Genomic DNA, 57,671 nt, shown 5'->3' on the forward strand with positions numbered 1-57,671 from the left:
GGCGGCGCGGCGCTGCTGCGCCTGGTCGACGGCGAGCTCGACGACTTCCTGGTGAAGGGGATCAACACCTACCTCGACTCGGCGGTCCCCGCCGGGGTGAAGCACGGCGACCGCATCCACATCGCCGACCACCCCGCCGACCTCGATCGGGTGGGAGGCCGGTTCCGGGTGTCCTGAAACACCCTGACATGCTGTGCGGATGAACGATCTCGCGCTTGAACTCCACGGGGTGAGCGTCCGCGCGGTCGGCCGCGCGCTGGTCTCCGACGTGGACCTCACCGTCCGGAAGGGCGAGCACTGGGTGGTGCTCGGTCCCAACGGGGCCGGGAAGACCACGATGTTGTCGGTCGCCGCGACCGTCCGCCACCCCACCTCCGGCATCGCCCGCGTGCTCGGGAAACAGCTCGGCAAGGTCGACCTGCGGGAGCTGCGCCGCCACATCGGCCTGGTGGCGGCCAGCCAGCGGCTCGTCGACGAGTCCCTGCTGGAGGAGGAGGGCGCGACCGCCAAGACGGTCGTGCTGACCGGCCACACCGGCACCAGCGCCCCCCTCTGGGAGCAGTACGGTCCCGCCGAGCACGCCAAGGCCGAGTCCCTGCTGGCCGACCTGGGCTGCAAGGACCTGGCCGACCGGCTCTTCGCCGTCTGCTCCCAGGGCGAGCGGGCCCGCGTCCGGGTGGCCCGCGCCCTCATGGCCGACCCCGAGATCCTGCTCCTCGACGAGCCCTTCGCCGGCCTCGACCTGCCCGCCCGCGAAGACCTGATCGAGGCCCTGGAGGAGCTCGCCGCCCGCCCCCGCCTGTCGACCGTGCTGGTCACCCACCACCTGGAGGAGGTCCCCGCGACCACCACCCACGCGCTGCTGATGCGCGACGCCCGGGTGCTGGCCGGCGGTCCGGTCGAGGAGACGCTGACCGGCGAGCACCTGTCGGAGTGCTTCGGCCGCCCCCTGCGCATCGACCGCCACGACGGCCGCTTCTACGCCCGCCGGGGCTGACCCCGCACCAGCAGCGCCACCAGAGCGGTCCGGGAGGACACCCCCAGCTTCGCGAACACGTTCGACAGGTGATATTCGACCGTCTTCACGCTGAGCGTCAGCCGCCGGGCGATCTCCTTGTTGGTCAGCCCCGCCACCACCAGCCCGGCGACCGTGCTCTCCTGGGCCGTCAGCGCGTCGTTCGACCGCCCGCACGCGGCCAGCTCCCTCATGGACCGTTCCAGGAACGGCGTGGCGCCCAGCGCCCGGAACCCGTCGCAGGCGGCCCGCAGCCGGACCGCCGCGTCCGTGCGCCGCCCCGACCTGCGCAGCAACGAGCCGAGGGCGAACTCGGCCCGCGCCCGCTCGAACGGATCGGGGGAGAGCGCTGCCTCCCTTCGCCCGCCCGGCGCGATCGGCAACATCCCCGCGCACGCGGCGAACCCGGCGCCGGGCGCGATCACGGGATCGGGATCGCCGGCCTCGACCTGGTCGGCGAACGCCGCCGCCGCGTCGAGGAACGTCCGGGCCAGCCCGCTCACGGCGCCCCACCCGTGCGAGAGCAGCGTCCGCGCGGTCGCGACCTCGCCCCGCGCGGCGTGCACCATGGCCTGCGCCGCGACGGTGTAGGGCGCGGTCCAGGTCCCGGGCCGGCGGGAGAGCGCGTCGTCCCAGGCCCCCGAACGCACCTCGGCCAGACAGCGCAGCGTCTCGGCCACCTCGCCGGGAACACCCCTCAGGTCGGCCAGGGCCCCGGCCGCGTCGCCCGTCCAGAGCCGCACCGCCGCCCGGCCGGTCAGCAGGTCGAGTTCCCCGGGCGCGGCCACCGCCGGGTCGGGCAGCCGCAGGTCCAGGACGTCGGCCGCCCGTCCGGCGGCGAACCGGGAGACCATGTGCACGAAGCCGGCTCCCGCCCCCGACGCCCGGAACGCCCACCGATGTCCTTCGGGCAGCAGGCCGTCGGACAGGCACAACCGGGCCAGCGCCGTCGCGGCCGCGCCCTCGAAGGCCGGTTCGCGGTCGAGCCAGGCGCGTTCGAGCAGGCCCCGCGCCCGCCCCCGGTCCCCACTCGCCTCCGCCACGAGCCCCGCCGCGAACGCCCGCGCGCCCGGATGGGCGTTGGGCTCGCGCGCCAGCTCGGCGGCGCGGCCGGGCCGCCCGGCCAGCAGCAGGGCGTGCACCGCCTCCGCCCGCAGCACCCCGCGCTCACGCGGCGAGGCGGTCAGCCGGGCGGCGCGCTCCAGGTGGTCGGCCGCCACCTCCCAGTTCCCGGACGCCCCCTGCTCCCGTGCGAAGGCGGCCACCTCCCGCGCGAACGCGTCGTCGGCCCGGGAGACGGCGCCGATCCGGTGGCGCACCTGGTCGACCGGATCGGGACAGATCACGGCCGCGTCCCGGTGCAGCCGCGCCCGCTCGCCCGGCCGCAGCCCCTCGTAGACCGCCGCCCTGGTCAGCGGATCGGGGAAGCCCACCATGAGTTCCCCGCCGGCCCGGTGGACCAGCAGCCCGGCCGCCACCGCCCCGTCGAGCAGCAGGATCGCGCCGGGCACGCCCGCCAGCCGTTCGGCCTGCCAGAGCGGGCACTCCTCGCCGAGCACGCCGGCCGCCCGGACCAGCGCGCGGGTCCGCTCGTCGAGCCGTCCGAGCCGGTCCTGTACGTCCATCGCATGCCCCCGGGGCGCGGGCAGCCGCGCCATGGGGTCGGCCAGCACGCCGGGCGGGGTCTGCCGGAGCAGCGCCTCGGCGTGCAGCGGGGAGCCTCCCGTGTGCGCCCGCAGCCGGTCCAGCGCCGCCGCACCCAGGGGCACCGGGCACAGGTGCGCGGCGAGTTCCCCCAGCTCGGCCACGCTCAGCCCGGTCAGCGACAACCGGGTCGCCTCGCTCAGCAGCCGCCGCAGCCCGTCGGGCGGCTCGTCCCGGGTGACCACGACGACCAGCACGTTCCCGGCGTGCAGGCGGCGCAGCGCGAACGCCAGCGCCCGCACCGAGGGGGCATCGGCCCACTGCGCGTCGTCGGCCACCAGGGCCACCGGCTCCTCCGAGCCGGTCAGCACGCCCAGCAGGCGGGCGCCGACGTCGACGGGGTCGCCGGAGACGCCGTCGTGGAGCCACTGCTGGGCGAAGCCGTAATCGAAGGAGCTTTCGAGGGGATCGCCGCTCGCGGCGAGCACCCGGAAGCCCTCCAGCGCACTGCGGACCAGCGCGGTCTTGCCCACCCCCGGCGGGCCGTCGACCAGGACCAGCGCCGGGCGGCCCGAACGGGCCCGGCCGGCGCACGCGTGGAGGGCGGCGCGTTCGCGGTCACGTCCGACGAAGGCGGCCCTCAGCTCAGACACGATTGTCACGGAAGGTAGGAGGGTGACCGGCCGGTCCTGATACCTACTCGGGGCCGCCGAGTTTCGTGCGCAGCGACTTCAGGCAGCGGGCGCGGGTCGGCCCGATGCTGCCGACCGGCATGTCGAGGGTGGCCGCGATCTCCAGGTAGCTCGGCGGCGGCGTCGCCGACAGGATGCGCAGCAGGTCGCGGCAGCGCTGCCCGAGCTGCTCGAACGCCGCCAGCAGCCGGGCCGCCCGCGCGGCGTCGAGCGCCGCCTGCTCGGCGTCGAGGAGCACCTGCTCCGGGGTGCGGTCGGGGGACCGGACGTCGGCGAGGAAGCCGTCTCCGGACGGCGTCACCCGGCCCGCCGCCTTCGCCATCCGCAGGGCCTCGCGCCGGGCGGTCGTGGCCAGCCAGCCGCCGACCTTGTCGGGCTGCTCGATCCGGTCGAGCCGCTCGGCCAGGCGTAACCAGGCCTCCTGGACGACGTCGCGCCGGTCGTCGTCGCCCAGCCCGAACCCGGCCGTCACCGCCCACAGCAGTCCGGTGAACCGGGCCACGAGAGCGTTCCACGCGGTCTCGTCTCCACCGGCGGCCCCTTTGACGAGGTCGGCGACGTCCATTCGTGTCCTCCTCCGCCGAGGGCCATCTAACAACGATTCGGGCCGGTTCGGTACCCGGTGAGGCTCCCCGCGACAGGAGGCTGGAATCACCGATTTCCCCGCAGTCACAGGGGTTTCGCGCGCGTGGCACGCGACATTCTGGAATGATCGCGTCGTTATACCGTCGGACGTCGAGATTGATGGTTCGTATGCCTGAATTCGAAGAGGTCTCCGCCTGGGTCTCCGCGAACCCGGTCGGCGCGGCGATCATCGCCGTCTTCGCCCTGGTGGCGCTCGTCATCCTGCTCTATGTCCTGCGCGCCGTCTGGCGCGGAGCCGGCCGTGTCTTCGCCAAGTACGTCGCCCCCCGGCCGACCGAAGACATCCTGACCATCGTCGCGGCGAGCATCGCGACCGGTGTGTCGGCCCAGGGCATGTGGCAGTTCGCCGGAGACGTCCTCGGATTCGACGGTCCCCTGCGGCTGCTGCTCTTCGCGTTCATCGAGGTCGCGGTCATCACCTCGGCCGTCCGGGCCCGCCGCAACATGCGGGAGAACTACGCCGCGGGCATCGACGGCCTGGCCGTCTGGGTGCTCACCGGCCTGTCGGCCGTGTTGTCGGCCATGGACGCCGCCAGCGTCGCCGAGGCGATCTTCCGCCTGGCCGCCCCGCTGGTCGCCGCCTGGCTCTGGGAGCGCGGCATGGCCATCGAGCGGGTCCGCCTCACCGGCCGCAGCCGCATCCACTGGCGGCTCACCCCCGAGCGCGCGATGGTCCGCCTGGGCCTGGCCGAGTCGAGCGACCGCACCGCCAGCGACGTCGACGCCCACCGCCGTCTCACCCGGGTCGCCCTGGCCGCCAAGCGCGCCCGCCACCTGCGCGAGACCGGCGCCTCCGAGCGCCGCATGCGCGCCGCGCTGGCCCGCCTCGACCGCGCCATGGACCAGGCGGTCGAGCACACCGGCCTCGCCAACGACGCCGAACGCCAGGAGGCGCTGCTCTCGCAGATCGGCGCGTTGTTCAACACCAGCGCCCTGCTCGACCTCCACCCGCCGGTCCCGTGGGAGCCCGAGCCCCCGCAGCAGACCGCCGCCATGCGCGCCCTGATGGCCCCGGCAGACGAGGAGGACGAGCAGCGCCAGCCCGTCGCCGCCCCGGTCGACATCATGCAGCGCTCGTCGTGGATCAAGGCCGCCCGCGCCTACTGGGACCAGGCCATCGAGGAGCGCTTCGTGCCCCGCGCGGCCGACATCGCCCGCGAGACCGGCGTGCCGATCGACATGTGCAAGGAGTTCCGCTCGCTCTGGAAGCTGGAGGCCAAGGCCCACGCGCTGATCGAGGCCGCCTACCTGGAGCACGGCATCGTCGACACCGGCCAGTTCCCCGCCATCCCGCAGGCCGAGCGGGTCCTGACGGTGAACGGCGCCCACGCCGGCTGAACCGCCTCGCCGTGAGGGCCCCGCTCGTCCGCGAGCGGGGCCTTCGTCGTCTCCTGTACGGGTGTCCGCGTAGATTCCGGTACATGAGCAACCTCGAAAGCGACCCCCGGGAGGCCGTCTGCGGCGGCGAGGGCGCGGGCGAACCGGAGCTGCTGCCCGGCCGCGACGTCGTGCTGGGCGGGACCCGCGGGATGAAGGTCACCCGCACGCTGCCCACCGCCGGGCGGCGGATGGTCGGGGCGTGGTGCTTCGCCGACGCCTACGGGCCCGAACCGGCCGCGATGACGGTGCCGCCCCATCCCCACACGGGGTTGCAGACGGTGAGCTGGCTCGTCGAGGGCGAGGTGCTGCACCGTGACACGCTCGGCAGCGAGCAGGTGATCAAGCCGGGGCAGCTCAACCTGATGACCGCCGGGCGCGGCATCGCCCACTCCGAGGAGTCCGAATACGGGCGGCTGCACGGCGCGCAGCTCTGGGTCGCGCTGCCCGAGAGCGCCCGGCACACCGCCCCCGCCTTCGAGCACCACCCCGACCTGCCCGAGCTGACCGAGCCGGGCTGCTCGGTGACCGTGCTGCTGGGCGAACTGGCCGGGCTGACCTCGCCCGCCACCGCGCACACGCCCATCGTGGGAGCCGAGATCGTGGTGTCCGCGCCCGCGCGGCTGCCGCTGAAGCCCGCCTGGGAGTACGCCGCCCTGGTGTTGTCGGGGACGGCGCGGGTCGCCGGGACGGCGCTGGAACCGGGACCGCTGCTCTACCTGGGCGCGGGCCGCTCCTCGGTGGATCTCACGGGCGAGGCCCGGCTGCTGCTGCTCGGCGGCGAGCCGTTCGAGGAGCGGATCGTCATGTGGTGGAACTTCGTCGGCCGCTCGCACGACGAGATCGTCGAGTTCCGGCGGTCGTGGGGCGAGGGCGCCCTCGGCCCGGTGCCCGGCTACGACGGCGATCCGCTCCGCGCCCCTGAGCTGCCCTCTCTCCGGCTCAAGCCCCGGGGCCGCGAGCGCTGAGCCGGGTAGGTTTCCGGTATGGGGGGAATTGTCGGAAAACTGCTGTCGGTCAACGTGGGCCTGCCCAAGGACGTGCCGTGGGAGGGCCGCACCGTCCACACGGGCATCTGGAAGACCAGCGTCGAGGGGCCCCGGCGGGTGCGGCGGCTCAACGTCGACGGCGACGGGCAGGGCGATCTCCAGGGACACGGCGGGGAGCAGCGCGCCGTGCTGGTCTACCAGATCGACTCCTACGCCCACTGGCGCCGTCACCTCGGCCGCGACGACTTCGCCTACGGCCAGTTCGGCGAGAACTTCACCGTCGACGGGCTGCCCGACGACGAGGTCTGCATCGGCGACCGCTACCGGATCGGCACCGCCGTCTTCGAGGTCACCCAGCCCCGCGTCACCTGTTTCCGGGTGGGCCTGCGGATGGGCGTGCCCGAGATGGCCTCGCTGCTCGTCGGGCACCGGCGGCCCGGCTTCTACCTGAGGGTGATCACCGAGGGCGACGTGACGGCCGGGGACGACATCGAGCGGCTGTCGGTCGGCTCGGGGGAGGTCTCGGTCACCGAGGCCGACGCGCTGCTCTACCTTCCCGGGCCGCGCGACCCCGCCCGGCTGCGGGCGGCGCTGGACAACCCGGCGCTGAGCCCCGGCTGGCAGGGCTCCTTCCGCGACCTGCTCGCCGACAGCCCCGTCGCCCGGCCGGCCTGGCCGGGGTTCCGGCCGCTCGCCGTCACGCGGGTGCGGCGGGAGAGCGAGGACACCGTCTCCTTCTATCTCGCGCCCGGTGACGGTTCGGCGCTGCCGGTGGCCCTGCCGGGCCAGTACCTGACGGTACGGGTGCCCGACGGCTCGGTGCGCAGCTACTCGCTGTCGCTTGGATCGTCCGGCTATCGAATCACCGTCAAGCACGAACCCGGCGGCGAGGTCAGTGGATACCTGCACTCCCGGGTCACGGAGGGTGACGCCCTGGAGGTCGCCGCGCCCCGGGGCGACTTCACGATGGCCGACGCCTCCTCGCCGGTCGCCCTGATCTCGGCCGGGATCGGCATCACCCCCGTGCTGGCGATGCTCCACGCGCTGGCCGAGACGGGCGCCGAACGGGGTGTCCGGTGGCTGCACGTGACACGTTCTGTCAGGACGCAGGTGTTCGCCGACGAGGTGCGCACGCTGCTCGACCGCATCCCCGGGGCCCGGCAGAAGGTGTTCTTCACCGCCCCCGAGCCGGGCGAACCGCTGCCGCCGCACGCCGAGACCGGCCGCCCGACCGCCTCAGGCCTGGCCGGACTCGGCATCACGCCCGACACCGACGCCTATATATGCGGTCCGGCCGGCTTCATGACCGCCATGGCCGACGCGCTGGCCGGCGTGGGGCTCCCGGCCGGCCGGGTGCACACCGAACTGTTCGGCACGCTGGCCGCTGTCAACCCCGGTGTGGTGGGCGCGCGGCACGTCCGGCCGCATCCGCCGGCGTCCCAGGGGACCGGGCCGGAGGTCACCTTCGCGCGCAGCGGGCTGACCGTCCGGTGGGGCGAGGAGTACGGCAGTCTGCTCGAACTCGCCGAGGCGTGCGACGTGCCGGTGCGGTGGTCGTGCCGGACCGGGGTATGCCACACCTGCGTGACCGGGCTGCTGGCGGGGGCCGTCCGCTATCGGACCGAGCCGCTGGAGCCGCCGGCGGTGGGCGACGCGCTCATCTGCTGCTCGGTGCCGGTGCGGGAGGACGTCGTCCTGGACCTCTAGTCGATGAGTGGTGAAATATCCGCATATGGGCGGACGGGAATCTCCTCTTCTGCCCTTCCCGTCACAGAGTTAAAACCTCGGGGCTCTACCAATTCGCTAAGTAAGGTCCGTGTCACCTTCAGGTTATGGTCATCAGGGTTCTCGTGTGACTACTTTCGGTGGGCGATATACCACGGAAAGTAAGGGGGAGCCGTGCCAGACCTGACTCTCACGCGACGGGTCGAGGGCGCGATGGAGGGGGCCGCAGTGCGGCTGCGCGCCTTCGCCGACCGTCATGAGACGCCCAGTCCCTGCCTGCTCATCGATCTGCCGACCCTTGAGTCGACCTACCGCACCATGAGCCTCGCGTTCATCGGCGCCGAGATCCTCTACGCGGTCAAGGCCAACGCCGCACCCGGCGTCATCACCACGCTCGCCCGGTTAGGGGCCGGCTTCGACGTCGCCAGCCTCGCCGAGATCGAGCTCTGCCTGGCGCGCGGGGTGCCCGCGTCCCGGTTGTCGTTCAGCAACCCGGTGAAGAAGCGCTCCGACGTGGCCGCCGCCTACGAGCGCGGAGTGCGCACCTTCGCCTTCGACAACCCCGGCGACCTGCGCAACATCATCGTCGAGGCGCCCGGCTCCAAGGTGTTCTGCCGCATCCAGGTGACCCCGCCGGCCGCCGCGATGCCGTTCGGGGCCAAGTTCGGCTGCCCCGAGGAGGCGGCGCCCGAGATGCTCGCCGAGGCCGCCGACCGCGGGCTGCGGCCACAGGGTGTCACGTTCCACGTCGGCTCGCAGCAGCGCAACCTCGCCGCCTGGGACGCCGGCATCGCCGCCGCCGCCAAGATCGCCCAGATGCTCGAACCCGAGGGCGTGCGGCTGCCGGCCATCGACATCGGCGGGGGGTTCCCGATCTCCTACCGCGAGCCGGCGGCCTCCTCCGAGGAGTTCGCCCGCGCGGTCGACCTGTCGCTCGCCCGCCACTTCGAACCCCGCGACCGTCCGCGACTGGTCATCGAGCCGGGCCGATCCCTCGTCGGCCCGTCTGGCATGATCCGCGCCGAGGTCGTGGCGGTCCGCGGCGGCGTGCCCGCCGACCCGCGCCGCTGGGTGTTCCTTGACGTCGGCCGCTACAACGGCCTGGTCGAGACCGAGAACGACACCATCGCCTACCGCATCCACGCCCCCGCCGGGTTCGGCCCCGACGGGCCGGTCGTGCTGGCCGGGCCGACCAGCGACGGCGACGACGTGCTCTACAAGCACACCGACTACGCCATGCCGCTCTCGCTGGCCCCCGGCGACCCCATCGAGATCATGGACGCGGGGGCGTACACCTCCAGCTACTCCTGCGCGGCGGTCAACGGCCTGCCCGCCCTGCCGACCTTCTGCGTGCCGGGCTGATGACCGCGCAGATCGGCCGGTTCAGCGGCATCCACGTCATCGTCGAGTTCGAGGACGCCGACCCTGCGCTCCTCGACGACGAGCCCCTGCTGCGCGCGCTGCTGCCCAGGGCAATGAAGGAAGCGGGGGCGACCGTCATGGAGGTGGTCTCCCACCGGTTCGTCCCCCAGGGGGTCACCGTGCTGACCCTGCTGGCCGAGTCGCACGCCTCGCTCCACACCTACCCCCAGCACCACGCCGCGTTCGTCGACGTCTTCACCTGCGGTGAGCGGGCCGACCCCCGCAAGGCCATGAGCGTGCTGGCCGCCGAGCTGACACCCGGCCGGGTGACGACGAGGATCATCGGCAGAGGCGGTCAGCGAGTGGAGGCAACCCTTTGATCGAACACGACGGTCACCTGTGGATCGACGAGCCGACGACCCCCGGCACACGCCGGCTGTGGCGGGTCGACGCCGTGCTCCACGAGGAGACGACCCCGTTCCAAGACATCCTGGTCGCCGTGACGGAGCAGGGCGCGAGCCTGTTCTGCGGCGGTGAGCGCCAGTCGACCGAGTTCAGCCAGCTCGTCTACCACGAGGCCCTGGTCATCCCCCCGGCCCTGCTCGCCGACCGGCTCGACCGCTGCCTGGTGATCGGGTCGAGCGAGGGCGTGGCCTGCCAGATCCTCGTCGAGGCGGGCGCCCAGGCCGTCGACCACGTCGACATCGACCGGCGGGCCGTCCGCGTCTGCGCCGACCACCTTCCCTACGGCTACACCGTCGCCGAGCTCGCCGCGGCCGAGCGCGGCGCCGGTCCGATCACGATGCACTACGAAGACGGCTATGCCTTCCTGGAGTCGGCCGCCGGTTACGACGTCATCGTCGTCGACCTGCCCGACGAGAGCGCCGAGGGCGACGCCCAGCACGACCGCCTCTACGGCGCCGCGTTCCTGGAGATGTGCCGCAAGGCGCTGGCCCCCGGCGGGGTCGTGTCGACCCAGGCCGGATGCATGACCCTGTGGCGCAACGACACGCTGCGCCGCTCCTGGGCGCGCTTCACCCAGGCGTTCCCCTCGGTCGTCTACTACGGCTCCGACGAGCACGAATGGGCGTTCGTCAGCGCCCGCGCCGACACCCTGGCCGACCCGGTCGGGTTCATGCGCGAACGGCTGGCCCGCCTGCCCTACCGCCCCGTCTCGATCGACGACGCGGCGCTGACCGGCAACACGGTGCCGCCCCGATCGGTGCGCGGGTAGGAGACCGCCCTACGAGGAGATCTCGGCCGTCCGTTCGCGGAGCCGGTCGCGGATCTCCTCGGGGGTGTAGGCCCGGCGGCGGCGCTCGGCGCGCACCGCGACGACTCCGCTCGCCGCGACTCCGGCGAAGGCGGCCAGGCCCAGGATTTTCCACCAGCGCATGTGCTTAGGTTACCGATATGAGCGGCATCTCCCTCGACGAAGCGCTGACCCAGACCCGGACCGGTGACGTCTGGGTGTTCCGCGGCCGTTCGGTCCCCGACCGGGCGATCCAGATGACGACCAACAGCCCGGTCAACCACGTCGGCATGTCCGTCGTGATCGAGGACCTGCCCCCGCTGATGTGGCACGCCGAACTCGGCAAGTCCCTGGTCGACATGTGGACGGGCACACGCCAGCGCGGCGTCCAGCTCCACGACCTGCGCGACGCCGTGGTGACCTGGTCGAACAGATACGGCCAGCGCGGCTGGCTGCGCCAGCTCCAGCCCGACGTCACCCGCGAGATGGAGGACGCCGTCCTCAAGACCATCGCCCGCCTCGACGGCACCCCGTTCCCCTCGACCGCCCGTCTGGCCGGGCGCTGGATACGCGGGCGGCTGCCGTCGCGGCGCTCGCGCGACATGGCCCTGGAGTCGGCCTACTGCGCCGAGGTGGTGGCGGTGACGTACGAGGCGATGGGCCTGCTGACCGGCCGCAAGGCGGCCAACTGGTACGACCCCGGACGGTTCTGGAGCGGTGACCGGCTCGACCTGGCGACGGGATACCGGCTCGGCGACGAGATCGCGATCGACATCCCGAAGGTGTAGGTTCGGCGGTGGCGGGCTCCACCGCCCAACCTCCTTCAGCGGGTCTCCACGCGGCCCGCCGCACGCGGAGGCAAAGGGGACCTCATCGCCTCTGGAGCGCGGCGGACCGTGCACGGCGACGACCGAAGCGGCCGAAGCGAACACCGCGGGCGTGGACCGGGTGTCCGCGTGTGCCGCGATGGAGCCGTCATGACCGGCAAGAAGCAGCTGAAGGCGCGCATCCGGGCGCGCATGGCCAAGACCGGCGAGAGCTACACCACCGCCCGCATGCACGTCGCGGGCGCGGCGGGCCCGCAGACCGACCACGGCTGGACCCTCCACGGCGGCCGCCACTCCGCCTCGGCGGCGGTGGCCAACGTGCTGCGCAACGGCGGGTTCCCCGTCAGTGAGCCGCTCGTCTACCTCGCCGGGGGAGGGCTCGGCGCGGGCTACATCCTCTGGGAGTTCAAACGCCACGACTCGGCCGTGGTCGTGCTGGGCTTCCGCAACCGCTGGCAGTACCCGCGGAAGTGGATGGACACCACGCTGACCCGGCTCGGGGTGCCGTTCGACGTCCACACCACGGGCGGGGCGAAGGGCGCGTCGGCGCGGTTGTCGGCCGAACTGGCGGCGGGCCGGGCGTGCGTGGTGCTGCCCGACCTCCACCACGTCGGCTACTGGCACGCCCCCGCCGTCCTCGACGGCTACGGCGGGCATCCGATCGTCGTCTACCGCGAGGACGGCGACGGCGTCTGGGTCGACGACCGCAACCTCGCGCCGCTGCGCGTCGACCGGGCCCGGCTCGACGCGGCTCGGGGGCGGGTGGTGTCGTACAGGAACCTGCTGCACGCCGTCACCCCCGCCCGGCCCCGGCTGGAGGAGGCGGTGCTGGCCGGGCTGCGCGACTGCGCCGACCACCTCGGCGGGACCTCCACGTCGTTCTCGCTGCCCGCCTGGCGCAAGTGGAGCCGGACCATCGTCGACGCCTCGGCGGCCAAGGGCTGGCCGAAGGTGTTCGCCGACGGCCGCGGCCTGGCCGGCGCGATGCGGTCGATCTGGGAGGCCGTCGAACCCGTCGGCACCGACGGCGGCAACCACCGCGACCTGTTCGCCGACGGCCTCGACGAGGCGGCCGGCCTGCTCGGCCTGCCCCTGCGCGATCTCGCGGCCGAGTTCCGGCGCATCCACGGCCTGTGGCACGACTTCGCCGAGACGGCGCTGCCGGAGGCGGACAACCGGCGGCTGCGCGAACTCACCGCGACCGTCCGCGCCGCCGTGGCCGAGGGCTCGGCCGGGGCGGCGGACGCGGAGACGGCGGCCGCCGAACTGTGGGCGCTGAAGGCGGAGGCGACGCCTCCGGACCCGGGCTTCTTCCCGGCGTTGAGCGAGCGGCTGGCGGAGATCCACCGGGCCGAGACCGCGGCCGTGGCGGCCCTGCGCGAGGCGCTGCCGGCGGAACAGTGAGAACGCCCGCCGGGGTGGAGGCGAAAGCCGCCCCGGCGGGCTTCTCCGGGGGCGCACGCGACTTGGCGGAGCCGGGACGATCGCCCCTGGGTGCGGGAACTCAAGGCCGACGCATCGCGAACCGCGTCGGCACAGCCGGAGGCACAACCTCCGTCGGGTGACTTCCCGTGTGAACTCCGCCTTTGCACACTCGGTAGTTCGACATACTCCGCCGGTGACGACGCCGCTGTACTTCCTGACGTGACAACCGTCGCATTCACCAGGAAGGGAACAGTCGTGACACTCAAGAACGGTCTCCGCGCGCTGGCGATGGGAACGCTGCTCGCCGTCCCCCTCGCGGCCGTCGGCGCCACACCCGCGATGGCCGCCACCAACGTGGTGGCGTCCGGCGGGCAGTTGTTCGTCAGCGCGGGATTCGGCGGCGACGACATCTCCATCAACGTCGAGGACGGTTTCCTCGTCGTCAGGAACTTCACCGACGCCATCTTCGCGGGCAGCGTCACCTGCGCCAATGTGGACCCCCGCACGGTCCGGTGCACCGCCACGGGCATCACCAAGATGCTGGTGCGCACCAACACGGGGGCCGACACGGTGCGGAACAACACCGCCCTCCCGGCCCAGGCCTTCCTCGGGCCGGACGGCGACCTCTACTACGGCGGCTCGGCCCGCGACCTCGTCTCGGGCGAGGGCGGCAACGACCTCATGGACGGCAACGGGGGCGACGACGTCCTGATGGGCGACGACGGCGCGTTCGACCAGGTCTTCGGCGGTCCGGGTGCCGACCTGTGCACGGCCGAGAAGGAGACCGCCTGCGAGGGCGACGCGTAGCATCGAGGACATCGGATCCGGGTGGGGCCGGTACGGCCCCACCCGGATTGCCGAGGGCGGGCTCAACTCTGTGGACGCGCCCTCAGGATGAGGTGCGTGGCGCTCATTCGCCGGGTGACGGAAGGATCCACCCCGGACACCGGCCTCGGGGATACGCTTGCGCCGCCGAATCGTCGCCGACCCGGAGGACGCAGCGCCTGGTGAACCACCAGCGACATGACCCTGGCGACCCCTCTCGGGAGACGTCACGGCGGACGCGCCCTCGCAAGGCGGTGCCGGTGGTGGCCGCGGCCGCCGCGCTCGGGCTGGCGGCGTGGACGACCGGGATCTCCTGGGGCGTGTCCGACCCGCCGCACACCCCCGCGCCGCCGGTCTGGCTCGATGCCGCCTATCACGCCTTCGGCGTTCCCTTCATCGTCGGCGGGGCGCTCGTCTGGGCGCGGACCCGCTGGAGACGGCTCGGGCTGCTCCTGCTGCTCCTGGGGGCGAGCTACTACCTGGCCTTCCTGCGGGTGCTGCCCGAGCATCCGGTGCTCTACGTGACCGGTTTCTGCCTGGCCTACCTGCACGTCGGGGTGTTCGGGCACATCGCGATGAGCGTCCCCACCGGATATCTCGCCGGCACGGTCGACCGCGTCTACGTCGTGCTGGCCTACATCGCCTCCGTCGGCACCCAGGTCGGGCGCTACCTCGCCGACCGGCCGGCCAACAAGTGGAACTTCAACCTTCCGCAGGTCAACACCGCGTGGGGCAAGTTCGGCAGCTACCTGGTCGCGGTGATCGGGATCGTGGGCGTCGTGCTCGTCCTGCGGCGGCTGCTGACCTCGCTGCGGGGGCGCCGGCGGCGGACCGGGCCGGTGTGGGGGGCGCTGGCCCTCATCGGGGTGCTGCTGCTGGCGCCGTCGCTGGCCAGCGCGTGGTCCCTGCCTCTCGACTCGCAGCTCATGTTCGGGGTGCTGCTCGTGGCCGGCACGGCCGTGGTGAGTCTCGGCGGCTACCTGCTGTGGGTGGGGCTGGCGTGGTCCGACCAGATCCGGTTGACGGCGTTGCCGCTCCGGCTGGCCGGGCAGCGTCAGTCCGGCGCCCTCCAGGCGGCGCTGGCCGACACCCTCGGCGATCCGACGTTGCGGCTGGTGTTCCCCCGGACCGACGGAACCCTCCCCGAACCGGCCGAACAGGGCCGGGCGCTGACGCCGATCCGCCGGGGCGACCGGCTGCTGTGCGTCATCGACCACGACCCGGCGGTGGCCTCCGGCGACCGGGCCACGGAGATCGCCGTCGCGCTGACCGGCCTGACGCTGGAGAACGCCCAGCTCTACCAGGAGGTGCGCGAGTCGCGGTCGCGGCTCACCACCGCCACGTTCGAGGAGCGCAAGCGGATCGCCCGCGACATGCACGACGGCACCCAGCAGCGGTTCTTCGCGGCGCTGCTGCGGCTGGGCATGGCCGGCGAACGCCTCGACGCGGGACAGTCCCCGCAGGCGGCCGCCCTGCTGGCGCAGGCGAAGGCCGAACTGCTCGACGGCATCGAGGCGTTGCGCGCGCTGGCCCAGGGCCTGCACCCCGTGGATCTGGAACAGCACGGCCTCGCCGAGGCGATCGCCGTGCTGGCCGATCGGTCACCCGTGGTCACGGACGTGTCGATCCCGCCGCTGCGATGGCCGCCGACCGTGGAGTCGACCGCCTACTTCGTGATCTCCGAGGCGCTGGCCAACGTCTACAAACACGCGGGCGCCACCCGGGTGTCCGTCACGATCACCACCGACCGGACGGCGCTGGTCGTCCAGGTCGCCGACGACGGCGTGGGCGGGGCCGACGCCTCGGGCACCGGCCTGCGCGGGCTCGCCGCCCGGGTCGGCGCTCTCGACGGCGTCTTCGGGATCGACAGCGATCCGCGGGCCGGCACCCGGCTCACCGTCCGAATCCCCCTGCCACCAGAAGGGACACCCTCGTGAGAGTCGTCGTGGTCGAGGACGACCGCATCCTGTGCGCCGCGCTGGTCGAGGCGCTGGCCCACCACGGGATCGACGTGCCGGGAGCCGCGCACACCGCCGAACGGGCGATGGAGCTCATCGACCGGCACGCCCCCGACGTGGCCACGATCGACCTGCGGCTGTCTCCGGACGGCCCGCCGGACGAGGGCCTGAGCCTCGCCGAGCGGCTCCGCGTCCGCTACCCCGACGTGGGACTGCTGGCGATCTCGGCCCACCCCGACCCGGTGTACGTGGAGCGGCTGCTGTCGATGGAGGACCCGCCACGCGCCGTCGGCTTCCTCGCCAAGAGCCAGGTCGGCGAGATGGCCGTGGTCGTCGACGCAGTGACCCGGGTGGCCAGGGGCGAACTGGTCGTCGACCCCTATGTGGTGCGCCTGCTGATGAGCCGGCTGCGGGCCGACGACCCGCTGGCCGTGCTGACCCCGCGCGAGCGGGAGATCCTCGCCCTGGTGGCGACCGGCCTGTCGAACCTGGCCATCGCCCAGCGGTTGTCGTGCGCGATCAGCAACGTCGAGAAGAACCTGAGCACCGTTTTCGGCAAGCTCGGGCTGATGCCGGACGAGGCGGGGCGGCGCGGGGTCAACCTGCGCGTGCTGGCGACGCTGGCCTACCTGCGCAGCCAGGGGAGAACCTGACGGCGGCGGGTGGAAAGGCCGTCGTGGTCGAGAGCACGCCCAGCTGCTTGCCGCACTGAGGCGATGCGACGGAAAACCCCCGGGACCGACCCCAGGTTCCCGCGCGGAAGCCTCTGCTTCCCGGCCGGACACGCCCCACCGGGCCCCCGCAGACTGCCGGAGACGAGTTCCACGAGAGGAAAGAGGACGTATGCGACGCATCCCGCGCTACGCGGCGGCCCTGTGGTCGGTGCTGGTGCTGACGGTGGTCCTGGGTTCGAGCCCCGCCCTCGCCGTGCCGCCGGTCCCGGTGACCAAGGGCTCCGGCGCCACCGCGCTGGCCTTCCGGGACGGTACGGGCATCTGGTTCGCCTACAACCTGGACGGCGACCCCGTCGGCGTATGGAGCAGGCAGCAGCTCCCCGGCCCGAACGCCTACTCCGATCCCGCCCTGGCACGCGACGCGGCCGGCACCGGCATCGCCGTCCAGGGGCCGAGCAACAGCCTGAGCTTCTACTGGAACCTGCACGGCAACCCGGCATGGACCTACCAGCAGGCCGCCGGACCCGGCACCGTCGTCGGCACACCCGCCATCGTCCGCGACGGCACGAAGACGGTCATCACCGCCGTCGACATCCAGGGACTGCTGTACTCCTACACCAACACGCACGGCAACCCGACCTGGGTGCCCCAGCTGGTCGCAGCCGAGCCCGTCTTCGGCAGCCCCTCCATGGCACGCCACGGCACCACCACGGTGATCGCGGCCCGGGGAGAGGCCAACAGCATGTACTACTTCTGGAAGGCCGACGGCGCGAGCAACTGGTCGTCGTACCTGGCCGCGCAGCCGGGCAGCGTCCTGTCGGACCCCTCGATCGCCCGCGACGCCACGGCCACCAGCATCGTCTTCCGCAACTGGAACAACGGCCTGACCTACCTCCGCAACGTCCACGGCAGTTCCACCTGGACGCCGACCTCGGTGAGCCCGGGCGGCACGCTCGGCGGCGCCGACCCCCAGCTCGCCAACGACGGGACCACGTCGTCGATCGTCGCCCAGGCCCCCAACGGCGAGATCCACTTCTGGTGGAAGCCCAACGCCTCGGGCACGTGGACCAAGTCGCTGGTCGAATGGGCCAACATCGTGGGCAACCCGTCGTTCAGCCGTGACGCGACCGCCAGCCACATAGCCGCGCGGATGCGCTACAACGACGCGATCAAGTATTACCGCAACGTCCACGGCCAGCCGTCGTGGACGCAGGCCCCCATCTACCTCAGCTGAGAGGTCAGGCCCGCTTCGGCGGGGTCTCGCCCGAGCCCCGGGCCTGGAGCGTCACCGGGACGGTGACCTTCCGGACCGGGGTGGCCGGGTCGGCGATGCGGGTGCGGAGCATGGTGATGGCCGTGTCGCCGATGGCCGCGTCGTCCTGGGCGACCACCGTCAGATCGGGGCGCAGCAGCGTCGCGAGCTCCGAGTCGTCGAAGCCGACGATCGCCACGTCGTCGGCGTGGTCGCGGAACCAGCGGACCGTCTCGACGCTGAGTGTCGCGTTCCCGGTGATGACGGCGGTCGCGGGGTCGGGGCCCGACAGGGCGCTCTCCAGGGCGTGGTGGATGCGTTCGCGCTGTATCGGGCCGGTGTGGATCATGGCGTCGGCGGCGCCGCCCTGCGCTCGCAGGCAGGCCCGGAAGGCGGTGGCGCGTTCCTGGGCGGTGTAGATGCGCTCGTCGTCGCCGATGTAGGCGATGCGGCGGTGGCCGTGGGCGACCAGGTGGGCGAAGGCGGTCTCGATGCCGGCCACGTTGTCGGACAGGACGCAGTCGACCTCCAGGCCGAGCACCGGGCGGTCGACCGCGACGAGCGACAGGCCGGCCGCCAGCTCGGGGACCAGGTAGCCGTGGTCGGCGCCGATCGGTTCGAGCAGGATGCCGTCGAAGCGGCGGCGGCACATCGACTCGACGACGTGGCGCTCGATCTTCTCGTCGTCTTCGGTGGAGGCGGCGAGCACCATGAGGCCGGCGGCGCGGGCGGCGCGTTCGACGGCGCGCAGCACCGGGTTCACGTGGGAGAGCTGGCGCACGGCCGCGCCGAGGGTGCCGGTCACGCCCAGACGCAGGTGGCGGGCGCGTTCGTCGGGGCGGTAGTCGAGGGCCGCGATGGCGCTCCTGACCCGTTCGACCAGTTCGGCGCCGACGGTGGCGTCGTCGTTGACGACCCGGCTGACCGTCCGCAGTGCGACGCCCGCCTCGCGGGCGACGTCGACCATCGTCGGCCTGCGGCCCTTCCGCGTCCTCGGCTTCTCCTGCATCCGCCTATCATCCGCATGATCGCCCGTTGGCGCCATTCGGCCCGTGACCAATTCGTTGCCCGCCTCGCTCTTGAAACCTCCGCGCAACACTCTACGGTATCGGGATAACGTTATCTCAATCGGCTTCGGGGAGCCGGATCGGCAACGAGGAGGGCTGTGCTGATGCGCAGAACTTTGATATTCGGCCTGGCCGCGGTGCTGGCGGCGGCCGGTTGTGGAGTGGGCGAGACCCCCCAGCCGGAGGGCGGTGCGAGCGCGTCGGCCGGCGGCAAGGTGGAGCTGAGCTTCCTGGTCTTCGAGACGCCCAACCTGAACGCGGCGTTCTGGGACGCCGCCATCGCGCGGGCCTCCGCCAAGGTCCCCGAGGTGACCATCAAGAAGCTGGTGACGCCCAACATCGACCGCACGGCGTACGCCAAGCAGCTCGACGCCGCGGGCAACCTGCCCGACATCCTGCAGTCGGTCAACCCCGCCGGGTTCGCCCAGGCGGGGAAGCTGGCGCCGTTCACCGATGACGAGCTGAAGAACTTCATCGCGCCCAAGGCGGGGGCCATCGGGGGCAAGGTCTACCAGCTCCCGTACAACACGCAGGTCATCCCGGTTGTCTACTACAACAAGGACATGTTCGCCAAAGCGGGCATCACTCAGACGCCGACGACGTACCAGGAGCTTCTGGACATCTCCAAGAAGCTGAAGGACGGCGGCGTCACCCCGTTCATCGTGGGCGGCGGCGGCGCCGACACGTGGGCGGACATGTACCCGCTGACCGGCACCGTGGCCACCGACGTCTACAAGAAGACGCCCGACTGGCTGCTCCAGCGGGCCCAGGGCAAGGTCAAGTTCACCGACCCCGACTTCGTGGCCGCCGCCAAGAAGATCGAGGACCTGGCGAAGAACGAGTACATCGACCCGGCGGGCCTGAGCAGGTCCTACGCCGACACCGAGCAGGCCTTCCGTGACGGCAAGGGCGCCATGTACCCCATGGGCTCCTGGTTCGCCACCTCGGCCGACGCCAACAAGCCCTCGTTCGAGGTCGGCGCCTTCCCGTGGCCCACCGACGACGGCTCCCCGGTCACCCCGACCTTCACCGGCGGCGGCACCCTCGTCAGCGCGACCGCCAAGAACGTCGAGCTGGCCAAGAAGTGGGCCCTGGCGTTCGACGAGGACAAGGAGAACAACGACGCGTTCGTGAAGGCCGACGGCTCGATCCCGGCGATCAAGGGCTACACCCCGCCCGCCGACATGGGCCCGGTCTACAACGCGACCGTCGCGATCTACCAGAAGGGCATGCAGGAGGGCTCGATCTACGACGCCTTCTCGCAGGAGGCCGGCGACGGCGCGCTGCCCCCGGGCCTGGCCGACAAGGCCGCCCTCGGCGTCCAGGACCTGATCACCGGCAAGAAGAACGCCCAGCAGTTCGCCGAGTTCCTCGACGACGAGTACGCCAAGGCGACCCAGTAACCCCCATGTCAAGACAGGCTCAGCGGGGTGCGCGTCCGCGCGCCCCGCGCCCACCCGATCGGCCGGCCCGGTAACACCATGACCCAGATCCAGCAAGGCAGGGCCCCGCGCCCTCACCCGGCCCGCGAACGCGACGTGGTGACCGGATGACTCAGACGATGCGGCGCGGGGCGCCCGAGAAGGTCCATCCCGTGCCCCGTCCCCGGCGACGCGGCAGGCTCCTGCCCGGCCTGGGCAGATTCGCCCTGTTCGCGCTGCCCGGCCTGGCGGCCTACGCACTCTTCGTGCTCGTGCCGATCGCGATGACGGGGTACAACAGCCTGACCAACCTCAACCCCTTCAACCCGCCCACCCGGTTCGTGGGCCTGCGGAACTACGTCACCCTGCTGAGCGACGCCGAGTTCCACCAGGCGCTTCTCAACACGGTGATCATCACGGCGATCATCACCGTGCTGGCCAACGTCGGCGGCCTGCTGATCGCCATGCTGCTCGACCGGCCGACCAGGCTCTACGTCCTGCTGCGCGGGGTGTTCTTCACCCCGGTCGTGCTCAGCTCGGTCGTCATCAGCGTCATCTGGCAGGCCATCCTCACCGACGACGGGCTGCTCAACTCGGCCCTGCGCGGTCTCGGCGTCGACGAGCCGCCCGGCTGGTTGTCCGACCCGGACTTGGCGATCTACTCCATCGCCTGGATCATGGCCTGGCAGATGCTCGGCTTCTGCGTCGTGGTCTACCTGGCCGGGCTCCAGGGGGTGCCCCGCGAGCTCAACGAGGCCGCCGCGATCGACGGCGCGAGCGCGCTCCAGCGCTTCCGCAACGTCACCTGGCCGATGCTCGCCCCGGCGCTGACCATCAACGTGGTCATGCTGCTCATCACCGGCTTCAAGGCCTACGACCAGATCCGGGTCATCACCAACGGCGGGCCCGGCAACGGCACCACGGTGACCATGGCCTTCCAGGTCGTGCAGACCGCCTTCGTGAGCAACCGGATCGGCTACTCCTCGGCCCTGGCCGCGGTGATGCTCGCGATCGTCGCGTTCATCTCGGTGGTCGTGCTGCGGTTCCTGCAGAAGAGAGAGGTGTCCCGGTGAACGCGCGGCCGATCGTCGCCACGTTCGTGGGCGTGGTGTTCTTCCTGCCCCTCTACCTGGTGCTGGTGAACATCTTCAAACCGAGCGCGGCCGTGGTGGCCGACCCCGCCGGGCTGCCGTTCCCGCCCACCTTCGACAACCTGGCGGCGGTGCTGAACCGGCCCGACCACCTGTTCACCTTCGGCCTGATCAACTCGATCGCCGTGACCGCCCTGTCGGTGACGGTGCTCACCGTCGTCTCCGCCATGCTCGGCCACTACCTGGCGCGGGCGAGGCACTGGGCCGCCAAGGTCGTCATGGCCACGCTGCTGTGCGGGCTCATGATCCCGGTGCCGGTCATCATGGCCCCGATCACGACCGTGCTGAAGTGGTTCGACCTGATGACGACCCTCCAGGGGCTCGTGCTGGTGAACGTCGGCTACTACGTGCCGTTCGGGGTGCTGCTCTTCATGGGCTTCGTCCGCGGCGTCCCGCTGGAGCTCGAAGAGGCCGCCGCGCTCGACGGCGCGAACCGGTTCCGGGTGTTCTGGCAGGTGGTCTTCCCGCTGCTGCGGCCCGCGTCGGCCAGCGTGATGATCTTCCTGGGCGTGTGGATCTGGAACGACTTCCTGACCCCGCTCATCGTGCTCGGCCCCGACAGCGGCACGACCGTGACGGTCGGCGTCTACCGGGCCATCGGGCAGTACCAATCGGACTTCGGATCGGTCTTCGCCTTCATGTTCCTGGCGACGCTGCCGATCCTCATCTTCTACCTCGCCCTGCAGAAGAACTTCGTGAAGGGCCTTACCGGCGGAGCGGTCAAGGGATGAATCTGACGATCGAGTCCACCGAGCTGTTCGCCGGACCGGCCGACGCCCCGCGCCAGATCCTGCGCGTCACGACGTCGGGGCCCGGCCCGATCGACGTCGAGGTCACCGGCGGGGCGTGGGGGGAACTGCGGGGTGTCCCCGGTACGGGGACCCACGAGGTCCCCGTCTCGACGGAGGCGCGGCCGGGGGAACAGGTGCCGATCACCGTGCGGGCCGGGGACCTGCGGGAGGAGGCGACGCTCCTCGTCGCCGAGCCCGGCTGGACCGTGCACCTCGTCTCCCACTTCCACTACGACCCCGTCTGGTGGAACACCCAGGCCGGCTACGCCAGCGAGTGGGAGGACCAGCCGGACGCCCAAGAGATCCGGATGAGCTTCCAGTTCACCGCGTTCCAGCTCATCGACGCCCACCTGGAGCTGGCCCGCCGCGACCCCGACTACAAGTTCGTGCTGGCCGAGGTCGACTACCTCAAGCCCTACTGGGACACCTTCCCCGAGCAGCGCGCGATCGTCACCCGGCTCGTCGACGAGGGCCGCCTGGAGATCATGGGCGGGACGTACAACGAGCCCAACACCAACCTCACCGGCGCCGAGACGACGATCCGCAACGCCGTCTACGGGGTCGGGTTCCAGCGCGACGTCCTCGGAGGGGAACCCTCGACGGCCTGGCAGCTCGACGCGTTCGGGCACGACCCGCAGTTCCCGGGCATGATGGCCGACGCCGGGCTCACCTCCAGCGCGTGGGCGCGCGGGCCGTTCCACCAGTGGGGGCCGATCCTTGAGGTCGGCACCTACGACACCCCCCACGGCGACCCCTCCGACATGCAGTTCCGCACCGAGTTCGAGTGGATCTCCCCGTCGGGGCGGGGCCTGCTGACCCACTACATGGCCGCCCACTACGGCGCGGGCTGGTCGATGGACTCCGCCCAGACGCTGGAGGCGGCCGAGCAGTCGGTGTACGGGTTGTTCCTCGACCTCAAGAAGGTCGCCGCGACCCGGAACGTGCTGATCCCGGTCGGCACCGACTACAGCCCGCCGAACAAGTGGCTGACCGACATCCACCGCGACTGGAACGCCCGCTACGCCTGGCCGAGGTTCACCTGCGCGATCCCGCGCGAGTTCTTCTCGGCGGTCACCGCCGAACTGGCCGCCGAGGGCCGCCGCCTGTCGCCGCAGACCCGGGACATGAACCCGATCTACACCGGCAAGGACGTGTCGTACATCGACACCAAGCAGGCCCAGCGGGCGGCCGAGAACGAGCTGCTCGACGCCGAGCGGTTCGCCACCCTGGCGTGCCTGGCCGGGGGAGCGGAGTATCCGGAGGCCGCGCTCGACAAGGCGTGGCGGCAGCTCGTGTTCGGCGCCCACCACGACGCCATCACCGGCACCGAGTCCGACCAGGTCTACCTCGACCTGCTGGCGGGGTGGCGGGAGGCGTACGACCTCGCGGCGGAGGTGCACACGGCGGCGCTGCGGCATCTGGCGGCCCGCACCGCCACCGACGGCGAGACGGTGATCGTCTACAACGCCAACGCGTGGCCGCGCACCGACCTCGTCCGGGTCACCGTGCCGGCGGGCCGCACGATCGCGGGTGTCCCCTGTCTGGTCGAGCACGCCGACGACACCCGCGCCGAGATCGTCTTCCTGGCCGAGGACGTGCCGTCGGTCGGTTACCGCTCCTACCGCCTCGCCGCATCGGGTGCCGGCGAGGAATGGGCCGTGGAGGAGACGTACACGATCGAGAACGAGTTCCACCGGCTCACGGTCGACCCGGCGCGGGGCGGCGGCGTGGTCTCGCTGGTCGACCTGACCACGGGCGACGAGCTGATCACGCCCGGCGAGGTGGGCAACGAGCTGGTGGTGTACGAGGAGTACCACGAACACCCGGTCTTCCGTGAGGGCCCATGGCACCTGCTGCCGACGGGCGTCTCCACGGGGAGCGCCGCACTCCCCGCGCGCTCGGTGACGACCGAGCGGTCGCGGCTCGGCCGGCGGATCACCGTCACCGGTTCGCTCGGTTCCGTCACGTACACGCAGACGGTCACTCTGTGGTACGGCCTCGCGCGGGTGGACTGCGCCACCCACGTCGACGGTTTCGACGGCGCCGACCAGCTGGTGCGGCTCCGCTGGCCGTGCGCGGTGCCGGGCGCGGTGCCGGTCTCCGAGGTCGGCCACGCCGTCGTCGGGCGGCCGTTCGCGCACCCCGATGTTGACACGGCCGAGCACCCGTGGACCCTCGACAACCCCGCCTACCAGTGGTTCGGGCTCAGCGCCCCGGCCCGGATCGCCTTCGCGAACGGGACCGGCGTGCCGATCGCGGTCGCCGAGATCGTCGTGCCGCACGAGGAGGACACCGCCGGCGCGCGCGACCTGGCGGTGAAGCTCGCCCAGTCGGGGGTGACCTCGACGACGGCGTACGCCCACGGCACCCGCTACGGCCTGTTGTCGTTCGACTCGAACCTGCCCGACGTCCGGTTCGCCGTCGGCGGGCCGCACGAGAACGCCTTCACCGCCGAGGCCCTGCGGGCGGCCGGGCCGTCGTACACCGAGGAACTGGAGCGGCAGCTCGCGGAGAAGGGGTCGGCGGTGGTCTGGCTGCCCGCGCGGTACACCCGCGAGCAGGCCTTCCATCCCGAGTCGGACCTGCGCGGCGTGCTCGACATCCCGGTCGTGGTGCTCGCCGGGTCGCCGGACAACGTTATCGAGGATCACGTGATCCGCGTCGACCAGACGGCTGACCACGCCGAGGAGCGCCGGACCGTCGCGGTGCTGAACCGGGGCGTGCCCGGGTTCGCCGTCGACACCAGGGGGCGGCTGCACCTGTCGCTCATGCGGTCGTCGACCGGCTGGCCGTCGGGCATGTGGATCGACCCGCCGCGCCGGACCGCCCCCGACGGGACCGGCTTCGGCCTCCAGCACTGGAGCCACACCTTCGACTACGCCATCGCCTCCGGCGGCGGCGACTGGCGCGCGGCCGGGATCGTCGCCAAGGCGCACGACTACAACCACCCGCTGCGCCCGGTCGTCGAACCGGCCCACGCGGGAGGCCTGCCCGCGACCGCGTCCCTGCTGACGGTCGAACCCGCCGGAGCGGCCGTGCTGGCCGCGTTCAAGGCGGCCGGGAACCCGACGGCGGGCGGCCGGGCGGTCCCGGCCGATCCGCGTGCCGGGGTGGCGGCGCGCTTCTACGAGCCGCACGGCACGTCCGTCGGGTTGCGGGTGACCTCGCCGTTCCCGCTGGTCGAGGCGGCGGTGGCCGACCTGCTGGAGACCGCGACGAGCGAGGCCAAGGTCCGCGACGGCGCGCTGGTCGCCGACCTCGGGCCGAGCGAGATCGCCACGTTCGTGCTGAAGACCGACGCCCGCGACCCCGAAGGTCCGGGCGACCGCCTCGGGCGGGCCGCCGAGCCCGCGCAGCCGGTGTTCTCGCGCTACTGGCTGCACAACCGAGGCTCGGCGCCGCTCGGCTACCAGCCGCTGAGCGTGCACGCGCGGGCCGTGCCCGGCGGTCTCGCGGTCTCGCTGGCCTCCGACCTCGTCGACGCCGCCGCCGAGGGCGAGGTCCGCGTGGTCGTGCCGCCCGGCTGGGCCGCCACGCCGTCCCGTCGTCCGGTACGGCTCCCGCCCCGCGGCTGGACCTCCTTCGACGTCGTGGTGACCCCGGCGCCCGGAGCGGGGGAGGGCCCCTGGCCGGTGGCGGTCACCCTGGCCCACGGCGGCCAGACCCACGAGGACGTCGTCTTCTTCGACGGTTCGGGCCACCCGGTCAGCCCCGGCCCGGCGTCGCTGCTCGCGGTGGACGTGCCCGAGGAGGGCGTCGAGGCCCGCCCGGGAAAGCGGTCGCGGCTGCCGGTGACGTTGACCAATCGCGCCGGCTTCGCCATCCGGGGGGAGATCCAGGTGCTCGGCCCGTGGGGCACCTGGGAGGTCACCGGGCCGCTCATCCGCCCGCTGGAGATCGCGCCCGGCGAGGAGACCGTGCTCGACGTGGTCGCCGACGTGCCGCTGGGCATGCGGCCGGGGGACTGGTGGGTGCTGGTCAAGGCCATGTGGTTCGGCCGGGTGAGCTACTCGCCCGCCGTGCCGCTGCGGGTGCGGGGGCACCGGTGATCGCCGCTCTCGTCGAGGGCGCCCCCGTCACGCTGGAGCAGGTCGCCGGCCGGATGGCCGCACTGCGCCGCGGTCCCCGCGGCGACCTGCTCCCGGCCGACGGCACCACCGAGGGCCGCCAGCTCCGCCGCTGGGTCGTGCAGCTCCTGGTCGCCGAACGGGTCGTCGCCGCCGAGGCCGCGCGCCGGGGGCTGCGCCCCTGGGCGGGGCCGCCGATGGAGTTGTCCGCCACCGCCCGGCTGGAGCTGGGCAGCGTCATGGCCGCCGTGCTCTCCGGCGACAGGCTGGCCCAGGCCGTCTACCGCGAGCTCACGGCCGGGGTCACGGTCTCCGAGGAGGACGTGCGCCGCTACTACGCCGCCAACCCCGACCGCTACCGGCCGGGACCGGCGCGTGCCGTCACCCACTGGCGGAACGGGGTGGCGGCCGAATACGAGGTGACCCGCGCCGAACTCGTGCCCGAGGCGGTGTTCCGGGCGGCCGAGGGCGACCACGTGACCCATGGCGAGGAGGTGTTCGTCGTGGGGGCGTACACGAAACGGGATCTGAGCCTCGCCGAGGCGGCGCCGCGCATCCGCGGGGCGCTCCTGGACGCCGCCCGGCGGCGGCGGTTCGTGTTGTGGGCGGACGCCCGCTGCGCCGCCGCGGTGTTAACGCCCGGTTACGAGCATCCGGGCGACATCAACCATCCCGATCACACGCACCGGCATTGATGTGCCAACCTACGGGCAGTTCCAGGTAATTCTCAGGGAAAGTCCGTAAGGTCCACACATGAACTGGAAACAACGAGTGAACGTTGCGCTGGGCGAGTTCACCGGGTTTCATCTGACGAAGATGGGCGAGTCCGCGACCGCGAACCCGTCCAAGACCGGCAAGGCGGGGAAAACGGCGAAGGCGGCCAAGCCCGCCCCCGCGCCCGCCTCGGAGGTGCGGCCGCCGGCCGACCCCCGCACCGACCGGTTGCTGCGCGCCCCGATCTTCGTGATGTCGCCGGTCCGGTCGGGATCGACCCTCCTGCGCTCGATCCTGAACGCCCACTCGCTGCTGCACGCCCCCCACGAACTGCACGTCCGCCGCCTGACCGTCGGCTTCGGCACCGGGCTGGCCGAACGGGCGATGCACGCCCTCGGCCACAACCAGGCCGACCTGGAGCACCTGCTGTGGGACCGGGTGCTGCACCGCGAGCTGCTGCGCAGCGGCAAGAGCCACATCGTCGACAAGACCCCGGCCAACGCCTTCGCCTTCGAGCGCCTGGCGGCCTGCTGGCCCGACGCCCGGTTCGTCTTCCTGCTGCGCCACCCCGTCTCGATCGCGCGGTCGTGGCACGAGGCCGACCCGGAGAAGCGCGACTTCACCGAGGCGGCGGCCGACGCGCTGCGCTACATGAAGGCCGTCGAACGCGCCCGCAAGGGCCTCAAGGGCCACACGATCCACTACGAGGACCTGACGGCCGACCCCGAGAACGAGATCCGCGCGGTCTGCGACTTCCTCGGCATCCCCTTCGAACCCGGCATGCTGCGCTACGGCTCCGCGCAGACGGTCGTGCAGAAGGGCCTGGGCGACTGGAAGGACAAGATCCGTTCCGGCGAGGTCCAGAAGGGGCGTGACCTGCCCGACGAGTCCGAGATTCCCGACGTGCTCCGCCCGATGAGCGTTAGCTGGGGGTACCTGTCCAAGTGAAGATCCGCTATATGCTCCTCCACGCGTACGGCATGGGTGGAACAATTCGGACCGTCATCACCCAGGCCAACGCCATGGCCCAGCGCGGCCACGACGTCGAGATCGTCAGCGCCGTGCAGCGCCGCGACCGCCCCCAGTTCGAGATCGACCCCCGCGTCAAGGTCACCGCTGTCGTCGACGAGCGCGGCGGGATCGAGCCCGTCACCTTCACCGACCGCGTCATGCGGCGGCTGCGCGGCAAGGCGGTGCCCGAGGGCGAGTTCGCCGCCCACTGGTTCACCGCCCACGTCGAGAAGGCCGTCACCGAGTACGTCGCGAGCCTCGACGACGGCATCCTGGTCACCACCCGGCCCGGCCTGAACCTGATCGCCGCCCGGCACGGCCGCAAGAGCGTCGTGCGGGTCGGCCAGGAGCACATGAACCTGCGCACCCACAAGGAGCCCGTGCGCCAGGACATCGCCCGCCACTACGGCCGCCTCGACCTGGTCACCGTACTGACCAAGACCGACAAGAACGAGTACGAACGCCTCGCCCCCGGCGTGAAGACCCGGCTGATGCCCAACTCGGTGCACATCGCCGGACGCCGCCAGTCGCAGCTGACCAACCCCCGGGTGATCGCGGCCGGCCGGCTGAAGACCCAGAAGGGCTTCGACCTGCTGATCCCCGCCTTCGAGCAGGTCCCGCACAAGGACTGGACCCTCGACGTGTACGGGGAGGGCTCCTCGCTCCCCAAGCTGCTCAACAAGATCACCGAAGCGGAGCGCATCCGATTCCGCGGCCGCACTGAGAGGCTCTGGGACGAACTGGCCGACTCCTCCATCTACGTGCTCAGCTCCCGGTTCGAGGGGCTGCCCATGGTGATGCTGGAGGCCATGGCCCACGGCCTGGCCGTGGTCAGCTTCGACTGCCCGACGGGCCCCGGCGACGTGATCGTCCACAACGTCAACGGCCTGCTGGTGCCGCCCAAGGACGTCACCGCGCTGGCCGAGGGCATCACCCGGCTCATCGAGGACGACACGCTCCGCAAGCGGCTCGGCGCGGCGGCCCTGGAGACGGCCAGGAACTACACGGCCGACTCGATCATGCCGCGCTGGGAGGCCCTGTTCACCGAACTGCTGGAACGCCGCTGACCCGACGCGAGACGCGCCGGGCCGCCGCGCGCACCGTCAGGCAGGCGTGGCGGTCCGGCCACGGGCATATGGGTGAACCGGTCGCGACCCGATGACGCCGGTATTACCCTTCATCGGTGATCCACGGCATCGACGTGTCCGACTGGCAGGGCCCCGTCGACTGGTCGGCCCAGGCCGAGACCGACGCGGTGTTCGCCTTCGCGCGCGCCACCGAGAGCGACCGGCTCGCCGACAGCCGGTTCGCGGAGAACTGGGCGGCCATGGGGCGGGCCGGGTTCGTGCGCGGCGCCTATCACGTGGCCCGGCCGCTGGGCGACGCCCGCGCCCAGGCCAGGCACTTCCTGGAGACGGTCCGGCTGGCCCCCGGCGACCTGGCCGCGCTGGAGTTCAAGGCCACCGACGGACTGCCCGCCGCCGAGGTCGCCGAGTTCGGCCGCCGCTGGTGCGCCGAGGTCACCCGCCGCTGCGGGCTGCTCCCGTTCGTCTGGACGCACCTCCACTTCGCCGCCGAGGGCAACTGCGAGGGCCTGGCGGACTATCCGCTGTGGATCGCCGACCCGGGCCGCCCGATCGGGCAGCCGCGGGTGCCCGCGCCCTGGTCCGGCTGGGCCATCCAGCAGTACGCCGCCAGCCCGCTCGATCTCGACGTCTTCGCGGGCACCGTGGCCGAGCTGCTCGCCCTGGGCGCCCCGGACCGGCGCGCGAAATAGGGGTGCGGGAATCCCGGTAGAGTCGGCCTGACATCCACGCTCGTCTTGTTTGAGGAGAACCATCGTGTCCGCTATCACCGTCACCGTCGCAGGGGTCGAGCGTTCGGTAGCGGAGGGCACGACGTACGGCGAGCTGCTGGAGGCCGACGGCCGGACCGTCATTGCGGCCCGCGTGCCCTCAGGTCTGAAGGACCTCGCCGCCCCGGCCGCCGACGGCGACGTCGTGGAGCCGGTCGAGATCGGCAGCGACGACGGCCGGGCGATCATGCGCCACTCCACCGCCCACGTGATGGCCCAGGCCGTCCAGGAGCTGTTCCCCGAGGCCAAGCTCGGCATCGGCCCGCCCGTCGAGAACGGTTTCTACTACGACTTCGACGTCAAGGCGCCGTTCACCCCCGACGACCTCAAGCGCATCGAGAAGCGCATGCGCGAGATCGTCAAGCAGGGGCAGACCTTCGCCCGCCGGGCCGTCTCCGACGACGCCGCCCGCGAGGAGCTGGCGGCCGAGCCCTACAAGCTGGAGCTGATCGGCCTCAAGGGCGGCGCCGCCGAGGGCGACTCGGGCGAGAGCGTCGAGGTCGGCGGGGCCGAGCTGACGATCTACGACAACCTCGACCCCAAGAGCGGCGACCTGGTGTGGAAGGACCTCTGCCGGGGTCCCCACCTGCCCACCACCCGCGTGATCCCCGCCTTCAAGCTGATGCGGTCGGGCGGCGCCTACTGGCGCGGCAGCGAGAAGAACCCGCAGCTCCAGCGCATCTACGGCACCGCCTGGGAGTCCCGCGAGAAGCAGGACGAATACCTCGCCTTCCTCGAAGAGGCCGAGAAGCGCGACCACCGCAAGCTGGGCGCCGAGCTCGACCTGTTCTCCTTCCCCGACGAACTGGGCTCCGGCCTGCCGGTCTTCCACCCCAAGGGCGGCGTGATCCGCAAGGTGATGGAGGACTACTCGCGCAAGAAGCACGAGGAGGCCGGCTACTCCTTCGTCAACACGCCCCACATCACCAAAGACAACCTTTACAAGGTCTCCGGCCACCTCGACTGGTACGCCGACGGCATGTTCCCGCCCATGGAGCTCGAGGGCGCGCGCTACTACCTCAAGCCGATGAACTGCCCGATGCACAACCTGATCTTCCGGGCCCGTGGCCGGTCCTACCGCGAGCTGCCGCTGCGCACCTTCGAGTTCGGCACCGTCTACCGCTACGAGAAGTCGGGCGTCGTCCACGGCCTGACCCGCGTCCGCGGCCTCACCCAGGACGACGCGCACATCTACTGCACCCGCGAGCAGATGCGCGGCGAACTGGTCTCGCTGCTGCGCTTCGTGCTCGACCTGCTGCGCGACTACGGCCTCAACGACTTCTACCTGGAGCTGTCGACCAAGGACCCGGTGAAGTTCGTCGGCGACGACCAGACCTGGGAGGAGGCGACCGCCGTCCTGCGTGAGGTCGCCGAGGGCGAGAACCTCGAACTGGTCCTCGACCCGGGCGGCGCGGCCTTCTACGGCCCCAAGATCTCCGTCCAGGCCCGCGACGCCATCGGCCGCACCTGGCAGATGTCGACCATCCAGCTCGACTTCAACCTGCCCGAGCGCTTCGAGCTCGAATACACCGCCGCCGACGGCTCCCGCCAGCGCCCGGTCATGATCCACCGCGCCCTGTTCGGCTCGATCGAGCGCTTCTTCGGCGTGCTGACCGAACACTACGCGGGCGCGTTCCCGGCATGGCTCGCGCCGGTCCAGGTGATCGGCATCCCGATCTCCGACGACCACGTCGCCTACCTGCAGGACGTCGCCAAGAAGCTCAAGGCCCACGGCATCCGCGTCGAGGTCGACGCCTCCTCCGACCGCATGCAGAAGAAGATCCGCAACGCGCAGAAGTCGAAGGTGCCCTACATGCTGCTGGCCGGCGACGACGACGTCGCGGCCGGGGCGGTGTCGTTCCGCTACCGCAACGGCGAGCAGAAGAACGGCGTCTCCGTCGACCAGGCGGTGGCCGAGATCGTCGACGCGGTGGAGCGCCGCCTCGCCTAGTTGACGTCAAGTCGGCTTGAGGTCCTAGCGTCGTCAGGCATGACGACGATCAAGGAGTATCCGCCGGAGGTCCTGAACGGCCAGCCCCTCGGGGCCTGGACGGGCGAGGCCTACCGGCGGGTGGTGGGGGCGATCCGCGCCGGGCTGGCGGTCGAGGGGCTGACCCAGCCCCACTGGTGGACGATCAATCACGCGGCCGGTTCCCCCGGCCGCTGGACCCGCGCCGAACTGGCCGAGCGCCTGTCGACGTGGGAGGACCTCGGCCTCGACTTCGACCAGATCTTCGACGACCTGGTCCGCTGGGGCTGGCTGACCGAAGACGACGGGACCATGGCCCTGACCCCGGGCGGGGAAGCGGGGCGGCAGCGCGCCTGGGCACGGCTGGCCCCGGTCCTGGAGAGAACGCGCGCCGGCATCGACGAGGACGACTACGTGACGACCATCAACGTGCTGCGCCGGGTGGTCGCGAACCTGGGCGGCGACGGCAACCTGCCCGCTTGAGATCCGGCCGGTCGCTCGGGTTAGGTCGGTCGCTCAGATTCGGCTGGTCGCTCGGGTTCGGCTGGTGGCTCAGATTCGGCCGGTCGCTCAGATTCGGCCGGTCGCATGGGTCGGCTGTCGCATGGGTTCGGTTGGTCGCATGGTGACCCGCGGATGTCGAGCTTGTTCGCGAGATCGAGGCGCGCCCGTGGTGGAGCGCATCGAGCCTGCTCACGGCGGCCTCACCCCGGACACGCGAGACCGGGCTCCGCGGGGAGCCCGGTCGGGTGGTTCGGATGGTCCGGGTGGCGGTCAGGCGGCGGCTTCGTCGGTCTTGCCCTCGCCGGGGAGCCGCACGTCGTCGACCGTGACGTTGACCTCGACGACCTCCATGCCGAGCATCTGGGCCACCGACGTGGCCACGCTCGACTGGACCTCGGCCGCGACCTCCATCACGACGTGGCCGTAGAGGATGACGATCGTGATGTCGATGGCGACCATGCCGTCCTGGATCTCGGCCTTCACGCCCTGGTTGGCGCGCTTGGAGCCGAACCCGATGCGGTCGCGGACCGATTCGAAGGCGCGGGCCAGGTCGCCGCCCAGGTCGGCAACGCCGGGGACCTGCATGGCGGCCAGGGCGGTCACCTTCTCGACGACCTCGTCGGCGACGGTGATCTTGCCTTTCAGGCCCGCGACGGAGATCTGGGGAGCGGGGGCGCTCTCCTCGGCGACGGGGGCTTCTTCCTCGGAGGGGGTCTCGTTCTGGTGCTCGTACGCGACGTCGGTCACACGATCATCTCCTCAGGTCAGCAGGATTCTGCCGGAAGATCGAAGGGTTTGTCCGGCGTTAGGCCCGGTCGGCGGGGGTCGCGTGACCTGGTCCCCCTATGCTGGCCGACATGACAGACGTGCCCGACGCATTCGGACGGCTCTGGACGCCGCACCGGATGGCGTACATCAAGGGGGAGAACAAGCCGACCGGGCCGGGGTCCGGCGACGGCTGCCCGTTCTGCGAGATCCCGAAGATGGACGACGCCGACGGGCTCATCGTGGCCCGGGGCGAGGTCGTGTACGCCGTCCTGAACCTCTACCCGTACAACTCCGGCCACCTGATGGTCTGTCCCTACCGGCACGTGCCCGACTACACCGACCTCGACGCCGCCGAGACGGCCGAGCTGGCCGAGTTCACCCAGAAGGCGCTCGTCACGCTGCGGGAGGCGAGCGGCGCGCAGGGCTTCAACGTCGGGATGAACCTCGGCCACGTCGCGGGCGCCGGCATCGCCGCCCATCTCCACCAGCACGTCGTGCCCCGCTGGGGCGGCGACACCAACTTCATGCCGATCGTCGGGCACACGCGCGTCCTACCACAGTTGCTCCGGGACACCCGTGAGTTGCTCGCGCGGGCATGGCCCGAGAAAACGTCGTAAGGCTGCACTACCCTGCCTCGGGTGACGGATGGGTTCTCTGGTGCCCCTGCTGGGGAGGCTGTCGGCCGTGTGCTGGGCACACAGTCGGCCTCGCCCCTGTCGTTCTGGATCGGCCTGGAGCCGGGAAAGGTCGTGCAGCTCGACGAGGTGGTGGTGACGCGGCGCGAGGTGCCGGGCCACGGGCCGGTGCTGGTCGCCGGGGTGGTCACCCACGTCGAGGCCCGCCACGAGGGGGCCGCCTACGACTCCGACGTCTTCCTGATCTCCGAGGGGTCGCTGCCGGCGGCCGTCGTCGAGGTCGCGGAGGTGCGGGTCACCCGGGTCGAGCCCGAGGTGTTCGTGCCGCCGCTGCCGGGGGCGCCGGCGTTCCGGGCCAAGGGGGCCGACCGCGACCAGGCGCTCTACTTCGACGTGATGGAGCGCCGGGTGCCGATGGGCCTCGGCCGCGACGGCGAACCGGCCTTCCTGAACTTCGACTTCCTCGACGGCACCCGCGGCGCCCACGTGTCGATCTCCGGGGTGTCGGGCGTGGCGACAAAGACCTCGTTCGCGACGTTCCTGCTCTATTCGGTGTTCAACTCCGGGGTGCTGGGGCCCGAGGCCGCCAACACCAAGGCGCTGATCTTCTCCGTCAAGGGCGAGGACCTGCTGTTCCTCGACCACGCCAACACCCGCATCGACGACACCGCCCGCGCCGCCTACGCCACGCTCGGGCTGCCCGCCCAGCCGTTCCGGAGCGTCCACGTGTTCGCGCCGCCGAGGCCCGGCGACGTCCACGGCGTGCCCCACGTCACGGCCCGCACCCAGGGGGTCAGCTCCTTCTACTGGACGCTGGCCGAGTTCTGCGACGCCGAGCTGCTCCGCTACGTGTTCGCCGACGCCGACGACGAGAAGGCGCAGTACAGCCTGCTGATCGGCCAGATCGCGGCGCGGCTGAAGACGCTGGCCGAGCCGCTGGGCGACTCGGGCGCGGTCAAGGTCGACGACGTCGAGTGCCGCACCTATCCCCAGCTCGTCGACCTGATCGACGAACGGCTGGCCGACGAGTCGAGCCGGGCGGCCTGGACCGGCTTCCCCGCCTCGCTCGGCACGGTCAACGCGTTCCTGCGGCGGCTGCGCAGCTCGATCAGGTCGCTCACCCCGATCGTGCGCGGCGACCTCCCGGCCGGGCGGCCCCACTCGATCGGCGTCTCCGACGCCCAGGTCACCATCGTCGACCTGCACAACCTGCCCGAACGCGCCCAGCGGTTCGTGGTCGGCGTGGTGCTGCGCGGCGAGTTCGCCCGCAAGGAGCTGTCGGGCTCGGCCCGGCCCCTGCTGTTCGTGGTCCTCGACGAGCTCAACAAGTACGCCCCCCGCGACGGCGACTCGCCGATCAAGGAGATCCTGCTCGACGTCGCCGAGCGGGGCCGCTCGCTCGGGGTCATCCTCATCGGGGCCCAGCAGACCGCCTCCGAGGTGGAACGCCGCATCGTCGCCAACTGCGCGGTCCGCATCGCCGGACGGCTCGACCCCGCCGAGGCCACCCGGTCGGAATACGGCTGGCTGACCGGCACCGCCCGCGACCGGGCCACCATCGCCAAACCGGGCACCATGTTCGCCGTCCAGCCCGAGATCCCCGTGCCGCTGGCCGTGAACTTCCCGTTCCCCGCCTGGGCGACCCGGCCCTCCGAGGCCGGGACGGCCCCGGTCACCACGCGACTCGACAGAGATCCGTTCGCCGGGCTGCCCGCCCCCGAAGACGACATCCCCCCGTTCTGAAGCGAGACGCGGACGGCCGAAGGCCGGCCGTGGCTCGCGCCGTGAATCTGCCCCAAGAAGAAAGGCGCCGATGAAGATCCTGCACACGGCCGACTGGCACGTCGGCAAGGTCCTCAAGGGCCGGGGCCGTCACGACGAGCACCGCGCGGTGCTCTGGGAGCTGGTGGGCGTGGCCCGCCGCGAAGACGTCGACCTGGTGCTGGTCGCCGGCGACCTGTTCGACACCTCGGCGCCGACGCCCGAGTCGCAGGGCCTGGTCGTCAACGCGCTGATGCAGTTGCGCGAGGGCGGCCGCGAGGTGGTCGTGCTGGCCGGCAACCACGACAACGCGCAGCTCCTTGAGGTCTACCGGCCGGTGCTGGGGGCGTTGGGCATCCACGTGTCGGGGCTGTTCCGGCGGCCCGACCAGGGCGGGCTGATCGAGTTCACCGCCCGGACCGGCGAACCGGTCAAGTGCGCGGTGCTGCCGTTCCTGTCCCACCGCCACGTGGTGCGGGCCGCCGAGCTGATCACCGAGACGACGGCCGAGCACAACCGCAGTTACGCCGACCGCTTCGGCCGCCTCGCCGAGGCGCTGACCTCCGGCTTCACCGGCGACACCGTCAACCTGGTGACTACCCACGGCACCCTCCCCGGCGGGAAGATGGGCGGCGGCGAACGCCAGGCCCAGACGATCTTCTCCTACTACTTCGAGTCGACCGCGTTTCCCCCCACCGCCCAGTACGCCGCGCTGGGCCACCTCCACCGGCGGCAGCAGATGCCGGGGCCGTGCCCGATCTGGTACAGCGGCTCGCCCATCGCCGTCGACTTCGGCGAGGAGAAGAACCAGCCGGGCGTGCTGATCGTCGAGGTCGAGCCGGGCACACCGGCGAAGGTGCGCGAGGTGGCCCTGGAGAAGCCGAAGGTGCTGACCACCGTCACCGGCAGCCTCGACCGGCTGGAGGCGATGGCCGCCGACCTGGGCGACGCCTGGCTCCGCGTGATCGTGGCCGAGAAGCCCCGGGCGGGCCTGGCCGACACCGTCAGGGAGCTGCTGTCGGGCGCGCTCCAGGTCGACCTGCATCCCGACTTCCGGCCCGCGAGCGTGCGCAAACGCCAGGCGACCGGGGCGGGGAGGGGCCCGCGCGACCTCGTCCGCGAATACCTGGCCGCCTCGGGCAAGGACGTCGAGGCCCTGGGCGCCCTGTTCGACCGCCTCCACGACGAGGTGACCCGCTGATGCGCCCGATCCGGCTCCACATGGAGAACTTCGGCAGCTTCCGGGCCGCCACCGACGTCGACTTCGCCGAGGTCGATTACTTCGCGCTGGTCGGCGCGACCGGCGCGGGCAAGAGCACCGTCATCGACGCCGTCTGCTTCGCCCTCTACGGCAGCGTGCCCCGGTGGGGCAAGGAGAACGTCGTCGCCTACGCGCTGGCCCCCTCCGCCGCGTCGGGCAAGGTCGCCCTGGTCTTCGAGGTCTCCGGCCGCCGCTACGCCGCCGTCCGCACTCTGCTGCGCGACGCCAAGGGGACCGTCCGCACCAAGGAGGCCCGGCTCGACCTGCTCGACCCGTCGATCCCCGCCGACGCCGACCTGGTCGAGCTGACCGCCACCTCCCGGCCGGTGGCCGAAGGCGAACAGGTCGCCGCCGAGGTCGCCCAGGTCACCGGCCTGGAATACAAGTTCTTCACCCAGTGCGTGGTGCTGCCGCAGGGCCGGTTCGCCGAGTTCCTCCACGCCACCCCCAGCGACCGGCAGGACCTGCTCGTGCAGCTCCTCGACGCCGACGTCTACGAACAGGTCCGCAAGGCCGCCGTCGCCGAGGAGAGCAGGCAGAACCAGGCCGCCGAGTTCGCCAGGGGCGAGTTGTCCCGCCTCCACGACGCCGACGAGAAGGCCGAGGAGGCCGCCCGCGAGCGCGCCGCCGCCCTCCACGCGTTGTCGGAGCGGGTCGGCGCCGACCTGGAGGAACTCCGCGCCCTCGACGAGGCGGCCACGACCGCCGACGCCGAGCGGGTGACCGTGCTGCGCGCCCTGGCCCAGCTCGGCGCCCTCGCGCTCCCGGGAGAGGTGCCCGGCCTGGCCGAATCGGCCCGCCGCGCCACCGGACGCGCCGAGACGGCGGCCCGGGAGCAGGCCCGCCTCGACACGCTGGAGGAACAGGCGGAAGCCGAACTGGAGGCCCTGGGCGACCAGACCGCCCTCACGCGGGAACTGGCCGACCTGACCGACCGCACCCGCCGCACCGCCGAAGCGGAGGCGGCCCGAGCCGAGGCCGACACGGTCACCGCCCAACTCGCCGAGGCCGCCGAGGCGCTGGCCGCCGCCTTCCGCGACTACGAGGAGGCCGACCGCCACCTCACGAAGACCAGAATCGCCCACACGGCCGCCGACCTGGCCCGCACCCTGACGCCGGGCGACCCCTGCCCGGTCTGCCACCAGGTGGTCGCCGCCCTCCCCGGGAACGACGGACCCGCGAAGGAGAGCGCTCAAGGAGTCGGGCCGCGTCACGGGGGTTCCGAGCCGCAAGGCTCCGGCCTGCCCGCAGGCCGGCAGGTCGGCGCCGGCCGTGGCGTGCATGACGCGCATGGCCTGCCCGGTGTCTCCGACGCGCATGCCGCGTCCCCCGGTCAGCGGGTCGGTGTTCGCCACGTCGTCTCCGCGGCCGACGAACTGGCCGCCGCCGAACGGCGCCTCGCCGCGATCAGGGAGAAGGGGCAGCAGGCCCGCACCCGGCACGACGGGCTCGCGGCCAAGGCCGAGCTCCTCACCGCCCGCGCCCGCGAGCTGGCCGCGACCCCGCCGCCCGACCCCGAGAGGGCCGCCGTGATCGGGGAGCTGCTGGCGGCGATCGAGCAGGCCGCCGGGAAGGTCGCGAGCATCCGGCGTGACGCCCGGGAGGCGCGGCGGGTCGCCACGCAGGCCGTCCGCGCCGTCGAGGAGGCCCGGCGCAAGGCCGAGCAGGCCTGGCGGGATCTCAACGCCGCCCGTGACACCGTCGCCGCCTTCGGGCCGCCGCCGCTCGACCCCGGTGACGTCCACGCCGCCTGGACCACCCTGCTGGCCTGGCGTGACGAGGCCGCCGCCGTGCGCCGGCGGGACGCCGAGGCCGCCGAGGCGCGGTTCGAGCAGGCCCGGGGGAGCGCGCAGGAGGCCCGCCGGGCGCTGGCCGAGCGGGTGGCCGAACACGGTGTCACGGTCAACCCCGGCGACCGGATGGGCGAGCAGGTCGCCCGGGCCGCCGCGCAGGCCGACGAACGGCTCGCCCGGGTCCGGGAGGCGCGGGAGCGCGCCGCCGACCTGGCCGGGAGGGTCGCCGCCCATGAGGGCGAGGCGAGAGTCGCACACGAGCTGGCGCTGCTGCTGCGGGCCAACCAGTTCGAGCGCTGGCTCTGCGCCGAGGCGCTCGAACTGCTCGTCGCGGCCGCCTCCGAGACGCTGAAGGACCTGTCGGACGGACAGTACGAACTGGTGCTCGGCGGCCGGGGCGACATCGAGGTCGTCGACTACGCCGAGGCGGGGCTGCGCCGCAGCGCCCGCACCCTGTCGGGCGGGGAGACCTTCCAGGCCTCCCTGGCGCTCGCGCTGGCGCTGTCCGACCAGGTCGCGGGGCTCGCGGCGGCGGCCGCCCGGAGCCTCGACTCGATCTTCCTGGACGAGGGGTTCGGCACCCTCGACCCGGCCACCCTCGACACGGTGGCCGCCACCCTGGAGAAGCTCGCCTCCGGCCATGAACGCATGATCGGCGTCGTCACCCACGTTCCGGCCCTGGCCGACCGGGTCCCGGTCCGGTTCGAGGTCTCCCGCGACGCCTCCGGCTCCCACGTCAGAAAGGTGGTTCGGTGACCACCACGTACCACGCCCCCGGGTTCAGCGTCGATCCCTGGGACCCCGGCTACGGCGCGAGCCTGGCCTTCGAGGCCGAGATGGAGGGCAGCAGCGCCGCCCTCACCCTCGACGTCGAGATCCCCGTCCTCCAGTGGCGGCCGATCACGCCCGGCGCGACGACGAAAGCGCCCGAGACGCTGCTGATCGCCGACGGCGTGCGCCGGATCGACGCCCGGGTCTGGGTCGACGACCCCGAGGGCGGCATGCCCGCGCCCGGCATCGCGGCCTCCTACGCCGCCGGGATCGTCCGGTGCGGCGAAGGGGCCGAGCCCGTCGCGGTCGAGGTCAGAAGGGGGGTGTTCACCCCGGCCAAGGGGGTCGCCGACCTGGTGGCGGGGCCGGTGACGTACACCTCTCACGAGGTGACCGGCGACGACGACGGGTCACTGGCGCTCCAGCAGAAACTGACCGAACTCGAAGTCGACCTGGCCCTCGAATATCGCGCGCAGACCGGGCACGACGAACTGCTCGTGGTCGACGGGCCGCTGCGGGGGCGCACCCATCTGGCCAACGCGGTCGGCTACGTGAAAACCCACCACACGTCCTATCTGCCGCCGGCCCAGTCGGCCGTGGTGAGCGACCTGAAGCCGGGCCAGCGCACCCCGGTCTTCTTCATGGGCACCAACTGGAGCCGCTACGCCTGGTACCTGCGGCTGCCCACGATCTCGACGGCCCCGTGGGCCGGGATCGCCCGCTGCGAGGCGGGCGCCGACCTGTCGGCCGAAGACGCCGTCGAGCTGGCCGACCGGGTCACGGTGGCGCTGCCGCCGATGGCCGGGGTCGACTACAAGGACCCGAGGGCGCCGCAGAACCTGGTCCCGATCGGCGGGCTGGAGAAGCTGCTGCGCCACCGGCTAGGCGACGCGCGTCTGCTCTACCGTGCCCTCCGCACGGCCGCCGTCGCCGGGTGAGGCCCCGTCGAGCTGGATGGCCCTGATCCCGGCGCTCAGCACCAGCGGCACCGCCAGGGCCAGCGCCATCGAGAGCACGGCCGCGCCCGAGTCGTTCACCAGCATGCCGACGCCGCCGCTGACCAGCGCGCCGAGCAGGCCCGCCTTGAGCGTGGGCGCGCGCTCGAACGCCACGGGCAGCACCCCGGCCGTCGCCGCGCCCGGCCGCAGCACCGCGAACACCAGGAACGCCACGGCGGCGATGACGACGGGCATCAGGTTGGGGCTGAGCAGGGTGCCCAGCATGGCGTCGAGTTTGCGCGCGATGACGGGCCAGAACGTGCCGTCGAAGATCTGCCCGACGAACCGCCCGAGGTGGGTGCGCGACCCGGGCGGGCGCCGGTAGTCGAGGTAGGCGATGGCCAGCACGGTCACGCCGCCCGCGACGCAGAACAGGCCGAGCTTCCAGACCGACACCCGACGTCCGGCCACGATGAGCGCGGCGACCGCGATGCCGGGTACGAACGCGATGACGCCGCCGAAGTCGCTGCCGACTCCCGGCCAGCCGCCGAGGATCATGGCGAACACGCCCAGCCCGGCGATCAGGCCGACCGCGAGCGGCCGTCGGCCGTGCCGGACCAGCGTGTCGGCGACGGCCGTGGCGACCAGCAGCACCGCCGTGGCCAGCAGCGCGAAGGGGATGTTGCCCAGGCCGTAGTAGCGGGCCCCGACCACGCCGGTGTAGCCCATGACGCTGTTGAGCTGCAGGTGCGTACCGGAGAGGAGATCGCCGAGCAGCACGGCGGCGGTGACGCCCGCGACGACGATGAGCGGCGCCAGGATGTTCTCCGGCCGGGTGAACCGGGCCGCCCGCAGCGCGAGCACGGTCAGCACGACGTCGCAGGCGACCAGCCCGCCGACCAGGGTGAGCGTCGGCGCGGGGCCGGCCTCCCAGGGCGTGAGGTTGATCAGGTACGTCGACACCGGGATCGAGGCCAGCGCCACGGCGGCCACCCGGACCACGCCCAGCGCCGACCGGCGGCGCAGCAGCAGGAACGCCGCCCCGTAGAAGAGCACCTGCAGCACGGCCAGCGTGGTGAAGAAGATCCCGCCCATGTTCCGGATCGTCTGCCCGGCCGTGTCGGCGTTCCTGAGCCGGTCGACGGCCTCGTCGAGCGGGATCGGCTCGCCCGCCCGCAACGGCTGCCCGATGACGGTCGGCGGGATGGCGGCGGCCTGGCCGGCGGCGCTGAACAGGGTCGCGGTCAGGTCGGGCAGGATGATCATGTCGTCGCGGTGGGTGGAGCCCGAGCCGAGCAGGCTGGTGCCGGTGGTGCCGGGCGCGCGCATCATCGCCACCCGCAGGTGGGGCACCGATCCGTGGTCGGCCAGCCCCGCGACCAGCACGGTCGCCGTGGCGGGCAGGTTGGCGAGCACGGCGCCCACCTGGGCGTCGGCCTGCCGGACCGCCGCCGCGCGGTCGGCCGCGGCGACCGCCTCGGGCTCCCGGGAGAGCTTTCCGTCGGCGTCGATGTAGGGGCGGATCAGCGTGTCGACGTCGACCGCGATCACCGGCGCCGACCAGTCGGCGACCTGGTCGACGGTGGCGTGGTAGCGGTCGACCGAACCCTGTGCGTCGGACAGCGCCAGCACGGCGCCCGGACCGACCGCCGTCGTGCCGGGCAGCACGCCGACCGACCCGGCGGTGGGCACCCCGGCGACCGAGGCGAACCAGCCGAACTCGTGCAGCCGGTTGGTGCCCTCGACCGGCTCGGGCGGCAGCCCGCACCGCGAGCCGACGGCCGACCTGATCCCGGCCGAGACCGTCAGCCACCCGTCGTAGGGGCAGGTGATGGTGCCGACCGCCTTGACCGACAGAGATCCGACGGCGCTCTCGCCGGCCAGCCGCCACAGGTTGGGGGTGTCGCTTTCGGTGACGTCGCTCCACATCAGGCCGGGCACCCCGATGAGCGCCACCTGCCCGGGGTCCTCCGCGTGGGCCGCCGCCGGCGTCCCCCACACGATCGCGACCAGCATGGCCGTGACCATCCCCGCAGCCCACCGCCGCACGGTGTCCCCCTCTGTCGACGCATCAGGCACACGGCACCGTAGGGGGTCGGCGTGCGCCGCGTCCAGCGTCAGCGACGGGTGATCGGGGAAGGGTCGCGTATATGCGACTCGGACTCGGCCTGCCGTCTCTCGGCCACCTCGCCTCACCCGCCTTCATTGCGTCGGTCGCCCGGCGGGCCGAGGAGCTCGGCTACCACTCGTTGTGGGTGGGCGAACGCCTGCTCGACCCGGTCAAGCCGCGCAGCCGCTATCCCGGGACGCCCGACGGGAACCTCCCGGAATCCATGAAGATCGCCTATGACCCGGTCGCGACGCTGACCTTCGCCGCCGCCGTGACCTCCCGGATCACGCTCGGCACGAGCGTCCTGTGCATGCTGCTGCACAATCCCGTCGTGCTGGCCAAGCAGCTGGCCACGCTCGACGCGCTGAGCGGCGGCCGGTTGCGGGCGGGCCTGGGCCAGGGCTGGTCGCTCGACGAGATCGAGGCGGCCGGGAACACGCCCGTCGGCCAGGGGCGCCGCAGCGACGAGTTCGTCGCGGTGCTCCGCGGCCTGTGGACGGCCGGGACGACGGCGTACACGGGGGAGTTCTTCACCGTCCCGGAGACGGCCTTCGAGCCGAAGCCGGCCTCCCCGCGAATCTATCTCGGCGTGTACGCCCCCCGCGCGGTCGAACGGGCCGGCCGGCTGGCCGACGGGTGGCTCCCGGGCGGGTTGCCGCTGGAGCTGCTGCTGCCCCTGCGGGAGACCCTGTTCGAGAGCGCCCGCAAGGCCGGGCGGCCGGAGCCGGAGGTGGTCGTGCGGGCCAACGTCCGCTTCACCGGGACCCGGCGGCGGCCCTTCCAGGGCACGTGGGCGCAGATCGAGGCCGACCTCGCGGCGTTCCGCGAGGCCGGCGTCGACGAGGTGTTCCTCGACTTCGTCCTCGACGACGCGACCCTCACGGAGGAGGGGTTCGTCGAGCGGATGGAGAGGGCGGCCCGGATGTGAGCCCGGCTCAGGTCACCAGCATCGGTTGGCCACGCAGAGGGGCAGGTCGCCGGGTGAGGGCGGCTGGGGGTCGCCCGGCATGGGCGATCCGGTCGACGCGCTCGCCCCGTTGTTGAACCAGGCCTTCACCCCGCCCAGGTCGTCGTGGACGAGGTAGTCGGCCCGGCGGTCGCCATTGATCTCGGCCAGGCCGACCCGGCTGCGCACCGCGCCGACGCCCGCGGCGATCTCGCCGGCCGCGAGCCAGGCCGGTCCGGCGCCGCCCCGGTTGTTGATCCAGGCGCGGAGCTGGCCGTAGTCGCCGACGACCAGGTAGTCGTCGCGGCGGTCGCCGTCGACGTCGGCGAAGGTCACCGTGGATCCGGCCGCGCCGACGCCGGAGGCGATCTCGCCCTGGCTGCTCCACGAGACGCCGTCGCCGGTGCCGACGTTGCGCCAGAACCTGACCCGGCCCTGGTCGTCGACCACGAGGTAGTCGTCCCGGTTGTCGCCGTCGACGTCGGCGAACCTGATCTGGTCGCGGGGGGCCGAGCCCGAGGCGAGCCGGCCCTTGCCGGACCAGGCGACGGCGTCCCCGGTGCCGCTGTTGAACCAGGCGTCGACCTGGCCCTGGTCGCCGACGACGAGGTAGTCGTCGCGGCCGTCGCCGTTGAGGTCGGCGAACCTGATGCGGTCGCGCGGGCCGGAGCCGGAGGCGACCTCGCCGCGGTGGTTCCAGCCGACCCGATCGGCCTCCCGGACGTTCAGCCAGGCCTGGACCTGGCCCTGGTCGCCCACGAGGAGGTAGTCGTCGCGGCCGTCGCCGTTGAGGTCGGCGAACCTGACCTGCTCCCGGGGCGCCTCGGTGGAGGCGATCTGCCCTTGGCGGTCCCACGGGTCGGGGCGGCCGTAACGGTCGTTCAGCCAGGCGGCGACCCCACCGGCGTCGTCGACGGTCAGGAAGTCGTCGCGGCCGTTCCCGTCGATGTCGGCCATCGCCAGGCCGGCGCCGCCGACTCCCACTCCGCCGGCGACGGCGCCCTGGTAGATCCACGGCCGGTTGCCGCCGACGTTGTTCAGCCAGGCCCGGAAGTAACCCTGGCCGTCGACCACGAGGTAGTCGTCGTCGCCGTCACCGTCGAGGTCGTGGAAACGCACCTGGTCGCGGGTGGCCCCGACGCCCGAGGCGATCTCCCCTCGGTAGGACCACGCCCCGCCGCCGGGGGTGAACTGATTGAGCCAGGCGCGGACCCGGCCCTGGTCGTCCACCACGAGGTAGTCGTCGCGGCCGTCGACGTCGATGTCGGCGAACCGCACCTGGTCACGTGTCGCGCCCACACCCGTGGCCACGACGCCCTGCGACGCCCATCCGACCGCGTCACCGGTGCCCGTGTTGAGCCACATCGAGACCTGGCCCTGATCCCCGACGACGAGGTAGTCGTCGCGGCCGTCGCCGTTCATGTCGGCGAACCGCACCTGGTGGCGGGGGGCCGCCCCGGCGGCGATCTCACCGATGTGGTTCCAGCCGCCGCCCTGGCCGGCGCGGTTGTTGATCCAGGCCCTCACCTGGCCCTGTTCGCCCACCAGAAGGTAGTCGTCGCGGCCGTCGCCGTTCAGGTCCGCGAAGCGCACCTGCTCCCGGCTCGCGCCGGCGACCGAGGCGATCCTGCCGACGTAGTTCCAGCCGGCCGGGGCGGGGCCCGGCGGGGGCGGCGCCGGGTTGGCCGGAGCCGGCGTGCAGGGCCGGTCGTCGCCCTGAAGCGCGGGCATGATCAGGCCCTCGTCCATCGCCGCGTTGATGGCGGCGTGGTAGGCGTCGGCCATCTTCCGGTAGCCGTTGTTGTTGGGGTGCAGCGAGTCGGCCAGGTCGGCGGCGGTGACCCCGAGGGCGCCGTTGCCCACCAGCCTGACCCGTCTGCCCTCGGCGCGCAGGAGGGTGACGAGGGCCGGGAGCCGGGAGTTGTACATCGCGATCAGCGAGTTGTCCGTCTGGTCCTTCGCCGGCACGAGGCTGGACAGGATGACCGTGGTGAGCGGCGACAGGTCGGTGATCCTGCGGACCAGGGTGCCGAGGCGCAGGTGGGCGGTGTCGGCGCCCTCGTCGTTGGCCAGGTCGTTGGTCCCGATGTGCAGGACGACGACGTTGGGCCGGTGGCGGTTGATCGCGCACTCGGCCGCCAGCCGGTCGATCTGACTGATCCGCCAGCGGGGATGTCCCTCATGGTCGGTGTCGGCGATGTGGCCCTGCCCGGAGTCCACGGAGCCGACGAAGTCGAGGGTGCTCGTGTCGTCCTGCAGCAGGTCCCACAGGCGGGCCCGGTAGCCGACGCCGCCGGGGTCACCGCCGACGCCGTGGGTGATCGAGTCGCCGAGCGGCATCACCCGCAGCGCGGTCGTGCGGGGCATCCAGCCCAGTTCCATGGCCCGCTCCACGGTGCTCGCCGTGGTTCCGGGGCCCCGTCCGCGCACCACGCCGGCCAGGGTCCGGAAGAAGCCGGCGGACGAGCCCCACCAGCGGGAGACCGTGTTCGCGACCGAATCGAACCCGTCGCCGATCGTCTTGAAGACCGAAGACCACGAGCTCTTCGCGGTCCACGGGCCGAGCCAGGCGTCCCAGACGGCCGCGGTGATCGCCTCCAGCACGAGCGCCGCCAGGGCCCGCTCCCAGAAGTGCCAGTCGTCCGACGGGCCGTGCTTGAGCGCGGTGATCAGCAGGATGAGGCCCTTGCTGATGATCACCGCGAGGCCCGCGCAGATCCCCTTGGCGAAGTTCGGGTTCGCCATCACGGGGACGAGGGTCAGCACGCACGCGATCCGGAACACGACCCCGCCCGCGGTGACGCTGACCCACATCAGCACCTCCTCCCACCAGGTCAGGTCGGCGATGTGCACGTCGGCCCCGATCGTGACCGACAGGCCGGTCGCGGTCACGGTGAACGCGCCGTCGAACTCGCGGGGTTCCAGGTCCTCCGCGCCGGGGAAGTCGGCCGGATGCGCGGCGATCTCCTCCTGGATCGTCTCGCTGAGCAGGTCGTTGCGGTTGTTGAACTCGGTCGCCCAGGCGGTCAGGTCGGCCCGGTCGAACCCCTCGGGCATCGGGAAGTCGAGCGTGATCGAGGTCGCGGCCCGCGCGGCCGGCTGGAAGCCGATCTGGAGCAGCATCGACAGGATGACGAGCAGAGCGGTCAGGACCCTGCTGGTTCTTCGTAAACGGGATGTGGGCACGGTCCCTCCACCGGTGTCCTGCCTCCGGCCAGGCGCCGGCGGGCAGGTTGATCAAAACCCGCCCGTGTCATCGAACGGTGAAGGGGACGTGAACGGAGGCGGTCAATCCTCGCCGTCGGGGTCGTCGAGCAGGCGGCGCAGGAGCCGCTCGTCCTCTGCGGCCAGGTCGTCGACGAACCTGCGGAGCACGCCCGAGCGGTCGGGCTCGGCCTGGAGCAGGGCCGTCATCCGCTGGGCCACCAGGTCGGCCGGGTCGACCAGGGCGCTGTAGCGGTGGGAGCGGCCCTCGCGCCGCCGGGTCACCGCCTGCTTCTTGTGCAGGCGGGTCAGCGTGGTGACCACGGCGCTGTAGGACAGCTCGCCCCCGGGCGCGACCAGGTCCCTGACCTGGCGGGGGGTGAGCGAGCGGCCCGCCTCGCGCAGGGCCGTCAGGATCGCGGCCTCCAGCCCGCCGGGCGGGCGGCGCCCGTCGCGGTCACCGGGGTCCGTGGTCATCTGGGTCCGTGTTCATCGGGGCACCACCCTATATCGGGACGTTCCGGATCTCATGGCAGGCTGATGCCCCGGAGGTGCCCGCATGTTCGATCACTTCGTGGTCTCGGTGGTGGTCGTGCCGCCGCTGGCCGTGCTCGTCGCCGCGCTCGTCGCGGGGCGGCTCGCCCCCGCGCTGGCCGCGCGGGTGCTGGCCTGGTCGGCCGTGGCGGTCGCGGTGGCCGGGACGGCGAACCTGCTGGTGTTCGCCCTCCACGCGGTCGCCGAACTCCCGGCCGTGGCCCATCTGATGGGCTGGTCCGACCGGGTCGTCCGGGCCGACGTCGCCGAGGTGCCGTGGGTGTCGTGGGTGTGCGTGCCGCTGCTGGCGGCGGTGGTCGCCACGGTCGGGCGGACGCACCGGCGGCACCGCCGCGACCTGCGGGCCGGGCGGTCGTTCCCGCGCCCCGACGGCGACGTCCTGCTCGTCGACGACTCCGCAGTGACGGCGTTCGCGGTGCCGGGCCGGCCGGGCTGGGTGGTGGTCACCCGCGGCATGCGCGACGCGCTGACCGACCGGCAGTACGCCGCGCTGCTCGCCCACGAGCGGGCCCACCTCGACGGCGCGCACCACCGCCTGGTGCGGCTCGCGGAGCTGGCCGGGGCGGCGCATCCGGCGCTGCGCTGGGTGAGCGCCAAGGTCGGCTTCCTGGTGGAGCGGGCGGCCGACGAACGGGCGGCGGCCGAGGTGGGCGACCGGCGGCTGGTGGCGCAGGCGGTGGGCCAGGCGGCGCTGGTGGCGGCGGGCCGCCCCGGGCTGGGGCGGACGCCGAGCGTGCTGCACGCGGCGGCGGGCGCGGTGCCCCGGCGGGTCGCGGCGCTGCTGGCTCCGGCGCGGCGGACGTCCACCCTGCCCGCTCTGCTGCCGATCCTGGTGGCGGCGGGGACGGTCGTGTGGACCGGTGAGGCCGTCGAGGACCTGCGGGAACTCCTGGAACAGGCGGCCGGCTGGCTTGGTTAGGTGAGCCTATGTTAACTTCTACCGCGTGTAGCTGGAGCTGCCACGGTGGGAGTGACATTTGTTCGCGAGTTATCTGATCGGCCTGCGCGAAGGGCTGGAGGCGACCCTCGTCGTCTCGGTCCTGGTCGCCTTCCTGGTCAAGAGCGACCGCACCGACCGGCTGCCGCACGTCTGGGCCGGCGTGTTCGCCGCCGTGGCCCTCTCGGTCGGGTTCGGCGCGGTGCTGACGTTCACCGCCGCCCACCTCGGCCACACCGGCCAGGAGCTGTTCGACGCGATCACCTCGCTGCTCGCGGTCGTCTTCGTCACCTGGATGATCTTCTGGATGCGGCGGGCCGCCCGCATGCTCTCGGGCGAGCTGCGCGGCAAGTTGTCCGAGGCGCTGGAGCTGGGCTCGCTGGCGGTCGTCGTCATGGCGTTCCTGGCCGTGGCGCGCGAGGGGCTGGAGACGGCCCTGCTGTTCTTCGCCTCCGTCCAGGGCGCGACCACCTCGGCGCAGCCGCTGGTCGGCATCACGCTGGGCCTGCTGACCTCGGTCGTCCTCGGTTACGCCCTCTACCGGTCGGCCGTGCGGATCAACCTCACGACGTTCTTCACCTGGACCGGCCTGCTGCTGATCCTGGTCGCCGCGGGGATCTTCAAGTACGGCGTGCACGACCTGCAGGAGGCGAACATCCTGCCCGGCCTGACCTCCTACGCCTTCGACGTCACGGCCGCGCTGCCGCCCGACTCCTGGTACGGCGCGCTGCTCGCCGGGATGCTCAACCTCACGCCGCAGCCCAGCGTCCTGGAGACCCTCGCGTGGCTGCTCTACCTGGCGCCGACCCTCTACTTCTTCCTCCGGCCGTCCCGGCCGCAGCTCGCCCCCGCCCGCGTGGCCTGAACAGGAGCACCATGTCCGTCATCACCCGTCTCGCCGCCGGCGCGCTCGCCCTGGCCGCCCTGACGGCCTGCTCCGCCGAGGACCCGGGAGCCGCCCCCGCGGCCGGCGCGGCGCCGGGCAAGGTCACGGTCACCGCCAGCGACACCGCCTGCGAGGTCGGCGTCACGGAGCTCGCCGCGGGCACCAGCACGTTCGCCATCACCAACGGCGGCAGCAAGGTCACCGAGTTCTACGTCTACGCCCCGGGCGACCGCGTCATGGCCGAGGTGGAGAACATCGTGCCCGGCCTGACCCGCGAGCTGATCGCCGAGCTGCCCGCCGGCACCTACGAGACGGCCTGCAAGCCCGGCATGGTCGGCAAGGGCATCCGCAACGCGCTGACCGTCACCGGCGAGCACAAGCCGCTGACCGCCGACGCCGCGCTCGCCGAGGCGACCGCGAGCTACAAGCGCTACGTGAAGACCCAGAGCGACACCCTGCTGGTCAAGACGCAGGAGTTCGTCGACGCCGTCAAGGCGGGGAAGATCGACGAGGCCAAGGAGCTGTTCCCGGTCTCCCGCACCTACTGGGAGCGCATCGAGCCGGTCGCCGAGATCTTCGGCGACCTCGACCCGGCCATCGACGCCCGCGAGGCCGACCTGGCCGAGGGCGAGGAGTGGACCGGCTTCCACAAGATCGAGAAAGACCTCTGGATCACCAAGGACATCAGCCAGGACGGCCCGATCGCCGACAAGCTGATCGCCGACGTGAAGACCATCGTCGGCAAGGCCAACGCGGCCGAGCTCACCCCGCTCAACCTGGCCAACGGCGCCAAGGAGCTCCTCGACGAGGTCGCCACCGGCAAGATCACCGGCGAGGAGGACATCTGGTCCCACACCGACCTGTGGGACTTCGCCGCCAACCTGGCCGGGTCGAAGGCCGCCGTCCAGTCGCTGCGCCCGGTGCTGGAGGAGCGCGACGCCGCCCTGGTCGCGACGCTCGACGAGAAGTTCGCCGCCGCCGAGGCCGAGCTCGGCACCCACCAGAAGGGCGACGGCTGGCGGCTGCACAACGAGTTGTCCAAGGACGAGCTGAAGCGGCTCTCCGACGTCATCAACGCGCTGGCCGAGCCGATCAGCAAGATCGCACCCCTGGTGGCCCACTAGATGATCAGTCGTCGGCAGGTCTTCGGACTGGGCGCGGCCGGGGCCGTGGCGGCGGGCGCGGGGGCCCTGGCCGCCCGCACGCTGCCCGCCGAGCCCGCGGCCCAGGCCCACGTCGAGGAGGTCTTCCCCTTCTACGGCGAGCACCAGTCGGGCATCGTCACCCCCGCCCAGGACCGGCTGCACTTCGTCGCCTTCGACGTCACCACGACCGACCGGGCCGAGCTGGCCGAACTGCTCCAGGAGTGGACGGCCGCCGCCGCCCGCCTCACCCAGGGCAAGGAGGCGGGCGCCTTCGGCGCGACCGGCGGCTCCCGGGAGGCCGCGCCCGACGACACGGGCGAGGCGCTCGGCCTGCCGCCCTCGGGCCTGACCCTGACGGTCGGCTTCGGCCCCTCGTTGTTCGACGACCGCTTCGGCCTGGCCGCCAAACGCCCGGCCGCGCTGGCCGACCTGCCCAGGTTCCCCGGCGAGACGCTGGTCCCGGAGATCTCGGGTGGTGACATCTGCGTCCAGGCCTGCGCTCACGACCCGCAGGTCGCCGTGCACGCCATCCGCAACCTGGCCCGGATCGGCTTCGGCCGGGTCTCGGTGCGGTACTCGCAACTCGGCTTCGGCCGCACCTCCTCGACCTCCCGGGCCCAGGCCACGCCCCGCAACCTGATGGGCTTCAAAGACGGCACCAACAACCTCAAGCTGGAGGACGCCGACCTGCTGCGCGAGCAGCTCTGGGCCGCCCCCGGCGACGGCGCCGCCTGGATGGCCGGGGGCACCTACCTCGTCACCCGGAAGATCCGGATGACCGTCGAGACCTGGGACCGCACCTCGCTGCGCGAGCAGGAGGAGATCTTCGGCCGCGACAAGCATGAGGGCGCCCCGGCGGGCAGGCAGAAGGAGTTCGACCCCGTCGACCTGTCGGCGATGCGCCCCGACGCGCACGTCCGGCTGGCCCACCCTTCGGCCCACGGGAACGCCCACCTGCTGCGGCGCGGCTACAACTACGTCGACGGCTCCGACGGCCTGGGCCGCCTCGACGCCGGGTTGTTCTTCATCGCCTACCAGCGCGACCCGCGCACCCAGTTCGTGCCGATCCAGGCGAGCCTGGCCAAGTCCGACCCGCTGAACGAGTACATCCGGCACGTGTCGAGCGGCCTGTTCGCCTGCCCGCCCGGGGTCGTGGACGCGGGCGACTACTGGGGACGGACCCTGTTCGCCTGACCTGAAAGCATCATTGACCTGGGCAGATGCCAGACCTGTCCAAGGCCCGCTCGCCGGGTGATGGGCGCCCGCTGCCGATCCGCCTCGCGAGCAGGGCCGTGCCGGGTGGCATCGGCACGGCCCCGCCACGTCACGAGGAGTAGACCTCCAGCTCCGAGAGCTGGCCCGCCGGCCAGCCGGTGTTCGCGGTGAACCGCAGCCGGACGTACCGCTGGGTCGACGCGGGGAAGGTGACCGTCACGGTGTTGCCGGTGGCGGGGTTGAAGGTCCGGCCCGCCGCCGCCGACAGCGTCGAGAACGCCGACCCGTTGGTGCTGCCCTGGACCTCGATCGTCTGGGTCCGGGTCTGCCACGCCGACGCGGGCGGCAGCTTCAGCACCACGCGCGACACCGACGTCGCCGCCCCCAGATCGACCTGGACCCACTGCGGGAAGGCGTTGTTCGGCGACTCCCAGTAGGAGCCCGTGTTGCCGTCGACGATGTTGCCCGACCCGTAGTTCTGCACGTGGCCGCTCTCGGAGGTCGGCTTCCCGGCGGCCAGGTTCACGTTCGCGGCCGGGTCGGTCGTGACCGTCACGGCGTTCGAGGGCTGCGAGAAGGAGTTCTGCCCGTCGCGGGCCTTCACCGTGAACGTGTAGGAGGTGTTCGGGGCCAGGCCGGTGACCGTGTGGGTCAGCCCGGTCGGCGACGCGACCGGCTCGCCGTTCTGGAGCACCTGGTATCCGGCGACCCCCACGTTGTCGACCGAGGCCGTCCACGACAACGAGACGCTGGTGGCGGTCTTGCCGGTTACGGTCAGGTTGCCCGGGGGAGTGGGGGGCGTGTTCTCGACCACGTCGGTCGCGTAGACCTCCAGCTCGGAGAGCTGCGCGGCGGGCCAGCCGGTGTTGGCGCTGATCGTCACCCGTACGTAGCGGGCGACCAGCGCGGGGATCGTGATCGTCGCCTGGTTGCCGGTCGCCGCGTTGAAGGTGACGCCGATCGGCCCGGTGACCGTCGTCCACGTGCTGCCGTTGGAGCTGACCGCGAGGGTGAGCGTCTGGACCCGCGAACCCCACGCCGCGTTCGGCGGCAGCTTGAGCACGGCCCGGCCCAGGGTCGAGGCGGCCCCGAGGTCGACCTGGAACCACTGCGGCAGGGCGCCGGAGCTCTCCCAGTAGGTCGAGGCGTTCCCGTCGACCGCGTTGGCGGGCACGAAGCCGCCGTTGGTGCTGCTCGCACTGGCCTGCTTGTTCAGCGCCAGGTTGGTGTCGCCGCCGGGCGGCGGGCCGTCGGTCGTCGGCTGGGTCGGGCGGACCGCCGTCAGCGCGATCTGGCCCTTCAGCATGCGGCCGCCGTCGCCGGTGAGGCGCAGGTAGTAGTCACTCGAACAGAAGGTGCCGTCCTCGTCGAGCGCGAGGATGCCCGACCCGGCCGGGATCCAGGCCTGCGTCTCGGCGGTCTTGGCGATCTGGTTGCCCTCGTTGAACTCGTCGAACATCGAGATGTAGATGCCGTGCGACCCGGCGCGGATGGTGTTGTAGAACATGCGCCACATGAAGTCGCCGTGGGCGCGGGCGCGCGACTGCAGGTCGCCGGGCATGACACACGGCTGGTAGTCGATGCCGTTGGCGTTGCAGTCGGCCACGTCGGGCACGATGCAGTTGTCGTAGAAGTGCTGGAGCCCGGCGACCGAGTTGGTCCGGCCGACCATCCACGGCGAGATCATGTTGAACGCGCGGTAGACCTCGCCGAAGCCGGTCCGGGAGTCGTTGATGCCCTGGCGCCAGTAGGTGGGCACGCCGCCGATGACGTAGCAGCCCTGGGCCTTGAACCAGTTGATCACTTCGAGGCAGGGGGCCGGGGGGAAGGGGCGGCCGGGGTCGTTGAAGCCGAAGCCCCAGATGCAGACGACCGGTTTGCCGTTCTGCCGGGCATAGGCGCTCGACGAGGTGTACGCCGACATCTTGGTCGTCCAGTCGGTCTTGATCTCCGACTGGAAGTTCGTCCAGTTGGTGACGTCGTACATGATGTAGAACTTGCGGCCGTAGGCCTCGGCGGCCTGCCGGACCTTGACGGTGATCCCGTCGCGGATGGGACCCTCCGCGCCGAAGGGGTTGAACCGCTGCAGGGCGGCGGTGTCGCAGTTGTAGTCGCGCATCCACTTGAAGTGGGTGTCGATCGTCTGCTGGTCCCAGGAGGAGAACAGGTTGGCCGTCTGGCCGTTGTTCAGGTTCTGGTAGAGCGTCGGGTAGGTGCGCGTGTAGTCGCGGTTGTCCGGCCACGACACGATCGTGTTGTTCGACGGCGAGGGCGGGACGGTGTTGTCCTGGCCGCTCCAGTGCCACCACCGGTCGATGGGGGAGCCGTCGCCGCGGCAGGCGAACCAGCCCTGATAGCCGACGGTGATCTTGCCTACCACGTCACCGGGTGGGCTGGCCGCGTACGCCGGGCCGCTGGTCAGATGGGTCGAGGTCGCCGCGATGGCGGACGCCGAGATGGCCGAGGCGAGGAAACTACGGCGCGAGACAGCCACGTCCGATGATCCTTTCTGGCAAGGACCGGGCGGACGCTACCCGGTGAGGGGGGTGCCCTCATCCTGACAGGAACGGATCATCGGACGCAATAACTGAGCAAAAAGTTGCAACTATCCCACGCGTGCGGAGACGGGTCGGCTCTCGTTGTAGAGGCGGTCGAGCGAGGTCACCTGGTAGGCGCCGTTGGCCCGGGTCTGGAAGGACGACCGCGTCGTCACCGCGACGAGCTCGCAGGAGTTGCCCGAGCCCCGGTAGACCGCGTAGGCGCGGGCCCCGGGCACGCCCGTCCAGGTCAGCGTGCCGCCCGCGTTGCGCAGGTTCTTCACCGGGCCGAGCGGCCTGGTGGGCAGGCCCTTGATCAGCGGGAGCAGCGCCGGGCGCTTGTAGTAGTCCTCGTCGATCCGGGTCATCACCTTCAGCGGGTTCTGCACGACCTGCTTGGCGCTGAAGTAGACGTCGCCCTTGACCTCGGGATAACGCTTGTTGACCGCCAGGTGCGACGGGATCTCGTTGGGCCGGTTCCAGGCCCCGCCGGTGCCGATCTGGTAGAGCGCCTGGCCGATGTAGAGGTCGACGCCGCTGCCCTTGACCGCGTTGGCCCACCAGGGCACCAGCACGTCGTAGTCGGCCGCGGCGAAGCCCCGGTTCCAGTAGAGCTGCGGGGTCAGGTAGTCGACCGTGCCGGCCTTGATCCAGGCCTTGGGGTCGGCGTAGATCGCGTCGTAGGCCGACATGCCGTTGGTCTTCGACCCGGCCGGGTCGTTGCTCTTGTTCCGCCAGATCCCGAACGGGCTGATGCCGAACTTCAGGTAGGGCTTGGCCCGGTGGACGGCCTTGTCGACCTGCGCCACGAGCTGGTTGACGTTCGCCCGCCGCCAGTTGGCCAGCGATTTGCCCTCGCCGTACTTGTTGTAGGCCGCGGTGTCGTTGAACTTCGTGCCCTGGCCCGGATAGGGGTAGAAGTAGTCGTCGAAGTGGACGCCGTCGATGTCGTAGCGGTTGACCACATCCATGATCACCTTGGTGACGTGGTCGCGTACCGACGGGAGCCCCGGGTTGTAGTAGAGCCGCCCCTCGTGCTTGACCACCCAGCCGGGGTGCTGCCGGGCCGGATGGTTGGCCGGCAGAGCGGCGATGTTGTCGCTGTAGGCCGCCCGGTAGGGGTTGAACCAGGCGTGGAACTCCATGCCCCGCTTGTGGGCCTCGCTGATCAGGAACGGCAGCGGGTCCCAGCCCGGGTTCTTGCCCGCCTTGCCGCTCAGATACTGCGACCAGGGTTCGAGCGACGACTTGTAGATGGCGTCGGAAGCCGGTCTGACCTGCAGGAACACCGCGTTGATGCCGCGCGCGGCGGCGGTGTCGAGCATCCGGACGTATTCGGCCCGCTGCGTGGCGGGCGACAGGCCGGCCTTCGACGGCCAGTCGATGTTCTGCGTCGTGGCGATCCACATGCCGCGCATCTGGCGCTTGGCCGCCGGGCAGACGTCGGTCTTGGCCGCGGTCTCGTAGCTGGCACGCTCCAACCCGGCGGAGCTCGGGCCGGAGGCCTCCGGGACGAGCAGGTAGGCCCCCGCGGAAGCGGTCGCGGCCACGGCGACGCCGGCGATCAACTGTCGTTTCACTTGCCCTCCCCGAACGCGATGGCTGTCACAGTCTGGCATCGCCCTGGCAATGCTTCGCCCGTATAGCGAAATTCGTCATACGAGGCGGATGTGACTCCACACAACGCGCGAGGAAATGCCCCGGCGCCGTTCGGATGAAACGAACGACGCCGGGAACCCCCTAATCAACGGGGGTGGCGACCTTTTCCGCGAGGTGCGACGGCAATGGTTCATAACGCAGGAAAGCGCGGGTGAACGTTCCGGTTCCGTGTGACATCGACCGTAGATCTATTGCGTATCGGGTGATTTCCAGTTCCGGCACCTCGGCCCGGACCAGCGTCCGGCCGACCCCCACGGGCTCGGTGCCCAGCACCCGTCCGCGCCGCGACGACAGGTCGCTCATGACGTTGCCGACGTAGTCGTCGTCGACGAGCACCGACACCTCGTCGACCGGTTCGAGCAGCAGCGCCTTCACCTTCGCGGCCGCCTCGCGCAGGGCCAGCCCGCCCGCGATCTGGAACGCCATGTCGCTGGAGTCGACCGAGTGGGCCTTGCCGTCGTACAGGGTGACCCTGATGTCGACCATCGGGTAGCCGGCCACCACGCCGCGCTCCATCTGGCTCCGCACGCCCTTCTCGACCGACGGGATGAACTGGCGCGGCACCACCCCGCCGACGATCTTGTCGACGAACTCGAACCCGGAGCCCGAGGGCAGCGGCTCGATCTCCAGGTGGCAGATGGCGTACTGGCCGTGGCCGCCGGTCTGCTTGACGTTGCGGCCCATGCCCCGGGCCCGGCCGCCGAAGGTCTCGCGCAGCGGGACCCGCAGGTCGATCTTCTCCACCTCGACGCCGTGGCGCCGCGCCAGCCGGTCGAGCAGCACGTCGGCGTGGGCCTCGCCCATGCACCAGAGCACGAGCTGGCGGGTCTCGGCGTTGTTCTCCAGGCGCAGCGTCGGGTCTTCGGCCACCAGGCGGTTCAGCGCTTGGGAGAGTTTGTCCTCGTCGGCCTTGGACTTCGCCCTGATCGCGACGGGCAGCAGCGGTTCGGGCATCCGCCACGGCTCCATGAGCAGCGGGTTGTCCTTCTCCGACAGGGTGTCGCCGGTCTCGGCGTGGCCGAGCTTGGCCACCGCCACCACGTCGCCGGCCACGCACTTGCCCACCGGCCGCTGGGTCTTGCCGAGGGGCGAGGACAACGCGCCCACCCGCTCGTCGACGTCGTGCTCGTGCTCGGGCACGTGCCCGGAGACGTGGACGGTCATGTCGGGCCGCAGCGTCCCCGAGAAGACGCGCACCAGGCTGATGCGGCCCACGTAGGGGTCGCTGGTCGTCTTGACCACCTCGGCCACCAGCGGGCCCTCGGGGTCGCACCGGCAGACCTTGACGCTCTTGCCGTCTATGGTCGTGACCTCGGGCAGCCGGTGCTCGGGCGGGCACGGGAAGCCCTGGGTGATCACTTCGAGCAGCTCGGGCATGCCCACGCCCGGCGCGGTCGCCAGCACCGGGTGGAAGGAGCCGCGCGCGACGGCCTTCTCCAGGTCGTCGATGAGGACCTTGGTGTCGATCTCCTCGCCCGCGAGGTAGCGGTCCATGAGCGACTCGTCCTCGCTCTCCTGGATGATCCCCTCGATGAGCGCCTCGCGGTACTGCTCGATCAGCGCGGCCTGCTCGGCGTCGGGCTCCCTTTCGGTACGGGCGCCGCCGGCGTAGTCGAACACGCGCTGCGACAGCAGGCCCACGAGCGCCTCGCCGCCCAGCGGCAGGTAGAGCGGCGCGACGCCCTCGCCGAAGGCGTCCTGGCAGGCGGTGAGCACCTCGTCGAAGTCGGCCCGCTGATGGTCGATCTTGGTGATGACGACCGCGCGCGGCATGCCCACGCTCGCGCACTCGTCCCAGATCTGGCGGGTCAGCCCGTCGACCCCGTCGGTGGCCGCGACCACGAACAGCGCGGCGTCGGCGGCCCGCAGCCCGGCTCGCAGGTCCCCCACGAAGTCGGCGTAGCCGGGCGTGTCGAGCAGGTTGATCTTTATGCCGTTGTAGGTCAGCGGCGCGAGCGCCAGGTTCACCGACCGCTGCTGGCGGACCTCGACCTCGTCGAAGTCGCTGACGGTGGTGCCGTCTTCGACCCTGCCCGTCCGCGGGATGGTGCCGGTCGCCGCGAGCAGCGCCTCCACCAGGGTCGTCTTCCCCGATCCGGAATGGCCGACGAGCACGACGTTGCGCACCATGTCCGGCTCATCGGCCGATGGTGCCCTGCCCGCGGCTCCCGATGTCCCTCCGTTGGCCTTCTCCGCCACTTTCGCCTCCTGGATTGGAGGGGAGGCCGCAGGCCGCGTGAACGACCGGCGGCCGCCCGGCCGCCTGCTGTGACGCGCCCCCGCACCACGATCGGAAAGGCGCGTGTAACCCACCCTTAACCGTTGTGGCCCAGATCAC

Annotated in this window: 45 protein-coding genes (1 of these 45 running past the window's edge); 34 read left to right on the plus strand and 11 right to left on the minus strand. The window is 72.0% G+C overall.

Annotated elements, in window-relative coordinates; genetic code table 11:
* Together QSK34_RS35815 and QSK34_RS35820 are read left to right on the plus strand one after the other, a co-directional pair.
* Positions 1-177, plus strand: partial view of a beta-galactosidase gene (locus QSK34_RS35815; RefSeq protein ID WP_285590998.1) — the 3' end only. The gene continues 1,833 nt to the left of window position 1, outside the view; 177 of the gene's 2,010 nt are visible here — the last part of the coding sequence; its start codon lies beyond the left edge, outside the window; its stop codon occupies positions 175-177.
* Positions 178-199: 22 nt separating this feature from the next.
* Positions 200-997, plus strand: a complete 798-nt coding sequence (locus tag QSK34_RS35820) for an ABC transporter ATP-binding protein (RefSeq protein ID WP_285591000.1) — start codon at positions 200-202, stop codon at positions 995-997.
* Here QSK34_RS35820 and QSK34_RS35825 read toward each other — a convergent pair.
* Positions 979-3,312 (minus strand): LuxR C-terminal-related transcriptional regulator, encoded by a 2,334-nt coding sequence (locus QSK34_RS35825; RefSeq protein WP_285591002.1) that lies wholly within the window; start codon positions 3,310-3,312, stop codon positions 979-981. The genes QSK34_RS35820 and QSK34_RS35825 overlap by 19 nt on opposite strands.
* 43 nt (positions 3,313-3,355) lie before the next feature.
* Positions 3,356-3,916, minus strand: a complete 561-nt coding sequence (locus QSK34_RS35830; protein ID WP_285591004.1) for an RNA polymerase sigma factor — start codon at positions 3,914-3,916, stop codon at positions 3,356-3,358.
* A gap of 188 nt (positions 3,917-4,104) precedes the next feature.
* Here QSK34_RS35830 and QSK34_RS35835 point away from each other — a divergent pair, with 188 nt between their 5' ends.
* From QSK34_RS35835 to QSK34_RS35860, 6 genes are all read left to right on the plus strand, one after another.
* A complete protein-coding gene (locus QSK34_RS35835) occupies positions 4,105-5,334 on the plus strand; it encodes a hypothetical protein (protein ID WP_285591006.1) in 1,230 nt (409 codons plus the stop codon).
* Between the two features lie 83 nt (positions 5,335-5,417).
* Positions 5,418-6,341: a pirin family protein gene (locus tag QSK34_RS35840; RefSeq protein WP_285591008.1), complete on the plus strand. Its 924-nt coding sequence runs from the start codon at positions 5,418-5,420 to the stop codon at positions 6,339-6,341.
* Between the two features lie 18 nt (positions 6,342-6,359).
* Positions 6,360-8,069, plus strand: coding sequence for an MOSC and FAD-binding oxidoreductase domain-containing protein (locus QSK34_RS35845; RefSeq protein ID WP_285591010.1), 1,710 nt, complete (start codon positions 6,360-6,362; stop codon positions 8,067-8,069).
* 192 nt (positions 8,070-8,261) lie between these two features.
* Complete coding sequence (locus QSK34_RS35850) at positions 8,262-9,449, plus strand: type III PLP-dependent enzyme (protein WP_202610904.1); 1,188 nt, start codon at positions 8,262-8,264, stop codon at positions 9,447-9,449.
* Positions 9,449-9,829 (plus strand): adenosylmethionine decarboxylase, encoded by a 381-nt coding sequence (speD, locus tag QSK34_RS35855; protein ID WP_285591012.1) that lies wholly within the window; start codon positions 9,449-9,451, stop codon positions 9,827-9,829. The genes QSK34_RS35850 and speD overlap by 1 nt, the downstream gene beginning before the upstream one ends.
* Positions 9,826-10,683 (plus strand): spermine/spermidine synthase domain-containing protein, encoded by an 858-nt coding sequence (locus QSK34_RS35860; RefSeq protein WP_285591014.1) that lies wholly within the window; start codon positions 9,826-9,828, stop codon positions 10,681-10,683. The genes speD and QSK34_RS35860 overlap by 4 nt, the downstream gene beginning before the upstream one ends.
* A gap of 9 nt (positions 10,684-10,692) precedes the next feature.
* Here QSK34_RS35860 and QSK34_RS35865 read toward each other — a convergent pair whose 3' ends face one another.
* Positions 10,693-10,845, minus strand: a complete 153-nt coding sequence (locus QSK34_RS35865; protein ID WP_169807662.1) for a hypothetical protein — start codon at positions 10,843-10,845, stop codon at positions 10,693-10,695.
* A 17-nt stretch (positions 10,846-10,862) separates the two neighbouring features.
* On the opposite strand from QSK34_RS35865, the gene QSK34_RS35870 reads away from it, so the two are divergent.
* The 6 genes from QSK34_RS35870 (at position 10,863) to QSK34_RS35895 (ending at position 17,644) form a co-directional block, all read left to right on the plus strand.
* Entirely contained in the window at positions 10,863-11,489 is a 627-nt protein-coding gene (locus QSK34_RS35870; RefSeq protein ID WP_161483905.1) for a hypothetical protein, read from the plus strand.
* 189 nt (positions 11,490-11,678) lie between these two features.
* The gene (locus tag QSK34_RS35875; protein WP_285591021.1) at positions 11,679-12,932 is read left to right on the plus strand and encodes a BtrH N-terminal domain-containing protein; all 1,254 of its coding nucleotides are present in this window, start codon (positions 11,679-11,681) and stop codon (positions 12,930-12,932) included.
* 276 nt (positions 12,933-13,208) lie between these two features.
* Positions 13,209-13,760 carry a hypothetical protein gene (locus QSK34_RS35880; protein WP_285591023.1) on the plus strand — a complete coding sequence of 184 codons (552 nt, stop codon included), beginning with the start codon at positions 13,209-13,211 and terminating at the stop codon, positions 13,758-13,760.
* 278 nt (positions 13,761-14,038) lie between these two features.
* Positions 14,039-15,715 carry a sensor histidine kinase gene (locus QSK34_RS35885; protein WP_285591025.1) on the plus strand — a complete coding sequence of 559 codons (1,677 nt, stop codon included), beginning with the start codon at positions 14,039-14,041 and terminating at the stop codon, positions 15,713-15,715.
* On the plus strand, positions 15,712-16,389 hold the full coding sequence (locus QSK34_RS35890; RefSeq protein ID WP_285591027.1) for a response regulator transcription factor: 678 nt from the start codon (positions 15,712-15,714) through the stop codon (positions 16,387-16,389). Before QSK34_RS35885 ends, QSK34_RS35890 begins: the two co-directional genes overlap by 4 nt.
* A 190-nt stretch (positions 16,390-16,579) precedes the next feature.
* Positions 16,580-17,644 (plus strand): PLL family lectin, encoded by a 1,065-nt coding sequence (locus QSK34_RS35895; RefSeq protein WP_285591029.1) that lies wholly within the window; start codon positions 16,580-16,582, stop codon positions 17,642-17,644.
* A 4-nt stretch (positions 17,645-17,648) separates the two neighbouring features.
* Here the strand turns inward: QSK34_RS35895 and QSK34_RS35900 are convergent, their stop codons facing one another.
* The gene (locus QSK34_RS35900) at positions 17,649-18,671 is read right to left on the minus strand and encodes a LacI family DNA-binding transcriptional regulator (RefSeq protein ID WP_285591031.1); all 1,023 of its coding nucleotides are present in this window, start codon (positions 18,669-18,671) and stop codon (positions 17,649-17,651) included.
* Between the two features lie 162 nt (positions 18,672-18,833).
* On the opposite strand from QSK34_RS35900, the gene QSK34_RS35905 reads away from it, so the two are divergent.
* The 10 genes from QSK34_RS35905 (at position 18,834) to QSK34_RS35950 (ending at position 32,191) form a co-directional block, all read left to right on the plus strand.
* On the plus strand, positions 18,834-20,132 hold the full coding sequence (locus QSK34_RS35905; RefSeq protein WP_285591033.1) for an ABC transporter substrate-binding protein: 1,299 nt from the start codon (positions 18,834-18,836) through the stop codon (positions 20,130-20,132).
* Positions 20,133-20,278: 146 nt separating this feature from the next.
* Complete coding sequence (locus QSK34_RS35910) at positions 20,279-21,223, plus strand: carbohydrate ABC transporter permease (protein ID WP_285591035.1); 945 nt, start codon at positions 20,279-20,281, stop codon at positions 21,221-21,223.
* Positions 21,220-22,032: a carbohydrate ABC transporter permease gene (locus QSK34_RS35915; RefSeq protein ID WP_051760967.1), complete on the plus strand. Its 813-nt coding sequence runs from the start codon at positions 21,220-21,222 to the stop codon at positions 22,030-22,032. The genes QSK34_RS35910 and QSK34_RS35915 overlap by 4 nt, the downstream gene beginning before the upstream one ends.
* A complete protein-coding gene (locus tag QSK34_RS35920) occupies positions 22,029-26,141 on the plus strand; it encodes a glycoside hydrolase family 38 N-terminal domain-containing protein (RefSeq protein ID WP_285591038.1) in 4,113 nt (1,370 codons plus the stop codon). The genes QSK34_RS35915 and QSK34_RS35920 overlap by 4 nt, the downstream gene beginning before the upstream one ends.
* Positions 26,138-26,854: a DUF7158 domain-containing protein gene (locus tag QSK34_RS35925; RefSeq protein ID WP_285591040.1), complete on the plus strand. Its 717-nt coding sequence runs from the start codon at positions 26,138-26,140 to the stop codon at positions 26,852-26,854. Before QSK34_RS35920 ends, QSK34_RS35925 begins: the two co-directional genes overlap by 4 nt.
* A 76-nt stretch (positions 26,855-26,930) precedes the next feature.
* The gene (locus tag QSK34_RS35930; protein WP_285591042.1) at positions 26,931-27,821 is read left to right on the plus strand and encodes a sulfotransferase family protein; all 891 of its coding nucleotides are present in this window, start codon (positions 26,931-26,933) and stop codon (positions 27,819-27,821) included.
* Positions 27,822-27,832: 11 nt separating this feature from the next.
* A complete protein-coding gene (locus tag QSK34_RS35935) occupies positions 27,833-28,951 on the plus strand; it encodes a glycosyltransferase family 4 protein (RefSeq protein ID WP_285591044.1) in 1,119 nt (372 codons plus the stop codon).
* Positions 28,952-29,067: 116 nt separating this feature from the next.
* A complete protein-coding gene (locus QSK34_RS35940; protein WP_161483915.1) occupies positions 29,068-29,661 on the plus strand; it encodes a glycoside hydrolase family 25 protein in 594 nt (197 codons plus the stop codon).
* Positions 29,662-29,725: 64 nt separating this feature from the next.
* Positions 29,726-31,690 carry a threonine--tRNA ligase gene (gene thrS, locus QSK34_RS35945; RefSeq protein ID WP_285591049.1) on the plus strand — a complete coding sequence of 655 codons (1,965 nt, stop codon included), beginning with the start codon at positions 29,726-29,728 and terminating at the stop codon, positions 31,688-31,690.
* Positions 31,691-31,729: 39 nt separating this feature from the next.
* Positions 31,730-32,191: a winged helix DNA-binding protein gene (locus tag QSK34_RS35950; protein ID WP_285591050.1), complete on the plus strand. Its 462-nt coding sequence runs from the start codon at positions 31,730-31,732 to the stop codon at positions 32,189-32,191.
* 291 nt (positions 32,192-32,482) lie between these two features.
* Here QSK34_RS35950 and QSK34_RS35955 read toward each other — a convergent pair whose 3' ends face one another.
* Positions 32,483-32,959: an Asp23/Gls24 family envelope stress response protein gene (locus tag QSK34_RS35955; protein WP_285591051.1), complete on the minus strand. Its 477-nt coding sequence runs from the start codon at positions 32,957-32,959 to the stop codon at positions 32,483-32,485.
* 110 nt (positions 32,960-33,069) lie between these two features.
* Between QSK34_RS35955 and QSK34_RS35960 the strand changes: the two genes are divergently transcribed.
* The 5 genes from QSK34_RS35960 to QSK34_RS35980 all read left to right on the plus strand — a co-directional run bounded on the left by QSK34_RS35960 (position 33,070) and on the right by QSK34_RS35980 (position 40,139).
* Positions 33,070-33,597, plus strand: coding sequence for an HIT family protein (locus QSK34_RS35960; protein WP_231515693.1), 528 nt, complete (start codon positions 33,070-33,072; stop codon positions 33,595-33,597).
* A gap of 69 nt (positions 33,598-33,666) precedes the next feature.
* Positions 33,667-35,358 carry an ATP-binding protein gene (locus QSK34_RS35965; RefSeq protein ID WP_285591054.1) on the plus strand — a complete coding sequence of 564 codons (1,692 nt, stop codon included), beginning with the start codon at positions 33,667-33,669 and terminating at the stop codon, positions 35,356-35,358.
* A gap of 70 nt (positions 35,359-35,428) precedes the next feature.
* A complete protein-coding gene (locus QSK34_RS35970; RefSeq protein ID WP_285591056.1) occupies positions 35,429-36,577 on the plus strand; it encodes a metallophosphoesterase family protein in 1,149 nt (382 codons plus the stop codon).
* On the plus strand, positions 36,577-39,186 hold the full coding sequence (locus tag QSK34_RS35975) for an AAA family ATPase (RefSeq protein WP_285591058.1): 2,610 nt from the start codon (positions 36,577-36,579) through the stop codon (positions 39,184-39,186). Before QSK34_RS35970 ends, QSK34_RS35975 begins: the two co-directional genes overlap by 1 nt.
* Positions 39,183-40,139, plus strand: a complete 957-nt coding sequence (locus QSK34_RS35980) for a hypothetical protein (protein ID WP_285591060.1) — start codon at positions 39,183-39,185, stop codon at positions 40,137-40,139. The genes QSK34_RS35975 and QSK34_RS35980 overlap by 4 nt, the downstream gene beginning before the upstream one ends.
* On the opposite strand, the gene QSK34_RS35985 is transcribed toward QSK34_RS35980, so the two are convergent.
* The gene (locus tag QSK34_RS35985) at positions 40,083-42,188 is read right to left on the minus strand and encodes an alkaline phosphatase family protein (protein WP_285591062.1); all 2,106 of its coding nucleotides are present in this window, start codon (positions 42,186-42,188) and stop codon (positions 40,083-40,085) included. The two genes, QSK34_RS35980 and QSK34_RS35985, sit on opposite strands and share 57 nt — an antisense overlap.
* 101 nt (positions 42,189-42,289) lie before the next feature.
* Here QSK34_RS35985 and QSK34_RS35990 point away from each other — a divergent pair, with 101 nt between their 5' ends.
* A complete protein-coding gene (locus tag QSK34_RS35990; RefSeq protein WP_285591063.1) occupies positions 42,290-43,177 on the plus strand; it encodes a TIGR03619 family F420-dependent LLM class oxidoreductase in 888 nt (295 codons plus the stop codon).
* A gap of 12 nt (positions 43,178-43,189) precedes the next feature.
* Here the strand turns inward: QSK34_RS35990 and QSK34_RS35995 are convergent, their stop codons facing one another.
* Both QSK34_RS35995 and QSK34_RS36000 read right to left on the minus strand, forming a co-directional pair.
* Positions 43,190-46,381, minus strand: coding sequence for an FG-GAP-like repeat-containing protein (locus QSK34_RS35995; RefSeq protein ID WP_285591065.1), 3,192 nt, complete (start codon positions 46,379-46,381; stop codon positions 43,190-43,192).
* A 102-nt stretch (positions 46,382-46,483) separates the two neighbouring features.
* On the minus strand, positions 46,484-46,876 hold the full coding sequence (locus tag QSK34_RS36000; protein ID WP_285591067.1) for a BlaI/MecI/CopY family transcriptional regulator: 393 nt from the start codon (positions 46,874-46,876) through the stop codon (positions 46,484-46,486).
* Positions 46,877-46,958: 82 nt separating this feature from the next.
* On the opposite strand from QSK34_RS36000, the gene QSK34_RS36005 reads away from it, so the two are divergent.
* The 4 genes from QSK34_RS36005 to efeB are packed head-to-tail and all read left to right on the plus strand — an operon-like array spanning position 46,959 to position 51,116.
* Complete coding sequence (locus QSK34_RS36005) at positions 46,959-47,873, plus strand: M48 family metalloprotease (protein ID WP_285591068.1); 915 nt, start codon at positions 46,959-46,961, stop codon at positions 47,871-47,873.
* A gap of 58 nt (positions 47,874-47,931) precedes the next feature.
* Entirely contained in the window at positions 47,932-48,756 is an 825-nt protein-coding gene (gene efeU / locus QSK34_RS36010) for an iron uptake transporter permease EfeU (protein ID WP_161484277.1), read from the plus strand.
* 11 nt (positions 48,757-48,767) lie between these two features.
* Positions 48,768-49,901: an iron uptake system protein EfeO gene (efeO, locus tag QSK34_RS36015; protein ID WP_285591071.1), complete on the plus strand. Its 1,134-nt coding sequence runs from the start codon at positions 48,768-48,770 to the stop codon at positions 49,899-49,901.
* Complete coding sequence (gene efeB, locus QSK34_RS36020; RefSeq protein ID WP_285591073.1) at positions 49,902-51,116, plus strand: iron uptake transporter deferrochelatase/peroxidase subunit; 1,215 nt, start codon at positions 49,902-49,904, stop codon at positions 51,114-51,116. It begins immediately after the preceding gene.
* Positions 51,117-51,246: 130 nt separating this feature from the next.
* Here the strand turns inward: efeB and QSK34_RS36025 are convergent, their stop codons facing one another.
* From QSK34_RS36025 to QSK34_RS36035, 3 genes are all read right to left on the minus strand, one after another.
* Positions 51,247-53,631, minus strand: a complete 2,385-nt coding sequence (locus tag QSK34_RS36025) for a discoidin domain-containing protein (protein WP_285591075.1) — start codon at positions 53,629-53,631, stop codon at positions 51,247-51,249.
* Positions 53,632-53,742: 111 nt separating this feature from the next.
* On the minus strand, positions 53,743-55,254 hold the full coding sequence (locus QSK34_RS36030; RefSeq protein ID WP_285591077.1) for a glycoside hydrolase family 10-like protein: 1,512 nt from the start codon (positions 55,252-55,254) through the stop codon (positions 53,743-53,745).
* 160 nt (positions 55,255-55,414) lie between these two features.
* A complete protein-coding gene (locus tag QSK34_RS36035; RefSeq protein WP_285591079.1) occupies positions 55,415-57,532 on the minus strand; it encodes an elongation factor G-like protein EF-G2 in 2,118 nt (705 codons plus the stop codon).
* Between the last annotated feature and the right edge of the window lie 139 nt (positions 57,533-57,671).

It is taken from the genome of Herbidospora sp. NBRC 101105, assembly GCF_030269205.1.
In the GTDB taxonomy this organism is placed as follows: Bacteria; Actinomycetota; Actinomycetes; order Streptosporangiales; family Streptosporangiaceae; genus Herbidospora; species Herbidospora solisilvae.

Bases quoted from the DNA above. Each gene is read 5' to 3' on its own strand.
- QSK34_RS35820 (WP_285591000.1), top strand. From the start codon at position 200: ATGAACGATCTCGCGCTTGAACTCCACGGGGTGAGCGTCCGCGCGGTC.
- QSK34_RS35830 (WP_285591004.1), bottom strand. From the start codon at position 3,916: ATGGACGTCGCCGACCTCGTCAAAGGGGCCGCCGGTGGAGACGAGACC.
- QSK34_RS35835 (WP_285591006.1), top strand. From the start codon at position 4,105: ATGCCTGAATTCGAAGAGGTCTCCGCCTGGGTCTCCGCGAACCCGGTC.
- QSK34_RS35840 (WP_285591008.1), top strand. From the start codon at position 5,418: ATGAGCAACCTCGAAAGCGACCCCCGGGAGGCCGTCTGCGGCGGCGAG.
- QSK34_RS35845 (WP_285591010.1), top strand. From the start codon at position 6,360: ATGGGGGGAATTGTCGGAAAACTGCTGTCGGTCAACGTGGGCCTGCCC.
- speD (WP_285591012.1), top strand. From the start codon at position 9,449: ATGACCGCGCAGATCGGCCGGTTCAGCGGCATCCACGTCATCGTCGAG.
- QSK34_RS35865 (WP_169807662.1), bottom strand. From the start codon at position 10,845: ATGCGCTGGTGGAAAATCCTGGGCCTGGCCGCCTTCGCCGGAGTCGCG.
- QSK34_RS35870 (WP_161483905.1), top strand. From the start codon at position 10,863: ATGAGCGGCATCTCCCTCGACGAAGCGCTGACCCAGACCCGGACCGGT.
- QSK34_RS35875 (WP_285591021.1), top strand. From the start codon at position 11,679: ATGACCGGCAAGAAGCAGCTGAAGGCGCGCATCCGGGCGCGCATGGCC.
- QSK34_RS35895 (WP_285591029.1), top strand. From the start codon at position 16,580: ATGCGACGCATCCCGCGCTACGCGGCGGCCCTGTGGTCGGTGCTGGTG.
- QSK34_RS35900 (WP_285591031.1), bottom strand. From the start codon at position 18,671: ATGCAGGAGAAGCCGAGGACGCGGAAGGGCCGCAGGCCGACGATGGTC.
- QSK34_RS35905 (WP_285591033.1), top strand. From the start codon at position 18,834: ATGCGCAGAACTTTGATATTCGGCCTGGCCGCGGTGCTGGCGGCGGCC.
- QSK34_RS35910 (WP_285591035.1), top strand. From the start codon at position 20,279: ATGACTCAGACGATGCGGCGCGGGGCGCCCGAGAAGGTCCATCCCGTG.
- QSK34_RS35920 (WP_285591038.1), top strand. From the start codon at position 22,029: ATGAATCTGACGATCGAGTCCACCGAGCTGTTCGCCGGACCGGCCGAC.
- QSK34_RS35935 (WP_285591044.1), top strand. From the start codon at position 27,833: ATGCTCCTCCACGCGTACGGCATGGGTGGAACAATTCGGACCGTCATC.
- QSK34_RS35950 (WP_285591050.1), top strand. From the start codon at position 31,730: ATGACGACGATCAAGGAGTATCCGCCGGAGGTCCTGAACGGCCAGCCC.
- QSK34_RS35960 (WP_231515693.1), top strand. From the start codon at position 33,070: ATGACAGACGTGCCCGACGCATTCGGACGGCTCTGGACGCCGCACCGG.
- QSK34_RS35970 (WP_285591056.1), top strand. From the start codon at position 35,429: ATGAAGATCCTGCACACGGCCGACTGGCACGTCGGCAAGGTCCTCAAG.
- QSK34_RS35975 (WP_285591058.1), top strand. From the start codon at position 36,577: ATGCGCCCGATCCGGCTCCACATGGAGAACTTCGGCAGCTTCCGGGCC.
- QSK34_RS35990 (WP_285591063.1), top strand. From the start codon at position 42,290: ATGCGACTCGGACTCGGCCTGCCGTCTCTCGGCCACCTCGCCTCACCC.
- QSK34_RS36000 (WP_285591067.1), bottom strand. From the start codon at position 46,876: ATGACCACGGACCCCGGTGACCGCGACGGGCGCCGCCCGCCCGGCGGG.
- QSK34_RS36005 (WP_285591068.1), top strand. From the start codon at position 46,959: ATGTTCGATCACTTCGTGGTCTCGGTGGTGGTCGTGCCGCCGCTGGCC.
- efeO (WP_285591071.1), top strand. From the start codon at position 48,768: ATGTCCGTCATCACCCGTCTCGCCGCCGGCGCGCTCGCCCTGGCCGCC.
- efeB (WP_285591073.1), top strand. From the start codon at position 49,902: ATGATCAGTCGTCGGCAGGTCTTCGGACTGGGCGCGGCCGGGGCCGTG.